Consider the following 54,926-nt stretch of genomic DNA (forward strand, 5'->3'; position numbering starts at 1 on the left):
GGCTGGACTCGCTGCTCATCCGCGCGATCTTCCGCGACGTCGCCGCCTACCTGGAGGACGAGGCGGTGCGCCGCGGGGTACTCGACGCCGTGCGCGCCGACCTGCCCGCGCGCGGCGAGCTGATCCTGGTCGCGCACAGTCTCGGCCCTCCTTTCGGACCACCCTTGGGGTGCAGGCCCTTGTACGCGGCGATCACACCGGCGAGCAGGCCGAATATCGCGGCCTTGATCTCGCCGATCCAGAGATCGGGTAGCTGAGCGAGCGCCGAGAACGACGCCAGGTAGGCACCGGGGGTGCCGCCCTGCAGCAGGACGTTGAAGAAGTAGCCGCCTGCGATGCCGACGACCGAGACCAGACCGTTCAGCAGCACGGCCACGAGAGTCATCCCGAGCACCCGCGGAACCACGAGTTTCTGGATCGGATCGACGCCGAGCACCTCGAGCGCGTCGATCTCCTCGCGGATGGTGCGCGAGCCGAGATCGGCCGCCACCGCCGACCCGGCGGCGCCCGCGATGATCAGCGCGGTCACCACCGGAGCGGCCTGCTGGACCGTAGCCAGCACACTGGTCGCACCGGTGAACGACTCGGCGCCCAGCTGCTTGATGAGCGAGCCGGTCTGCAGCGCCACCACCGCGCCGAACGGAATCGCGACGAGGGCACTGGGCAGGATCGAAACGCTGGCGATGAACCAGGACTGTTCGATGAAATCCCGCCACTGGAAAGGGCGCCGGAACATCTTGCGGAACACGTCGAGCATCAGGGCGAAGATATTGCCGGCCTGTGCAAAGCCGGACTCGACCGGAGCCCGCAGCCGCGCCACGGAGGAATTCACGATCGCGTATGTTACCCGTTGGTTAGGTTCTGGCGAGCAGGGGTGTCGTATGACTGCACACGAAATTTGTCCGTATCCGCTGTGCTGTACGCCATAACTTGCGTCTCGTCGCTCTGGTCGAACGATTCACGAATGGCAGACTGTGCCGCATGCGGCAGCGTGTGCATAATCTCGCGCACCCGCTCCTGTCGCCGCAGCACACCCTGACGCACCGGCATACCCGGGGTCGCCCGCATCTGCGGGATGATCCCCTCGACCTCCTCGGCGCCGCCGTGGTGGTGCCCGGCGTCCACCAGCGCCTGCTCGCGCGCCATCTGGGTCTCGTCCTTCTCCTCCGACATCCCGATCGGCCCGATCATCCGGCCGTTCAGGAACTGCTTCACCACCGGCTCGTCCGAGGTCAGCAGCACCTCGCGCGGGCCGAACATCACCAGCTGCCGCCGGAACAGCATCCCGATATTGTCCGGAACCGTCCGCGCCAGGTTGATGTTGTGCGTGACGATCAGAATCGTCGCGTCGATCTGGGCATTGATATCGATCAGCAGCTGCGACAGGTACGAGGTACGCACCGGATCGAGCCCGGAGTCCGGCTCGTCGACCAGGATGATCTGCGGATCCAGCACCAGCGCGCGGGCCAGCCCGGCACGCTTGCGCATACCACCGGAGATCTCACCCGGCAGCTTGCCCTCGGCGCCGACCAGCCCGGTCAGCTCCAGCTTCTCCATCACGATCTGCCGGATCTCGGACTCGGTCTTCTTGGTGTGCTCGCGCAGCGGGAAGGCGACATTGTCGAAGAGGTTCATCGAGCCGAAGAGCGCGCCGTCCTGGAACAGCACGCCGAAGAGCTTGCGGATCTCGTAGAGCTGCTTGTTGGAGCAGGTGGTGATGTCCACCCCGTCGATGAAGATCGACCCGCGCTCCGGGCGCAGCAGCCCGATCAGCGACTTCAGGAACACCGACTTGCCCGTACCCGAGGGGCCGAGCAGCGCGCTGACCTCACCGGACGGCAGCGTCAGCGAAACGTCCTGCCAAATCCGCTGCGAGCCGAAGGACTTGGTAACTCCCTCGGTCCTGACCTCGACGCCCACGCGTACCTCCACACAGTTTTCGGCGATCGGTCCACTGTGGGAGCCGGCGAAGAGCGGCCGGTGCGTCACATCACAGTGGGTTGGGCCACTGTATCCCATGTCTCCGAGCGGGCACACCCCTACCTGACTCGTGAGTAACCCAGCCGGTGGCCGTCATCCCCGCAGGTGGGCGCGGGATGGGCCGAAAAAGCCGAACGGGCGGTTCCCTCCAGGGGAACCGCCCGTTCGCGTGTCCTCCGCCGATTGGGGGCGGAAAAAGACCGTCCTTACTTGACCGACACCTTGGCGCCGGCGCCTTCCAGCTTCTCCTTGGCGGCATCGGCGGCGGCCTTGTCGACCTTCTCCAGGATGGCCTTGGGGGCGCTCTCGACGAGGTCCTTGGCCTCCTTCAGGCCGAGGCCGGAGACGATCTCGCGGACCACCTTGATGACCTGGATCTTCTTGTCGCCCGCGCCCTCGAGGACGACGTCGAACTCGTCCTGCTCGGCCTCGGCCTCGACCGGGGCACCGGCGGCCGCGACACCCGCGACGGCGACCGGGGCGGCGGCGGTGACCTCGAACTTCTCCTCGAACTTCTTCACGAAGTCGGAGAGCTCGAGCAGGGTCATGTTGCCGAAGGTCTCGAGCAGCTCGTCAACGTTGGCCATTGTGGTTCCTCTCAGGGTTTGTGGGTTGGGTGTGGGTGGCGACGGCCACCCGGCGGATTACTCCGCGGTCTCGGCCTCGGCGGAAGCGCCCGCAGTGTTCTCTTCGGTACGCTTCTTCTCCTCCAGCGCGGCGGCCAGGCGGGCCACCTGCGAGGCGGGAGCGGCGAAGAGCCCGGCGGCCTTGGCCAGGTTGCCCTTGAGCGCGCCGGCCAGCTTGGCCAGCAGCACCTCGCGGGACTCCAGGTCGGCGATCCGCTCGACCTCGGACACGGACAGCGGCGCGCCGTCCATGTACCCGCCCTTGATGACGAGGGCCTTGTTGTCCTTCGCGAACGCCTTCAGCGCCTTCGCCGCCTCCACCGGTTCGCCGGTGACGAAGGTGATGGCGGTCGGGCCGACGAAAAGCTCATCCAGGCCTTCCACGCCCGCCTCGGCGGCGGCGCGCTTGACCAGGGTGTTCTTGGCGACGGAGTAGGTGGCCTCGGAACCGAGGGCCCGGCGCAGCTCGGTCAGCTTGCCGACCGAAAGACCACGGTATTCCGTGATCACGGTGGCGGTCGAGTTCCGGAACTGCTCGGTGATCTCCGCGACCGCGGTGACCTTCTCGGCATTCGCCATACTTCGCCTCCTCTCTCGATGGTCGGTACGTGACGTACCACCGAACGAAAGGGCCGGCGAAAGAACAAGCGCCCCGGACGCAGCGCGTTCCGGGGCGCACAGGAAAGACCGCGCCGGACGTGTCCGGCAGACGGATCCCGGCCTCGAATCTCCCTGCGTGGGCCGCCGGCACTCTGGCCGGACCTTCGACCGATCCCGCGCGGGATCGACGACCAACGGTCTTCGGTAGAACGAATGGGGTGGGTGCGAACGCGTCGCACGCCGTTGTCCAGTCTACATAGGCCGTGGGCAAATCCCAAAACGGCCGGAAACCGCAGCGGCGGGAACGCGATTCGCGTTCCCGCCGCTGCGGTTTCGTGCAGCCGAGAGGCTACGCGTCGTCCTCGAGGAGGTTGCGGGTGCGGTTCGGGTCCACCGGGATGCCCGGGCCGGTGTTCGTCGAGACCGTCACCTTCTTGACGTAGCGCCCCTTCGCGGTCGACGGCTTGGCGCGCAGGATCTCGTCCAGCGCGGCGCCGTAGTTCTCCACGAGCTTGGCATCGTCGAACGAGGCCTTGCCGATGACGAAGTGCAGGTTGGCCTGCTTGTCGACGCGGAAGTTGATCTTGCCGCCCTTGATGTCGGCCACGGCCTTGGTCACGTCGTTGGTGACCGTGCCGGTCTTCGGGTTCGGCATCAGACCGCGCGGGCCGAGGACGCGCGCGATCCGGCCGACCTTGGCCATCTGGTCCGGGGTGGCGATGGCGGCGTCGAAGTCCAGCCAGCCGCCCTGGATCCGCTCGATCAGATCCTCGGCACCGACGGCGTCCGCACCGGCGGCCTCGGCCTCGGCGGCCTTCTCGCCCGCCGCGAACACGATGACGCGCGCGGTCTTACCGGTGCCGTGCGGCAGGTTGACGGTGCCGCGGACCATCTGGTCGGCCTTGCGGGGATCCACACCGAGCCGGACGGCGACCTCGACGGTCGCGTCGGTCTTGGTGGTGGCGGTCTCCTTGGCCAGCTTCGCGGCGGCCAGCGGGGAGTAGAGCGTGTTGCGATCGACCTTCTCGGCCGCGGCGAGGTACGCCTTGCTGCGCTTTGCCATGTTTCTCTGTGTCCTGTCGTATCAGTTCAGCTGTGGTGTGCGGGCCTGGCCGGCCCTCCCACGGGGAGCGAGCGGGAGTTCGCTCAGCCCTGGACGGTGATCCCCATCGACCTGGCGGTGCCGGCGATGATCTTGGTCGCCTGCTCCAGGTCGTTGGCGTTCAGGTCTTCCTGCTTGGTCTTGGCGATCTCGCGCACCTGGTCCAGGGTCACCGTGGCGACCTTGTTGCGGTGCGGCTCGGCCGAGCCCTTCTGCACACCGGCGGCCTTGAGCAGCAGCTTCGCGGCCGGCGGGGTCTTCAGCTTGAAGTCGAAGGACCGGTCCTCGTACACCGAGATCTCGACCGGGATGACGTTGCCACGCTGCGACTCGGTCGCGGCGTTGTACGCCTTGCAGAACTCCATGATGTTGACGCCGTGCTGGCCGAGCGCCGGACCCACCGGGGGGGCGGGGTTCGCCTGGCCGGCCTGGATCTGCAGCTTGATGATCCCGGCGAGCTTCTTCTTCTTGGGGGGCATCTTTCTTTCCTCGGGTTGTCAGTCGTGCTTTCCTACAGAGCGGCTCTGCAAGTACTAGATCTTCGCGACCTGCGTGAAGGCCAGCTCGACCGGGGTCTCCCGGCCGAAGATCGAGACGAGCACCTTGAGCTTCTGCTGCTCGGCGTTCACCTCCGAGATGCTGGCGGGCAGCGTCGCGAACGGGCCGTCCATGACGGTGACCGACTCGCCGACCTCGAAGTCGACCTCGATGACCGGCTTCGGCGCGGCGTCGGTGCCGGAATCCTGGTTCTGCGCGGCCGCGGCGGCAGCGGGCTTCTTCTGCTGCTGCGCCGCCGGGACCAGGAACTTCACCACGTCGTCCAGGGACAGCGGGGAGGGCCGTGAGGTCGCGCCGACGAAGCCGGTGACACCGGGGGTGTTGCGCACCGCGCCCCACGACTCGTCGTTCAGCTCCATCCGGACCAGGATGTAGCCGGGCAGCACCTTGCGGCTGACGTTCTTGCGCTGGCCGTTCTTGATCTCGGTGACATCCTCCGTCGGCACCTCGACCTGGAAGATGTACTCCTCCAGGTCCAGGTTCTGCACGCGGGTCTGGAGGTTGGTCTTCACCTTGTTCTCGTAGCCGGCGTAGGAGTGGATGACGTACCAGTCGCCGGGGGCGCGGCGCAGCGCGGCCTTCATCTCGGCGACCGGGTCCGCGGGCTCATCGGCGACGGCGGGGGCCGGCTCCGGCTCGGCGGCGGGGGTCTCCTCGAGCTCGGCCGCTTCGTCCGATGCGGCGGCGTCCTGCTCGTCCGCACCGGCGACGACGGAATCCTCGACGGACTCCGCGGGGTCGGCCGGGAACTCGTCGCTGGTGTCGTTCTCCGGGGTGGTCACCGGTGCGCTCGCTTCCTGTGTCGTCACAAACATCTTCTGCCTGCCGGAGTGGCACGGCGGATCACGCCGCCCGGCTTCCCTGGGATCGGCTCCCGGTGTCGGCGTCGTCCCGCCCGGCCGGACGGCCGGTCAGCCGAACAGCCAGTCGACACCCTTGATGAACGCCAGATCGATCCCGGCGATGAACGCGACCATGAAGACCACGAACACCAGAACAACGATCGTGTAGGTGACCATCTGCTTCCGGTTGGGCCAGATCACCTTGCGCAGTTCCGCGACGACCTCGCGCAGGAACTTGATCAGGCGCTTGAACGGATTGCCCGTTCCCTCGCGCCGAGCCTTGCCGGCGGGCTTGGCGGCCGGACGCTCGATCGTGGCCACCGAGCCGGTGTCGGACGACGAGACGGCACGGCTCCGCCGCGCGGACCGTTTTCCGCTCGGCCGAGTCGATGCGGCGGTGTCCTCACCGTCGTCGGACGCATGCGCGCCGTGGCGAGTATCCCGCTCGTCGCTCACGTCGATCCTCTCTCGTCGCCGGCATTCAGGGCAGGGGCGACAGGACTTGAACCTGCAACCTGCGGTTTTGGAGACCGCTGCTCTGCCAGTTGAGCTACGCCCCTTCGGTCGGACCGCTGCGGCCCGAGAGCTCGGGCCCGACCACAGTTCCCATATGAAATTGTCGCCTCGGTCTCACACAACACGCGCGCCACTCCTCAGAGCAGCGCGCTACGACCGGTGATCCCAGATTCCCGAGTGTACGTTACCGTCCACCCGATAAGCCAATCCGGTACCGAGCCGCAGGTCAGGACAGCTGCACCGTCGCGGTGGCGCGGCCGAAGATCTTGCGGCCCGCCGACTTCGCCACGATGGCGACGACCGCGGTCCTGGTCTCCGGATCCACCGACTTCACCTTACCGGTGTACTCGATCTCGGCGGGTTCGTCGGCCCCGACGAAGACCGGGCTGGTGAACCGGACGTTGTACTCCTTGACCGCGCCCGGATCGCCGAGCCACGAGGTGACGAAGCCGCCGCCGAGCCCCATGGTGAGCATGCCGTGGCCGACCACGTCGTCCAGCCCGACCAGCTTGACGACCTCGTCGCTCCAGTGGATCGGGTTGGCGTCGCCGGAGACGCCCGCGTAGTTCACCAGGTCGCCGCGGGTGAGCCGGACGGTGCGCGGCGGCAGCTCGGCGCCGACCTCGACATCGGCGAGGGAGAGCGCGTGCCTGCTCGCGGTGATGCCGTCGGCGGGCGGCATCGGCGCGGCGGCGACGGTGGGCGCGCGGTGCGGGGGCTCCTCGTCGCCCATGCCGTGCATGAGCACCTTGCGGACGGCCTCGTTCAGGTTCGGGTCGATATCGCCGCCGCTGCGGCCGACCAGCGTGGTGTAGGTGGTGAGCACCAGCTCGCCCGCCGCGTCCGAGACAATGTTCTTGGTGACGATGATGTCGCCGCCGAACGCCTGCCGGAACGAGTGCAGGTAGACGTCGCAGATCAGCTTGTCGCCGACCGCGATCGGGCGGTGGAACTCCAGCACCTGGTCGGTCTGCATGATCTGGCTCAGGTCGTAGCCGGTGACCACGTTCTCGAACAGCTTGCGCTGGGCCAGGATGCCCACCAGCGAGATGAAGGTGAGCGGAGCGAGCAGCCCGGGGTAGCCGTACTCGCGGGCGACATCCTCCTCCCAGTGCACCGGGTGGTAGTCCTGCACGGCCCGCGCGTACTCGCGCACCTTCTCGCGGCCGACCTCGTAGTAGTCGTCGACGCGGTAGTGATGACCGACCATCGCCGCCGCGTGCGCGGCTGGATCGAGTTCGGAGGCCACTTCGGTGGTGCCGGTGTTCGATGTCACGAGGGGGACTGTACCTATCTGACCCCGGACGCCGGGATCTCGTCGGACGGTTGCCGCCACGGTCCGGAAACGCGAGCGGGGCCGGACAAGATGTCCGACCCCGGCGGGCAGTTCACGCGGCAGTGGTCACGCGTGCCGGCTCAGCGCGATTCGCGGTGCGCCCGGTGCGTGCCGCAGTTCGGGCAGAACTTCTTCAGCTCCAGCCGATCGGGGTCGTTGCGCCGGTTCTTCTTGGTGATGTAGTTGCGATGCTTGCACTGCTCGCAGGCCAGGGTGATCTTCGGCCGGACATCAGTGGACTTCGCGGCCACGGCTTTGCCTTCTTTCCGGTGTTCGGTGCGTTCTCTCTATTGGTAGCGATGGCCGGACTTGAACCGGCGACACAACGATTATGAGTCGTTTGCTCTACCGACTGAGCTACACCGCCATGTGCACGGGAATTGCGAGCCCCCTAACGGAATCGAACCGTTGACCTTTTCCTTACCATGGAAACGCTCTGCCGACTGAGCTAAGGGGGCATGACTACAGGCACACCGAACTGGAGAGACCCTCCGACTCGGTGGCTCGAAGTCTTGAACGAGGTTACACACACCCCCGTCACGGCACCAAATCGCCTGGTCAAAGGGGCTGAACGACGAAGTCCCCGCCGATCGGATCGGCGGGGACTTCGGGGTGGCAGATGTAGGATTCGAACCTACGTAGGCTTTCGCCGACGGATTTACAGTCCGCTCCCATTGGCCGCTCGGGCAATCTGCCGTGCGCACCGCAGTGCGTGGAGCAGAATACCGCGTGGGCCCCCCCGCATTGCAAACCGCCAGGTCACGCGCGCTAATCTGCCGGTGCATACATACCTCGGGGACAGGAGCAGAGCGTGGCCGATTCGTCGTTCGATGTCGTGAGCAAGGTCGACCGGCAGGAGGTCGACAACGCGCTGCAGCAGGCCGCGAAGGAGCTGGGCACCCGGTACGACTTCCGTGGCACCGGCGCCGCCATCGAGTGGTCCGGCGACGACAAGGTGGTGCTCAGCGCCGATGCCGAGGAGCGGGTCAAGGCGGCACTGGAGGTCTTCAAGGAGAAGCTCATCCGGCGGGACATCTCGCTCAAGGCGTTCGAGGCGGGCGAGCCCGCCGTCTCCGGCAAGATCTACAAGATCACCGGGACGCTGGTGCAGGGCATCGACACCGAGCACGCCAAGAAGATCACCAAGAAGATCAGGGACGAGGGACCGAAGGGCGTCAAGGCCCAGGTGCAGGGCGAGGAGCTGCGGGTGAGCAGCAAGAAGCGGGACGATCTGCAGGCGGTGATCGCGCTGCTCAAGGGCGAGGACTTCGGGATCGCGCTGCAGTTCGTGAACTACCGCTAGCGGCGGCCTGCCAGCTCCTCCAGCCGGGCGATCCGGTCGGCGATCGGCGGGTGCGTGGAGAAGAGCCGGGCGCCCCGCTCGCCGACCCGGAACGGGTTCGCGATCATCAGGTGCGACTGCGCGGTGAGCTGCGGCTCCGGCGGCAGCGGCGCCGCCTGCGTGCCGCGCTCCAGCTTGCGCAGCGCGGAGGCGAGCGCCAGCGGGTCGCCGGTGAGCTCGGCGCCGGACTGGTCGGCCTGGTACTCCCGCGACCGGGAGACGGCCAGCTTGACCAGCGCGGCGGCGATCGGGCCGAGCAGCGAGAGCAGCAGCACCCCGATCAGGTTCGGCCCGCCGTCCCGGTTGCCGCCGAAGAACGAGGTGATGTAGGCCAGGTTCGCCAGCCCGGAGATCACCGCGGCGAGCGCGCCCGCGACCGACGAGATCAGGATGTCGCGGTTGTAGACGTGCGAGAGCTCGTGGCCGAGCACCGCGCGCAGCTCCCGCTCGTCCAGCAGCTGCAGGATGCCGCTGGTGCAGCAGACCGCGGCGTGCCGCGGGCTGCGGCCGGTGGCGAAGGCGTTCGGGGCATTGGTCGGGCTGATGTAGAGCCGCGGCATGGGCTGGCGGGCGGTGGTCGCCAGTTCACGGACGATCCGGTAGATGACCGGCGCCTCCAGCTCGGAGACCGGCTGCGCGTGCATGGCCTTGAGCGCGATCCGGTCGCTGTTGAAGTACGCGTAGGCATTGGTGCCGACGGCGATGAGCACCGCGATCACCAGGATCGCCGGATTTCGGAACAGGGCGCCTGCCAGCACGATCAGGGCGGAGAGCCCGACCATGAGGCCGAAGGTCTTCAATCCGTTGGCGTATCCGTGCCCGTGCATTTCGCTCCTCGCCCCCGCGATCCCCCTTCACATTCACGCTGACGTAGACCACAACGAGCCGGACCCCGCGCGGAGTTCCGCGCGGGGTCCGGCGATCGGGGTGATTCAGCCGACGCGCTCGATGGTGTAGCGGACCAGCTGCTCCAGGGCGTCGTTGGCCGGGCCCGCGGGCAGCGCGGCCAGCTCGGCGTAGGCCAGCTCGGCGTACTCGCGCAGCTTCTCCCCCGCCTGGACCAGGCCGCGCGAGCCGGCGAGCAGGGCGAGCGCCTCGCTCACCTCCTCGTCGCTGCGCAGCGGGCGGGCGAGCAGGGCGCGCAGCCGGTCGCCGACCGGCCCCTCCTCGCGCAGCGCGTAGAGCACCGGCAGCGTGTGCACGCCCTCGCGCAGGTCGGTGCCGGGCGTCTTGCCGGACTGCTCCGCGGCCGAGGAGATATCGATGATGTCGTCGGAGATCTGGAAGGCGGTGCCGACCGCGTCGCCGAGCCGGGCCAGCCGCTCGACGTGTTCGGGGTCACCGCCGGAGAAGGTGCCGCCGAAGCGCCCGGCGGCGGCGATCAGCGAGCCGGTCTTCTCCCAGACCACGCGCAGGTAGTGCTCGACCGGGTCCTGCCGCTCGGTGGCGCCGATGGTCTCCCGCATCTGGCCGGTGACCAGCTCGGCGAAGGTCTCGGCGATGATCCGCACCGCGTCCGGGCCGAGCGTGGAGGTGAGCCGGGAGGCGTGCGCGAAGAGGTAGTCGCCCGCCAGAATGGCGAAGCTGTTGCCCCAGCGGGCGTTGACGCTCGGCGCGCCGCGGCGCATCTGCGCCTCGTCCATCACGTCGTCGTGGTAGAGCGTCGCGAGGTGCACCAGCTCGACCACGGTGCCCGCGGTGATCAGGTCCGGGTCGGTGGGGCGCGGACCGAGCTGACCGGTGAGGACGGTGAAGAGCGGGCGGAACCGCTTGCCGCCCGCCCTGGCCAGGTGCAGCGCGGCCTCCTGCAGGAAGCTCGCGCCGTCGGAGAGCTCTTCGACCAGCAGGTTCTCCACGGCGGCGAGACCGGTGCGGACGGTCTCGGCGAGTTTCTCGTCGCCGAGTTCCACGCCGGCCACCACCGTGCTCCCCGAGCTCACAGCCGATGTGCTCATCTCTTCTCCCAGCGACGCGTCCGACCCCACGGTAGAGAACCTAGCGTGTCGGGTCACGGCCGCCCATGAACACCGTCACTTGCGCGGGGCCGCGGCCCTGCGAGGATGGAGCCATGGAAGCACCGGACGTCATCCCCGCCGCGGTCGAGGTGCTCGTGGTCGGCGCGGGCCCCGCGGGCTCCGCGGCCGCGGCCTGGGCGGCCAGGGACGGCCGTGACGTGCTGCTGATCGACGGCGCGGTCTTCCCGAGGGACAAGACCTGCGGCGACGGCCTCACCCCGCGCGCCACCGCCGAGCTGGAGCACCTCGGGCTCGGGCCGTGGCTGCGCGCACACACCGTCAACCACGGTTTGCGGATGTCCGGCTTCGGCCGGGAGGAGCTGCTGCCCTGGCCGGGCGGGTCGTTCCCGACCTACGGCAGCGCGGTACCGCGCACCGAGCTGGACGACACGCTGCGGCAGACCGCGGTGAAGTCGGGGGCGCGCATGCTGGACGGCACCAAGGCCGTCGAGGTGGTGCGCGACGGCGCGGTGGTGCGCGGGGTCACGGTCAAGACCGGCTCCGGCACGCACACCATCGGCTGCCGGACCCTGGTGGTGGCGGACGGGGTGCGCTCGCCGATCGGCAAGCAACTGGGCCGCAGCTGGCACCGCCGCTTCGCCTACGGCACCGCGGCGCGCGCCTACATTCGCTCGGCGCGCAGCGCCGACCAGTGGATCACCTCGCACCTGGAGCTGCGCAATGCCGACGGCGCGCTGGTGCCGGGGTACGGCTGGATCTTCCCGCTCGGCAATGGCGAGGTGAATATCGGCGTCGGCTCGCTGGCCACCGAGCGCAGGCCGTCGCATATCGCGCTCAAGCCGCTGCTCGAGCACTACACCGCGCTACGCAGGGCGGAGTGGGAATTCTCCGGCGAGCTGCGCGCGGTGGCATCGGCGCTGCTGCCGATGGGCGGCGCCGTCTCGAACGTGGCCGGGCCGAACTGGGCGCTGGTCGGCGATGCCGCCGGCTGCGTGAACCCGCTGAACGGCGAGGGTATCGACTACGGCCTTGAGGGCGGGCACATGCTGGCCGCGCTGCTGGACGAGCCGGACCTGAGCGCCGTCTGGCCGGAGCTGCTGCGCGCCCGCTACGGCCGCACCTTCTCGGTGGCGCGGCGGATCGCGGGCATGGCGACGCACCCGCGGATGGTGCCGCTGGGCGGGCCGCCGCTCATGCGCTCGGCGCTGCTGCGCCGCACCGCGGTGCGGGTGATGGGCAACCTGGTGACCGACGAGGACACCGACCTCACCGCCCGGCTGTGGCGCACCGCTGGGCGCGGCTCGATGCGCGCCGACGACCTCGTCCCCTTCGCCTGACATGGCCGCCCGGCCGCCGCTGGAGCTGCTTCCGCACCTGCGCCGGGCCCGTGACCTGGCCGACCGGCACTACGCCGAGCCGCTGGACCTGACCGCGCTCGCCGCGGCCGCGGGCGTCTCCAAGTTCCACTTCCTGCGCGCCTTCGCCGCCGTGTACGGCCGGACCCCGGCGGCGTACCTCATCGAGCGCCGGATCGAGCGGGCGCAGGACCTGCTGCGCGCGACGAACCTGACCGTGACCGAGGTCTGCATGCTGGTCGGGTACAGCAGCCTCGGCTCGTTCAGCAGCCGGTTCCGCGCGCTGGTCGGGGTCGCGCCCTCGGACTACCAGGCCAAGTTCGCCGACGGGGCGCCGCGCATCCCCGGCTGCTACGTCTTCATGCACGGGCTGTCGGACAGAACCGCAATTCCGGAGAAGCGGGAGCCGGGCCCCGGCTCCTAGCCTCGGCGGTATGACGATCACCAATGTTTCCCTGGTCACCGTGTACGTCACCGATCAGGACGCCGCCAAGCAGTGGTACCTGGAGAAGCTGGGCTTCGTGGAGGCCACCGACATCAGCATGGGTGAGAACGGTTTCCGCTGGCTCACCATCGTGCACCCCGACCACCCGGAGCTGGAGGTCACGCTCATGGTGCCCGGCCCGCCGCTCGACGCGGAGCTGGCCGAGGCCATTCGCCGGGCGCTCGCCAACGGCACGCACGGGGCGCTCGGCCTGCGGACCGACGACTGCCAGAAGACCTTCGAGGAGCTCACCGCGAAGGGCGTGGAGTTCGTGCAGCCGCCTGCCGAGCGCCCCTACGGCGTCGAGGCCGTCATGCGGGACAACTCCGGGAACTGGCTGGTGCTGGTGGAGCGGAAGGAGTTCACCCCCGCCGATTTCGCCTGAGCCTCACCCCTCGGGGTGCTCGGCGAGCCACGTCGCGAAGAACTCCCGCTCGTTCTGCACCACGCGCTGGTGCAGCTGCTCGACCATGCGCTCCAGCGCGCCGCCGACCACGGGGACGTCGAACTTGGCCTGACCGCTGATCTCCAGCACGGCGCCCTCGGCGGTGGGGCGGAGCAGGTAGTCGCCGGAGAGCTCGCCGCGCACCCCGGTGGTGGCGGCGGTGAACGAGCCGGTCGCGCGCTCGCCGGCCAGCGGATTCCAGATGTCGGTGCGCTCCAGGGTGAACTCGCGGCCGAGCACCGAGCGGACCACCTTGGGCACGGCGTCGCCGCCGACCTTCTCGGACATGTGGATGCGGATACTACCCGCGCCATCGGGGTGGTCGAGCTCGTAATTCGCGGACTTGGCCTCGGCGAAGCGCGCGCGCCAGGCCTCGGGATCGGTGTATGCCCGGTGAAGCAGGGTCACCGGGGCGGAATAGGGCACGGTGAAGCTATAGGTGCGGGACATGGGCGCACACGCTAGCGGACCCGTCCATTAACCTGGCCCGGTGTCGGAAACCAGCCTCCGCGTGGCGCGTTCGGGTTCGCTGGGGCGGGGCGGGCTGACGGTGCTCGTGATCGCCGCCGCGATCAGCGTGCTCATGGTGCTGCTCGTGCTCGCCGCCTTCCGCAACGACTACCTGATCAGCTCCGATCGCGGCGTGACCACGGCCGAGGTGCTCTCCGCCGGGCGGCTGCGCTCGGCCGTCATGTACGTGACACCGGACGGCGTGACGCACAACCCCAAGGTCGGGGTGCTGTACCCGACCAACCTGACCGCGGGGCAGAACATCAATGTCGAGTACAACCGGGCCGACCCGGACCTGGTGCGGGTGGCGGGCCGGGACGCCAGGGTGGCGATCATCCCGGCGGGGTCGGTGATCGTGGTCGCCTGGCTGATCGCTCTGCCGTTGCTGTGGTACCTCCGCAGGCGCGGGGAGAACTGAGCGTTCGCCCGAACTTTCCGCGCCCTTCACGAAGCCGTGGCACCTCCGGCCACCGGAATTGCGACGCTGGAGCCGTGCGCGTAGCCATCGTCGCGGAATCGTTCACGCCGAACATGAACGGTGTCACGAACTCCGTCCTCCGGGTGCTCGACCATCTGGATCGGCTCGGCCACGACGCCCTCGTGGTCGCGCCCGACACCGTGCGCGGCCTGCCGCCCGCACCGAGTCACCAGGGCAGATTCCCGGTGCACCGGGTGCCCGCGGTCATGGTGCCGAAGATCAGCTCGCTGCCGGTGGGGCTGCCGCAGCCGGGCATCACCGCCGCCATCGCCGCGTTCGACGCCGACGTGGTGCACCTGGCCTCGCCCTTCCTGCTCGGCGCGGGCGGGCTGGGCGCGGCGCTGCGGCTCGACCTGCCGAGCATCGCCGTCTACCAGACCGATGTCGCCGGGTTCGCCAAGAGTTACGGCCTGAGCCTGGCCACCAGGGCCGCCTGGGGCTGGACCAGGCGCATCCACGAGGGCGCCACCCGCACGCTGGCGCCCTCCAGCGCGGCCGCCGCCGATCTGGCCGCGCACGGCATCCCGCGGGTGCACCGCTGGGGCCGAGGCGTCGACATCGCCCGCTTCGCGCCCTCACGGCGCAGCCGGGAGCTGCGCGAACGCTGGCTCGGCGGCACCGAGCGGATGCTGGTGGGCTTCGTCGGCAGGCTGGCGCCGGAGAAGCACGTGGACCGGCTGGCGGTGCTCGCCGGGGACCCCGAGGTACAGCTGGTGATCGTCGGCGACGGCCCGCAGCGGGCGCGGCTCGCCGAGCTGCTGCCCGGCGCGATCTTCACCGGCGAGCTGGGCGGGCTGGAGCTGGCCGAGGCGTACGCGAGCCTGGACGTCATGGTGCACCCGGGCGAGCACGAGACCTTCTGCCAGGGCGTACAGGAGGCGCTGGCCGCCGGGGTCCCGGTGATCGGGCCGGACGCGGGCGGCCCGCGCGACCTCGTCGCGCACTGCCGCAACGGCTACCTGCTCCCGGTGCCGCGCTTCACCGAGCTGCTGCCGAGCGCGGTCGCCGCGCTGCGCGACAGGGCGCTACGCGCCCGGTACGCCACCGCGGCCCGCAAGTCGGTGCTGCACCGCACCTGGCCCGCCGTCTGCGACCAGCTCATGGCGCATTACACCGCGGTCACCGGCTTTTCCGAGCGCACGTCACACACGGCCTGAAGGGTGAAACACCGGTGACCGGATAGGGTCGCGGTGTGGCGAAAACAGGACAGCGCGAATCCATCCGGGCATCGCTGGACAAGCGGCCGGACGAGGTCGCGTCGATGTTCGACGGGGTCGCGAAGCGGTACGACCTCACCAATACCGTGATCTCGGCCGGGCAGGACCGGTACTGGCGCTGGGCCACCAGGCGCGCGCTCGATCCGCGCCCCGGCGAGCGGGTGCTCGACCTGGCCGCGGGCACCGGCGTCTCCACGGTGGAGCTGCGCCGCTCCGGCGCCTGGTGCGTCGCCACCGACTTCTCCCAGGGCATGCTGGCCGCCGGGCGCGGCAGGCAGGTGCCGATGGTGGCGGGCGACGCCATGGCGCTGCCCTTCGCCGACGCCTCCTTCGACGCCGTCACCATCTCCTTCGGGCTGCGCAATGTCGCCGACATCGACCTGGCCATGCGCGAGATGCTGCGCGTCACCAAGCCCGGCGGGCGGCTGGTGATCTGCGAGTTCTCCACGCCGGTGTTCGGGCCGTTCCGCACGATCTACATGGAGTACCTGATGAAGGCGCTGCCCCGGGTGGCGCGCGCGGTGAGCAGCAACCCGGACGCCTACGTCTACCTCGCCGAGTCCGTCCGGGCCTGGCCCGCCCAGCGGCAGCTGGCGCGGCGGATCACCGAGGCGGGGTGGTCCGCGGTGAAGTGGCGCGACCTGACCGGCGGCGTAGTCGCTCTGCACCGGGGATTCAACCTCGGCTGACCTGCGCTTTCGTGATTCGCACCACAGCTCACCGGAGAAAATCGCCTCGGTGAGGCGGAATGTCACCTGACGATAACGTCGGGTAAAAACCGCGCAACCGCGCCGCAGCACCATGGACTCCATGCGGGAAGCGGATACGGTGCGCACACAGTGCTCGTACTGCGGTGTCGGCTGCGGCATCACCGTGGCGACCGGGGTCGAGCGCGGCGTTCCGGTGATCGCGAAGGTCGCCGGGGACAAACTGCACCCGGCGAACGCGGGCAGGCTCTGCACCAAGGGCGCGACGCACGCCGAGCTCATGCGCACGGACGGGCGGATGGGCACCGCGCTGCGGCGTCCGGCGCGGGACCGTGAGCCGGAGCCGGTGCCGGTGGACGACGCCGTCGCCGAGGCCGCCGCCCGGCTGCGCGCCATCCTGGACGAGCACGGCCCGGACGCCGTCGCGCTGTACGTCTCCGGGCAGATGTCGCTGGAGGCGCAGTACCTGGCCACCAAGCTGGCCAAGGGGTACCTGCGCACGGTGCACATCGAGGCCAACTCCCGGCTCTGCATGGCCAGCGCGGGCACCGGCTACAAGCAGTCGCTCGGCGCCGACGGCCCGCCCGGCTCCTACGACGACATCGACGCCGCCGACCTGTTCTTCGTGATCGGCGCCAATACCGCCGACTGCCACCCGATCGTGCACCTCCGGATGGCCGACCGGCTCAAGGCCGGGGCCAAACTCATCGTGGTCGACCCGCGGCGCACCGAGACCGCCGACCGCGCCGACCTCTTCCTGCAGATCGCGCCCGGCACCGACCTGGCGCTGCTGAACGGCCTGCTGCACCTGCTGGTGGCCGACGGCGCGATCGATACCGAGTTCATCGCCGCGCACACCGAGGGCTGGGAGGCGATGCCGGAGTTCCTGGCGGACTACCCGCCGGAGCGGGTCGCGGAGCTCACCGGGCTGGCCGAGCCGGATATCCGCACCGCGGCGCGGTGGATCGCCGAGGCGGGCGAGTGGATGTCGCTCTGGACCATGGGGCTGAACCAGTCGACGCACGGCACCTGGAACACCAATGCCGTCGTCAACCTGCACCTCGCCACCGGGGCCATCTGCCGCCCCGGCAGCGGGCCGTTCTCGCTCACCGGCCAGCCGAACGCCATGGGCGGGCGGGAGATGGGGTACATGGGGCCGGGGCTGCCCGGCCAGCGCAGCCTGCTCTCCCCCGCCGATCGCGCCTTCGTGGAGACGGCGTGGGAGCTGCCGCCCGGCACCATCAGGGACAAGGCCGGGCCAGGCACCATCGAGATGTTCCGGGAGATGAGCGCCGGGAAGATCAGGGCGGCCTGGATCATCTGCACCAACCCGGTGGCGACGGTGGCCAACCGGACCACCGTGATCGCCGGGCTGGAGGCCGCCGAGCTGGTGATCACCCAGGATGCCTACGCCGCGACCGCGACCAACACCTACGCCGACATCATGCTGCCCGCCACGCTCTGGGCCGAGGCGGAGGGCACCATGGTCAACTCCGAGCGCACGGTGACGCTGCTCGGGCAGGCGGTGCCGCCGCGCGGCGACGCCAGGCCGGACTGGCTGCTGATCGCGCAGGTGGCGCGGGCCATGGGGTTCCCCGGGTTCGAGTTCGAGACGGCCGCGGAGGTATTCGCCGAGATCACCGGCTTCGCCAACCCGGCCACCGGCTACGACCTGCGCGGCATGAGCCACGAGGCGCTGCGGAGCGGGCCGATGCAGTGGCCGTGCCCGGATCCGGAGCGGCCGCGCAACCCCATCCGCTACGTCAACGACGGGGTCAGCCAGACGCTGTTCACCGATGCCGACGGCACCACCCCCCGGCTCGCCTTCGCCACTCCGAGCAGGCGCGCGGTCTTCCTCGCGCGCCCGCACATGCCGCCGAGGGAGATGCCCGACGACGACCACCCGTTCCTGCTGAACACCGGCCGGTTGCAGCACCAGTGGCACACCATGACCAAGACCGGGCGGATCGGCAAGCTGACCAAGCTCACCGGGGAGCCGTTCCTGGAGATCTGCCCGGCCGATGCCGAGCGGCTGGAGATCCGGCCCGGCGACGGGATCGAGATCACCTCGCGGCGGGGCCGGGCGGTGCTGCCCGCGCGGATCTCGGACCGGGTGCGGCCGGGCGACTGCTTCGCGCCCTTCCACTGGAACGACGAGCACGGCGAGTACCTGACGATCAATGCCGTCACCAGCGACGCGGTGGACCCGGAATCGCTGCAGCCGGAGTTCAAGGCGTGCGCGGTGGCGCTGCGCCGGGTGCCCGCCGCGCCGCGGCCCGCGCCGCAACCGGCCCCCGAGGCGCACCCGCTCGCCGCCGTGCTCGGGCTGGAGGGCACCACCCCGACGCTGAGCGAGGCCGAGCGGATCTACCTCTCCGGCTACCTCGCCGCGTTGCAGGCGCTCCCGGTGACCGGGCAGCCGGTGCTGCCCGAGACCGCGCCGATCTCGCCGGGCAGCCGGATGTGGATCGACGGGCTGCTCGCCGGGATGTACTCGCGGGCGACCGGCGACACCGTCGAGGCCGTGCCGGAGCGCACGGTGACGGTGCTCTGGGCCTCGCAGACCGGCACCGCCGAGGAGCTGGCGGCCGATGCCGCCGCCCGGCTCAGCGCGGCCGGCTTCACGCCGCGGCTGCGGGATATGGACGGCTGCGACCCGGCCGAGCTCGGCGGCGACGTGCTGGTGGTGAGCAGCACCTTCGGCGACGGCGGGCCGCCGGACAACGGCCGCGACTTCTGGGAGCGGCTGGCCGAGCACCCCGGGCGATTCAGCGGCATGCGGTACGCGGTCTTCGCGCTCGGCGACTCCGCCTACGACGACTTCTGCGGGCACGGGCGCAAGCTCGACGAGACCTTCGCGGCCCGCGGCGCGCAGCGGCTGCTGACCAGGGTCGACAGTGAGCCGGAGTACGCCGAGGCGGCGGATGCCTGGTTCGAGGCGGTGCTGGCGGCGCTCGGGTCCGGCGGGGGGCCGGTGGGGTCCGGTGCGCCGGAGGGTGGCGGCGGATATCCGCCGGGTGGTGACTTCGCTCCGGACGGGGCCGCCCCCTCCGGGCCGGGCGGCATCCCGGCTGGTGCGGGGGGCATCCCCGCTGGTGCGGGCGGGGTGCCCGCTGGTGCGGGCGGGCTCCCGGTTGGTTTGGGCGGAATCTCCGCTGATGCGGGCGGCGGTGCGCCGGCCGGGGCGGGCCGGGTGCCCGTCGGTGCCGGTGGCCCACGTGCCGGTGGGGGTGGCGCTGCCGGCCGCGGCCTCCCCGTCGGCGGCGCGTTCGCCGGTGCCCCCGCGGGCCGGGCGGGTACGGCGACGGCGGTGCGGCCGGCGAAGCACCCCGCGCGCTTCACCCGCAACGCGCCGGTCCACGCGCCCCTCGTGCGCAACGAGGTGCTCTCCGCGGGCAGCACCAAGGAGGTCCGCCGCTTCGGCTTCGACCTGCGCGACCTCGACGTGCGCTACGAGGCGGGCGACGCGCTCGGCATCTGGCCGCGCAACGGCGACGCCCTGGTCGCCGAGTGGCTCGCCACCACGGGGTTGGACGGCACCCGCCCGGTCGAGGTGGACGGCGCCGACCTCCCGCTGGCCGAGGCGCTCGCCACCCGCTACGACATCACCCGGGTGAGCAACGACCTGCTCACCTTCGTCGCCGAGCACCACCCGGGCAACAACCAGCTGGCCAAGCTGCTGCGCCGGGACAACCGCAACGAACTCGAGGGCTACCTCTGGGACAAGCAGGCGGTGGACGTGCTGCGCGACTTCCCGGTCCGGGCCGACCTGGTGGAGTGGCTATGCGCGCTGAAGAAGCTGCAACCGCGGCAGTACTCGATCTCCTCCAGCCCGCGGGTGAGCCCGCACGAGGTGGAGCTCACCGTCGGCGTGGTGCGCTACGCCGAGCGCGGCGGCGTCTGCTCCACCTTCCTGGCCGACCGGGCCGATTCCGGGGTGCCGATCTTCCTGCAGCGCGCCCCGCACTTCCGCCCGCCGCTGGACCGCACCGCCCCGATGATCATGGTCGGCCCCGGCACCGGCATCGCCCCCTTCCGCGGCTTCCTGCACGAGCGCCGCGCACTCGGCGCCACCGGCCGCAACTGGCTCTTCTTCGGCGACCAGCACGCCACGCAGCATTTCTACTACCGCGCCGAGCTGGAGGACATGTTCCGCTCCGGCTTCCTCACCCGGCTCGACCTGGCCTTCTCCAGGGACCAGCGGGAGCGGGTCTACGTGCAGCACCGGATGATCGAGCACGGCGCCGAGCTGTGGTCCTGGCTGCGCGACGGCGCGCACTTCTACGTCTGCGGGGACGCGGCCCGGATGGCGACCGACGTCGACGAGGCGCTGCTCACCATCGCGCGGGTGCACGGCAAGCTCGACGACGAGGGGGCCCGCGCCTTCCGCAAGCAGCTGGTCGCCGAGAAGCGCTACGTGCGGGACGTCTACTGAGCGCCCACCGGCGGCGGGTCGAGCCGGGCGAGCTGCTTCGCCGTGAGCGTCACCTCGAAGCGGCGCTCGATGCCGTCGCCGCCGGACCGTTCCTCGCGCCGTAAGCGGACGGCGTGGCGCGCGCCACCCGGCTCACGACGGCGCACGGGCCCCGCGGTGCGGGCCGGTCGGGCGCTACGCGATCCAATCCGCCCGACGACCGGTGCGGGCGAGCACCCGATCGAAGCGGGACGCGTCGGCGGCGACCGGCTGGACCGGGCCGAAGAGCCCGGGCGTCCCCTCGGCGGGCATCTCGGCGAGGAACCCCTCCAGCACCTCGAGCTCGCCGGGCGTCACGTCGTAGGGCAGCCCGGTGGCCCTGGCCAGATCCCAGCCGTGGATGACGAGCTCGTCCAGCGCCACCGCCGCCATGGCGGACGCGGGGGCGGTGACGCCGCCCGCCTCGGTCTCGCCCGCCCACGCGGCCTGCTCGCGCCAGGCGGCGACCAGGGCGTCCAGCCGGGCCGGGATGAGCGTGCGCCAATCGGCGGGCAGCTCGCTGGCGGCCACCTCGGGCGGCTGCGAGCCGCTGACCTCCTTCGTCGCGGCCTGCCGGAAGGCCTCGGTGAGCCCGGCGACGTGGCCGAGCAGCGCGCCGACCGAGACGCCTGGGCACGGGGTCGGCCCGGTGAGCTGGTCGTCGCCGATTCCGGCGACAACGGTGGCCATCCGGTCGGCGGCGACGGCGAAATCGAAGGCGGGGGCGGCAGTGGTCACGGCGGATCTCCTGTCCTGGGAACGGCTCTCACCGATACCGACGGAGCGGGCTGGCTGGATTCATCGGCGCGCCGCGGGTATACCGGTGCCGAACGGAAACCCCCGCGGAGAGGAGCGCACGATGGTCGATCGCAGCACACCCGCCACGTTCGAGGTGTCCGAGGCCGATCTGGCCGAGCAGTCCCGCCCGGTCGATCCGGACGATGTCGCGCCGAGCCCCGAGGTGCAGGGCGACCTGTGGAGCGCCGACCCCGCCGACGTGGCGGAGCAGCGCATCGAGGTCCCGCTCGACGACGAGCGGGAGTAGCCCTCAGCTGATGGCGGCGCGCACCGATCCGTGCAGCTCGCGCAGCCCGGACCGCTCGGTCGCGACCTCCAGCACCCGCACCCCGTGCGCGTGGCCGGTGAGCGCCGCCGCCAGCTCGGCGGTGTCCACCTGCCGGTGCGGGATGCGGTAGGCCGCGCAGAGCGCCGCCAGGTCCATGCCGTGCGGGGTGCCGAAGACCCGCTCGAAGACCCCGGCGTACTGCGGGTCGCCCTGTTCCAGCAGCTCGAAGATGCCGCCGCCGTCGTCGTTGGCGACCACGATGGTGAGGTCGTCCGGGCGCGGCTCACCGGGGCCGATCAGCAGCCCGGAGGCGTCGTGCAGGAAGGTCAGGTCGCCGATCAGGGCGAAGGTGCGGCCGTTGTGCCGCATGGCGGCGCCGAGCGCGGTGGAGACGGTGCCGTCGATCCCGGCGACGCCGCGGTTGGAGATTACCGTCACCCCCGGCCGCGGCGTCGAGACCAGCGCGGTGTCGCGCACCGGGTTGGAGGCGCCGAGCAGCAGCTGGTCGCCCGCGCGCAGCGCGTCCGCGACCACCGCGGCGACGTGCAGCCCGGTCGGCTTCGGATGCCGGGCGAGCTCGTCCCGGACGGCGTGGTGCGCGCGCTCGTTGAGTTCGTGGCAGCGGGCCAGCCAGGCCGGGTCGGGGGCGCCGGAGATCACGGCCCGCGTTCCGGTGCCGACCACATTGCCGGAGACATCCGGCCAGCGTGGGCCGGTGGTGAGCGCGTAGACGGTGACCTCGGGGTCGGCGAGCAGCTTGGCGACCGGGCGGTGCAGGGTCGGACGGCCGGTGATGATGGCCTGCTTCGGCCGCAGCAGCGGCAGCGCCAGCGGGTGCAGGGCGGGGCCGTGCAGCGGCGCGGTCGGCTCGGCGACGGTGGGCAGCGCGGCGAGCTCGGGCCGCAGCCCGGCGCCGTGGCCGGAGATCACCACGGTGTCCGCGGTGAGGTCGATGGCGAGCGGGACGTCGAGGGTGGCGTGCTCGGTCCTGGTCCACGGGGCGTCGCCGGCCCGGCCCGGCGGGAGTTCGGCGGCGTTCGGGTCGGGGACCAGCGGCTCGCGCAGCGGGATGTCGAAGTGCACCGGCCCGGCATTGCCGGAGCGGGTGCCGCGGGCGGCGGCGAGCACCCGGCAGACCGCCGAGCGCCAGACGCTGTTCTGCCGCGGGTAGCCGGGATCCGGCTCCAGCTCGGCCAGCCCGAGGCTGATGGTGGCGCGCACCTGGCTGCCGAAGAGCCCGAGCTGCTCGACCGTCTGGTTGGCGCCGGTGCCGAGCATCTCGTAGGGCCGGTTGGCGCTCAGCACCACCAGCGGCACCCTGGCGTAGTTGGCCTCCAGCACGGCGGGGCCGAGATTGGCCACGGCGGTGCCCGAGGTCATCACCACCGGTACCGGGGCGCGGCCGGAGAGCGTGAGCCCGACCGCGAGGAACCCCGCGGTGCGCTCATCGATGCGCATGTGCAGCCGGAGCCGCCCCCCAGCATCCGCGGCCTGCAGGGCGAAGGCCAGCGGGGCATTGCGGGAGCCGGGGCACAGGACCACGTCCCGCACCCCACCGCGCACCAGTTCGTCGACGACGACCTGCGCCTGCGCTGTTGACGGATTCACGTCTCCAGACTTCCAGACGCGCGCCGCTGCCGCCGCGTCGCCCTGCTCACAGCGTGGGACGTGGCTCGCGCCGCCGGCGGCAGCGGCGACGGCGCGAGTGCGGGTTCAGGCCGTGGCGTGCCGCTGGACCAGCGCACCCACCCGCGGCAGCGCCTCGACCACGTTCTTCTTGGCCGAGGAGCGCAGCGAGGAGTACACCTTCTGCAGCGCCGGGCGGGTCGAGGACTCGGCCCGCTCGTCGGTCACCTTCAGCAGCGCTTCGGCGACCTCGTCGGACTTGGCGACCAGCAGATCGGCGAAGCCGGCGGTGCTGCCGGACGCGGTGTACTCCTGCCAGTAGGGCTCCAGCTGGGCCAGCAGGCGGGGGGCGAGGGACTCCAGGGCGTCGGGGACGATGGACGGGCCGATCTTCTTGACCGCCGCGTAGCCACCCTTCACAGCCAGGCCGGACGCACCACCCTTGTCCGAGACCTCGGCATCCAGGACCTCGACAGCGTCGGCAAGGAAGGCCGGCCGCTTGGCATCGTCGAGCAGGGATTCAGACAGTGCTGCAACCACTTTCAGGTTCCTCCGGAATCGGTTCGTTGTACGAGCACGCGCCACTATACGCACCGCCGCCCGCATCCACCCGGCTACGGCTGCCCGGGCAGCGGTCGAATCATCGATCCTTCGGCATCCGCGGGCAATTCGCCCTGCTCATCGCGGAGCTCCGCGGTGACGAACGTTTTCCGCCGCTCGACCCGATCGACCTGCACCGCGAACGGCCAGCGTCCGGCCCGGCGGGGTGACCTCGCGCTCGTCCCGGCCCGGTGTACACCGTCCAACCGGGGGCGCTTCCGGCCGGTTCACCGGTGCCCCGATAATCGCAGGGGTGACCTTCGACCCCGCATTGTGGCGCCCGGTACCCGGCTTCGAGAACCTGACCGACATCACCTACCACCGGCACCTGTCGCAGGGCACGGTGCGGGTGGCGTTCGACCGGCCGGAGGTGCGCAATGCCTTCCGGCCGCACACGGTGGACGAGCTCTACCGGGCACTCGACCACGCCAGGATGACCTCCGACGTCGGCGCGGTGCTGCTCACCGGGAACGGCCCGAGCCCGAAGGACGGCGGCTGGGCCTTCTGTTCCGGCGGCGACCAGCGCATCCGCGGCCGCAGCGGCTACCAGTACGCGGACGGCGAGACCGCGGAGACCGTCGACCCGGCGCGCGCGGGGCGGCTGCACATCCTGGAGGTGCAGCGGCTCATCCGGTTCATGCCCAAGGTGGTGATCGCGCTGGTGAACGGCTGGGCCGCGGGCGGAGGGCACAGCTTGCACGTGGTCTGCGACCTCACCCTCGCCAGCCGGGAGCACGGGAAGTTCAAGCAGACCGACGCCGACGTGGGCAGCTTCGACGGCGGCTACGGCAGCGCGTACCTGGCCAAGATGGTCGGGCAGAAGTTCGCCAGGGAGATCTTCTTCCGCGGCCGCCCGTACAGCGCCGAGGAGATGCACCGGATGGGCGCGGTCAACGAGGTGGTCGACCACGCCGAGCTGGAGAACGTCGCGCTGGAGTGGACCGCCGACATCCTCGGCAAGTCGCCGCAGGCGCAGCGCATGCTCAAGTACGCCTTCAATCTGGTGGACGACGGCCTGGTGGGCCAGCAGCTCTTCGCGGGCGAGGCGACCCGGCTGGCCTACATGACCGACGAGGCGGTCGAGGGGCGCGACTCCTTCCTGGAGAAGCGCGCGCCGGACTGGACCCCGTACCCCTGGTACTTCTGATGGACATCCTGAGCAGCCGGGTCATCCTGCGCCCCGGCGACTACGACACCACGCTGGCCTTCTACCGGGACGCGCTCGGGCTCGCGATCGCCAGGGAGTACCCCGGCGGGACGGTCTTCCACGCCGGGCAGTCGTTGATCGAAGTGGCCGCGCACGGCGGCTCGGACGAGCCGTCGGCGTTCAGCGGCGCGCTCTGGCTCCAGGTGCGCGATATCGGGGATGCCGCCGCCGAACTCGCGCTCGCCGGGGTGCGCATCGACCGGGAGCCGAAGCGCGAGCCGTGGGGGTTGCTGGAGATGTGGATCGCCGACCCGGACGGAGTGCCGATCGTGCTGGTCGAGGTGCCCGCCGAGCACCCGCTGCGCCGGGATTCGCGGTGAGGTCTTCGCCTTCGAGTTGCCAGCAGGCAAACCGAAAGGGACGATAACGACTCGGGCGAGACCCGACCGCCGACGTCCGGGGAGTCGCCCGAGTCGTTCTCGTCGGACGAGAGAATCGCGGTTTCGATGCCTGTCGTACCTGAGCCGTTGTCGGCCTCCCCGCGCGCCCGCCGCGCCGGTTCCCGGACCACCCGTTCCGTGTGTGCGCACGCGGCCATGACACGATCGCTGTCGTGAGCAAGCCCCTGCGGATCCTGCCGATGCCGACCGGGTCCGGCGTCGGCGATGTGCTCCCGCACCTGCGCCAGGCGCTGGAGGGCAATGGTCCGGCGTGGCTCCCCATCCCGAACAGCGACCGCCGCGAGGCGCGCAGGCTCGGCGACGCGCTCGCCCCCGGCGAGCCGATCGACGAGGACGTGGCGCTGGTCGTCACCACCTCGGGGACGACCGGGGTGCCGAAGGGCGCCATGCTCGGCTCCGCCGCGCTGCGGGCGAGCGCGAGCGCGACGCACGAGCGGCTCGGCGGGCCGGGGCAGTGGCTGCTGGCGCTGCCCACGCACCACATCGCGGGCATCCAGGTGTTGCTGCGCAGTATCCAGGCCGGGACCGAGCCGGTGGTGCTCGACGTCGGCGGCGGGTTCCTGCCGGAGGCGCTGGCCGGGGCGATCCGAGCCATGCGCGGCGAGCGGCGGTACACCTCGCTGGTGCCCACGCAGCTGATCAAGGCGCTGGAATCGCCCGCGGCCGCGACCGCGCTGGCCGGGCTGGACGCGGTGCTGGTCGGCGGGGCGGCGACGCCGGCCCGGGTGCTGGAGCGGGCGCGCGCCGCCGGGATCACCGTGGTGCGCACCTACGGCATGAGCGAGAGCTGCGGCGGCTGCGTCTACGACGGGGTCCCGCTGGACGGGGTGCGGCTGCGGATCGAGGACGGGCGGGTGCTGCTCGGCGGGGCGACCATCGCCACCGGCTACCGCAACCACCCCGACCACCCCGCCTTCGCCGAGCCCGGCTGGTTCCGCACCGACGACGCGGGCGTGCTCGAGGACGGCGTGCTCCGGGTGACCGGGCGGCTGGACGAGGGGATCAGCACCGGCGGGCTGCTGGTGCTGCCGCAGGTCGTCGAGGCGGTGCTCGGCACGCACCCGGCCGTCGCCGAGTGCGTGGTGCTCGGGCTGCCGGACGAGCGGCTCGGCCAGCGGGTCGCCGCCGTCGTCGTCACCACGCCCGGCGCCGAGCCGCCCACCCTGGCCGAGCTGCGCGCCCACGTCACCGCCGAGCTCGACGCCGTCGCCGCGCCCCGCGAACTCGCCGTCCTGGAGGAGCTCCCGCTCCGCGGCCCCGGCAAACCGGACCGCACCGCCCTGCGCGACTACCTGCTGGCCGACAGCCCGCACTGACCCGCCGACAGCCGCACGCAAGAGCCGTGCAAGAGGTGTGCGGGCGGTGCAAGTCCGGGGGCGCACGCTCGGAGCCATGACAGATTCCACACCCCTCGCGGTGGAGGCCATCGACCTGGTCAAGGTGTTCGGCACCCAGCGCGCCGTCGACGGCGTGAGCCTCGCCGTTCCCGAGGGCTCCGTGTACGCGGTGCTCGGCCCCAACGGCGCGGGCAAGACCACCACCATCCGCATGCTCGCCACCCTGCTCCGCCCGGACGGCGGCACCGGCCGGATCTTCGGCCACGACGTGGTGGCCGAGCCGACGGCGGTCCGCTCGCTGATCGGCGTGACCGGGCAGTACGCCTCGGTGGACGAGGACCTCTCCGCCACCGAGAACCTGATCGTCTTCTCCCGCCTGCTCGGGCTGAGCCGCCAGGACTCCAGGCGCAGGGCCACCGAGTTGCTGGAGGAGTTCGGCCTCACCGATGCCGCCACGAAGTCGCTGAGCAACTTCTCCGGCGGCATGCGCCGCCGCCTCGACCTGGCCGCGAGCCTGATCGCCACCCCTCCCCTGCTCTTCCTGGACGAGCCGACCACCGGCCTCGACCCGCGCACCCGCGCGCAGATGTGGGACACCATCCGCCGCCTGGTCCGGGAGGGGGCGACGGTCCTGCTCACCACCCAGTACCTGGACGAGGCCGACCAGCTCGCCGACCGGATCGCGGTGATCGACCACGGCAGGGTGATCGCCGACGGCACCGCCGACGAGCTCAAGCAGTCGGTCGGCGGCTCCTCGCTGCACCTGGTGCCTGCCGATCGCTCCCGGCTGGCGGAGGCGCGGCAGCTGGTCGCCGCCTTCCTCGACGCCGAGGCGACGGTCACCCCGGAGGCGGGGCGGATCACCGCGCCGCTGCGCGATGCCGACGTCACCACCGACCTGCTGGTCCGGCTGCGCCAGGAGCGGATCGCCATCGCCGAGATCACCGTCAGCAAGCCGAGCCTGGACGAGGTCTTCCTCACCCTCACCGGCCGCCCCTCCGAGGACGCGACCGACACCGAAAAGGACGCAGCATGACCGACACCCTCGCCCGCACGGCGCAGCGCATCTCCCCGGTGCGCCCGGCGAGCAACAGCGTGAGCCCGGCCGCCACCCTCTCGGCCTCGCTCACCATGGCCTACCGCGGGCTGCTCAAGATCCGGCACAAGCCGGAGCAGCTCTTCGACGTCACCATCCAGCCGATCCTGTTCACCGCGCTCTTCGCCTACATCTTCGGTGGCGCCATCGGCGGCAGCGTGCAGAACTACCTGCCGGTCCTGATCCCCGGCATCCTGGTGCAGACCGTGGTGCTCACCTCGGTGGTCACCGGCACCCAGCTCCGCGAGGACATGGACAAGGGCGTCTTCGACCGCTTCAAGTCGCTGCCCATCGCCCGGATCGCGGCGCTGGCCGGCGCGCTCATCGCCGACATGGTGCGCTACACCCTGGCCACCGTGCTCACGGTCGTGGTCGGGCTCGCCATCGGCTACCGGCCGGAGGGCGGGTTCGTCGGCGTGGTCGCGGCCGGTGTGGTGATCGTGCTCTGCTCGTTCGCGGTGAGCTGGATCTGGGCGCTGGTCGGTGTCACCGGGCGCAGCGCGGCCGGGGTGCAGGGCATCTCCATGATGGTCATGTTCCCGCTCACCTTCATGTCCGGCGCCTTCGCGCTGACCAGCACCATGCCGGGCTGGATGCAGGCGATCAACCACGCCAACCCGGTGTACTACATGGTCAACGCCTGCCGTGACCTGATGAACGGCAACGGCTTCGGCAGCAGCACGGTGTACTCGCTGCTCGGCGCGATCGTGGTGATCGTGATCTTCGCGCCGCTCGCGGTGCGGGCCTACATGCGCCGCGCCTGAGCTGCGCCTGCGTCGGGGGTGTCCGGTTCGCCGGGCGCCCCCGCCGTCGTCTCGGCGATCAGCCCGAGCACCTGGCGCAGCAGCCGCATCCGGCGCGCGGGGCCGAGCGCCGCCTCGGCCTCCGCGATCGCCGTGGGGCCGAGCGCGGCCTCGGCGAGCGCCAGGTGCCGGTGCACCAGCATCGTCGGGAAGTCCTGCCGCGCGGGCAGCCGCGGCGCGGCGAGCAGCAGCCGCAGCCCGGTCTCCGGGTCGTCGCCGGAGACGATGAGCCTGCTGCCGAGCGCGCAGGCGATGGCGCCGACCTGCGGAACGTCCTGGAAGGTGTGGAAGATCCGGCCCGCCGCCTCGGCGAGCTCGCGGGCGACCTTCCCGGCCTCGATCGGGTCGCCGTAGAGCACCTCGGCGTCGAGCGTGGCCGCCACCAGCATGAGCACCCAGGCCCCCGGCCCGTGCGAGGTGCCCGGCCAGCCGGAGACGGCGAGCGCGCGCCGGTACCTGCGCACCCCCTCCTCGATCCGGCCGCGCGCGAACAGCAGCTCGGCCTGCGCCTGGAAGAGGATGCCGAGCAGCCCGCTGACGGTGCCGTCCGGCGCCTCCGGGTCGAGGTCGGCGAGTTGCATGGTGCGCTCCAGCTCGGCGTCGGCGCGCTCCAGCTCGCCGCAGCCGATCAGCACCCCGACCAGCGCGGTCCGCGCCTCGATCAGCTCGTCGTAGGCGCCGATCCGCTCCAGCAGGCCGATTCCGCGGACGTAGGGCTCGACGGCCTCGCGGTACCGGCCCGCCTGGCCGTGCAGCTGCGCGATGTGCCGGTGCGCCGAGGCCAGGCTCCAGCCGTCGCCGGGGCGGAGCAGGGTGAGCGTGGTCGCCGCGTCCCGCAGCGAGCCGTGCAGGTCACCCAGGTTCTCCCGGATATTCGCGCGCAGGATCAGCGCGTTCACCCTGGCGTCCCGGTCCGGTGAGCGCACCGCCTCGGCCACCAGCCGCGGGATGCCGGTGCCGCGCGGCGGGCTCACCAGCAGCCGGGCCGCGAGCACCACCGACTCCGAGATGTCGGTGCGCAGGGCGAGCAGCCGCCGGGTGCGGATCCGCACCAGGGCCAGCGTGCGCAGCTCGGTGTGGTCGCGGAAACCGGCGTGCAGGATCTGCAGCGCGGTACCGATCACCTGCAGGTCGCCGGAGGGATGCGGGTCGTCCGGCGCGGGCGGCGGGACGTGCAGCAGCCGCTCGGTCCAGGCGATCACCTCGCCGTGCGCGCCGCGCATCATCCAGAGCACGCCGAGCGCGGGGAAGACCGTGTAGACGGTGCGCCCGTCGGCGCGCTCGGTGGCCCAGCGCAGCGCGGCGAGCAGGTTGTCCTGCTCGGCGTCGAGCTCGCCGCCGAGTATCAGCTGGTCCTCCCGATAGGCCCTGGCGCCGAGGTCCTCGCAGCAGCCGCGGGCCCAGGTCAGGGTGCGGGTGATGATCTCCTCGCCCTCGCCGCTGGCGGCCAGCCGCTCCTCGCCGTACTCGCGCACCGTCTCCAGCATCCGGTAGCGCAGCCCGGCCGGGGTGTCCTGCACGGTGAGCAGCGACTGGTTCACCAGCCCGTCCACCGCGGCCGCGACCTCGCCCACCTCGGCACCCGCGGCCACCACCTCGGCGGCGGCCAGGGTGAAGCCCGCCGGGAAGCGGCAGAGCCTGCGCAGCGCCACCTGCTGCCCCGGCTCCAGCAGGTTCCAGCTCCAGTCGATCACCGCGTGCAGGGTGCGGTGCCTGGCCGGGGAGCTGCGGTCGCCGGAGCGGAGCAGCGCGAAGCGGTCGTGCAGCCGCTCGGCGATCTCCTCGACGCTCATGGTCCGCACCCGGGCGGCGGCCAGCTCGATGGCGAGCGGCAGGCCGTCCAGGGTGTGGCAGAGCCGGGCCACCACGGCCGGGTCGATCCGCACCGACGGCCGGACCGCGCGGGCCCGCGCCGCGAAGAGGTCGGTGGCGGGGGAACCCGCCGGGTCGATGCGCAGCGGGGGCAGCGGGTACACCGCCTCGGCGGTGATCATGAGCGGCGCGCGGCTGGTGGTGAGCACCCGGAGCCGGGGGACGTGCGCGATGAACTCGGCCACCAGCGTGGCGACGGCCTCGATCAGGTGCTCGCAGTTGTCGAGCACCAGCAGCGTCGGCCGGGCCGAGACGGCGTCGAAGAGCCGCTGGCGCAGCTCGACCGGGCCGGTGCGCAGGGTGGAGCTGTCGAACGGCGCCTCGGAGACGCCGAGCACCGCGGCGATCGCGCTCTCGATCTCGCCGCGCGCCACGTCCGGTTCCGCGGCCCGGATGGAGGCCAGTTCGACCAGGGCCACCGCGCCGATCTCGCGGGCGCCGAGTTCGTGGGCGACGCGGGTCTTGCCGGTGCCGCCGGGACCGAGGACGGTGGTCACCCGGGAGGTGCGCAGGAGTTCTTCGAGCGCGGCGAGGTCGGCGGCGCGGCCGAGCAGCGGGTTCGGTGCGGCGCGCACGCCGAGCCCGAGGAAGGGCGCCCGGCCCGCGTGGCCGTCGGCTCCGGCGCTGCCGGGTTCGGCGGGAAGCCCGGCGAGCGCCGCCGGGCGGGCGGCGCCCGTGTCGAAACCGAACTCGAGGTCACCGGGCCGTGGTGCCGGGCGGGCGGCGCCGGCGGCGTACCCGGGGTCCGCATCCCGAACGTGCGGTGCCGGGCGGGCGGCGCCGGCGGCGTACCCGGGCTCGGGACGGCCGATGTGCGGCAGGCCCGCGGTAGCGGGCGGGAGATCGGGGGCGAGGGGGGCGATGCGCTCGCCGCGCAGGACGGCGGTGTTGAGCTCGGTGAGTTCGGGGCCGGGATCGGCGCCGAGGCGGTCGGCGAGCCGGGCGCGGAACCCGGCGACGGTCTCCAGCGCGGCGGCGGAGCGGCCGGTGGCGGCGAGCAGCCGCACCAGCTCGACGTGCGCCGGTTCGTCCAGCGGCAGCGCGGCGGCCCGGTGTCCGGCCAGCCGGAGCGCGCCGCCCGGATCGCCGGTGCCCGCCCGGCCGGTGATCTCCAGCGCGTCGAGCTCGTCCGCGTACCCGGCGGCCCGCTCGCGCAGCTCGTCCGCGAGCGGACCGGGCGGCAGATCGGCTCCCGGCTCCCCGCGCCAGAGCGCGCGGGCGGCGAGCACAGTGGTCAGGCAGGCGGCGTAGGCGCCGGAACCGCGCTGCGCGCGCGCCTGTTCCAGCAGCAGCGCGCAGTGCGACAAATCGACCAGCTCGGCGCCGAGCTCCAGCCGGTACCCGGCCGGGCCCGCGCTCACCGCGCCACCGGGCAGCACCGAGCGCAGCCGGGACATCTGGGTGTGCAGCGCGTTCATCGGCGCCCGTGGCGCCGCCGCGCCCCAGACGTCCTCGATCAGCCCCGCCGCGCTCCGGCTCCGCCCCCGCCGCAGCGCCAGCGCCGCCAGCAGCGCGCGGGCCCGCGCACCGGGCAGCGGCCGCAGCGCGCCTGCCCCGCGCACCGCTACGGGCCCGAGCAGCCCGATCTCGAGCAGCGCACCACCCGCGGCCGCCCGCGGTGGCTCCCCGTCGCGCGGAGCCACCGTCTGGTTACGCCCGATCGGGCCACTGCTCTCCGGCACCATTCCGGAATCGATCCTAGAGTTCACGCGACCGATGCGGCGCGCGTCCCACGCGGCCCCGGCGCTCGGCTTACAGTCGGCCCATGACCGATTTCGAGGTTGCCCGGCGCACCGTGATCGCCGCCGAGCCTGCCCGCATCCACGGGCTGATCGACGATTTCCACCAGTGGGTGCACTGGTCGCCGTGGGAGGACCTGGATCCCGCGCTGAACCGGCAGTACGCGGGCCCCGACTCCGGTGTCGGCGCCTCCTACACCTGGAACGGCAACCGCAAAGCCGGGCGCGGCACCATGACAATTACCTCCAGCGCGGAGCACGAGATCGGCGTCCGGGTGGACTTCCAGAAGCCGATCGCCGCCACCAACGACGTCCGCTTCGAGCTGGCGCCGGTGGCGGGCGGCACCGAGGTGACCTGGCGGATGACCGGGAAGCGCACCGGCTTCCTCGGCGTGATCGGCCGGGTGGTCCCGATGGACAAGTTCATCGGCAAGGACTTCGAGAAGGGGCTGGCCCGGCTCAAGACCGCCGCCGAACAGCCCGCCTGAACTCCGGGCCGCCCCGCGCCGGATTAGGCTGCGCGCATGGCAACTGCAGCGCAATGGCTCGAGGGCGCCCGGCCGCGCACCCTGCCCAACGCGATCGCCCCGGTCCTGGCTGGCACCGGCGCCGCCGCCGCGCTGGACGCCGCGGTGTGGTGGAAAGCACTGCTGGCCCTTGTGGTCTCGCTCGCCCTGATCGTCGGGGTGAACTACGCCAACGACTACTCCGACGGCATCCGCGGCACCGACGACGTGCGGGTCGGCCCGGTGCGGCTGGTCGGCCAGGGGCTGGCCGAGCCGAAGGCGGTGCGCACCGCCGCCGTCGCGAGCCTGCTGGTCGCCGCGGTGGCGGGGCTGGTGCTCGCGCTGCTCACCGCCTGGTGGCTGCTGCTCTTCGGCGCCGCCTGCCTGGCCGGCGCCTGGTTCTACACCGGCGGCCGGAACCCGTACGGCTACAGCGGCTTCGGTGAGATCGCGGTCTTCGTCTTCTTCGGGCTGTTCGCGGTGCTCGGCACCCAGTACGTGCAGGCCGAGCGGGTGGACTGGACAGGGCTGGCCGCCGCGGTGGCGGTCGGCGCCTTCTCCAGCGCGGTGCTGGTGGCGAACAACCTGCGCGACATCCCCACCGACACCGAGTCCGGGAAGACCACGCTCGCGGTCAAGCTCGGCGACCCGCGCACCAGGACGCTGCACGCGGCGCTGCTCGCGCTGCCCTTCGCCATGACGCTGGTGCTGGCGCTGCGCACGCCCTTCGCACTGCTGGCGCTGGTCGCCGTCCCGCTGGCGCTGCGCGCCAACGCACCGGTGCGCGGCGGCCGCGGCGGCCCCGAACTGATTCCGGCGCTGCGCGATTCCGGCCTTGCCCTGCTGGCCTGGTCGGCGGTGACCGCCGCCGCGCTCGCGCTCGGCTGAGGCCGGGCTCAGTCCTCGTCGCCGACCAGCATCCCGAGCCCCCAGTTGACGATCGAGATGATGAGCCCGCCCACCAGCGCGGCCCAGAAGCCGTCGACCCGGAGGCCGTAGTCGGTGGTCTCGGTGATCGCCGCGGTGAGCATGAGCATGAGCGCATTCACCACCAGCAGGAACAGCCCGAGCGTGACGATCACCAGGGGCAGCGCCAGCACCTGGACGATCGGCTTGACCAGGGCGTTCACCAGGGTGAAGACCGCGGCGACGGCGAGCAGGACGATGATCTTCCACCCGACCTCGTCCTCCGGGCTCACCACCTCGATGGCGCCGACCAGGTAGGCCGCCAGCCAGATGGCGAAGGCGTTGATGATCAACCGGAGCACTAGCTGCATGCCGCCATGCTAAGCGGGCCGGGCGTCGCGCAGGGGTCACAACGCGGTCAGGCCGCCCGATCCAGCAGCGCGTGGATCCGGGGGCGCAGCGCGTCCCTGGCCTCGGGGCCGCCGAGCAGCTCGGTGGTGACGCCGTTGGCCCCGCGCACGATGCCGAGCAGCAGGTGCCCCGACTCGATCGAGCGGTCCTTGCGCGCCGCCGCCTCGCGCAGTGCGAGCTCGAGCGTCTTCTTCGCCGCCCTGCTGAACGGGATGTGCCCGCCGCTCCACCGGGCGAAGCGCCCGCGCGGCTCCGGCGCGGCCTGCTCCAGCGCATCCGCGCCGAACCCCGCTTCCAGGCTCGCCCGCACCGCGTCCAGATCGATGCCGATCGAGCGCAGCGCCTCCGCGTCCTCCGCCCCGAGCGGCTCGCCGCGGCCGCGCTCGGCCAGCGCCGCCGCCACCGCCGCCTTGGTCACCCCGGACTCCGCGAGCAGCGCTGTCAGCGCAGGCTCGGCGCTGCCGAGCAGCCCGAGCAGCACGTGCTGCACGTCGATGACCGGGGAGCGCAGCTCCCGCGCGTCCTCCTGCGCGAGCACGATCGCGACCCGCGCCTGCCTGCCGAACCGTTCGAACATCAGCGCCTCCTGGTGTGCTTCTGGTGGACTGCCTGCTTGCTGACCTCGAGCGCGTCGGCGATCGCCTGCCAGGACCAGCCCTGCGCCCTGGCATTCGCGACCTGGATGGCCTCCAGCCGCTCGAGCAGCCTGCGCAGCGCGAGCACCGCGCGCAGCCCGACCGTGGGGTCGGGGCTGCCCGCGGCGGCCGCCAGCGTGGTTGCTTCACTCATGACGTCAATTTTGATTGACACTACGGCCATTTGTCAACAAAAGTTGACGAATGGGAGGCTCAGCCGGTCCAGACCCCGGTGGCCGCGAACGTGTCCAGCACCGCCTGCGCGGGCTCCAGATGGAGGCCGTGCGCCGCGATCCAGGAGTCGTCGTAGTAGGTGGTGGCGTAGCGGTCGCCGCCGTCGCAGAGCAGCGTCACCACGCTGCCGGAGCGCCCGGCCGCCAGCATCTCCGCGATCAGCGCGAAGGCGCCCCAGAGGTTGGTGCCGGTGGAGCCGCCGACCCGGCGGCCGAGCACCGCGCTCGCGTACCGCATGGTGGCGATGGAGGCGGCGTCCGGCACCTGCAACATCCGGTCCACCACCTGCCCGATGAAGGAGGGCTCGACCCGGGGCCGCCCGATCCCCTCGATCCGGGACGCCATACCGGTGCCGTACCCCGCGTCACCGGTCTCGTAGCCGCCGAAGAAGGCGGAGTTCTCCGGGTCGACGACGGCGAGCCGGGTGTGGTGCCTGCGGTAGCGGATGTAGCGGCCGATGGTCGCGCTGGTGCCGCCGGTGCCCGCGCCGACCACGACCCACTCCGGCACCGGGTGCGCCTCCAGCCGCATCTGGTGGTAGATGCTCTCGGCGATATTGTTGTTGCCGCGCCAGTCGGTGGCCCGCTCGGCGTGCGTGAACTGGTCCATGAAGTGCCCGCCGCAGTCCGCGGCCAGCCGCGCGGCCTCGGTGTACATGTCCGGCGGCCGCTGCACGAAGTGGCAGCGCCCGCCCTGCGCCTCGATCAGCGCGATCTTGCTCGGCGAGGTGCTCGCGGGCATGACGGCGACGAAATCCAGCCCGAGCAGCTTGGCGAAGTACGCCTCGCTCACCGCGGTCGACCCCGACGAGGCCTCCACCACGGTCGTCCCCTCGCCGACCCAGCCGTTGCAGATGGCGTACAGGAAGAGCGAGCGGGCCAGCCGGTGCTTCAGGCTGCCGGTGATGTGCGTCGACTCGTCCTTGAGGTAGAGCTGCACCCGCCAGGCGGCGGGCAGCGGGTAGCGCAGCAGGTGGGTGTCGGCGCTGCGCTGGGCGTCGGCGTCGATCAGCCGCACCGCGTTGTCCACCCAGTCGCGCGGGGCGCTGCGATCGCAACTCTTCACGGCGTCACGCCGGATCGTCGTCCTCACCGCGCAGCCTGGCGCGCAGCCTGGCCTTGTCCTGCCGACGTTTCTGGTCGACTGTCGCGATGTCCTCGTTCACCTTCGAGCGCAGCGATTTGAACAGCGTCAGCGAGAGCGGCATCGCGACGATGATCGCGAACAGCGCCGCCACCACCACCGGGATCTGCACCCCAACCAGCCGCGCGACCCCGACGATCAGGGCCGTGATCAGCACGACGAGCGCCAGCCGGGCGAGCGTGTAGAGGCCGAGGTTCAGCGCGAGCCGCCTGCCGGGCGCGGGCTCGCCCGCGCCTGCCGCCTCGCGCGATGGGGTTGCGTCACTCACGTCCCCAAGCCTATGCCACCGGGTTGCGCGGTCCGGGTTGACCGCTTCGCCCCTGGTGGGAGGTGTATCCGTTTTGTCTATTACCTCCCCTTTACCAACCGTAGATCAATCGAGTACCTAGGGGTCTTCGTGCCACCATGACGCTGTCCGATGAGGGACTGTCGAAGACGGAGAGGTTTGCCATGACTGCTGCGACGACCGCCCAGGACACGCTGCTGACACCGGGCCAGGTGGCCGCGCTCTTCCACGTCGATCCCAAGACCGTCACCCGGTGGGCGCACGCGGGCAGGCTCGGATCGCTGCGCACCCCCGGTGGGCATCGCCGGTTCCGCGAGTCGGAGGTCATGCGGCTGCTCGCCGCGCTGACCACCGAGGCCACCACGCGCTGACCGGCACCGCGCCGGTCACCCCGAACCGGCGACCGGCGCGGTGACGCCGCGGTGAACGCGGCCCGACACTGGGATTACCCGCTGACCGCCGCTACCCTCGTAGCCAGGAGGTGAGCGACGTGATGTACCTGTTGGCACTCATCGCGGTGGTGGCCGTCGCGGTGCTGTGCTGGAAGGCCTTCGGCCCGGCCGGGAGCAGTGCTCCCCAGCGCAAGCGGACCGTCGGCCCCGACGACGACCCGGAATTCCTGTGGCGGCTCTCCCGCCAGCAGCAGCACCGGGACGGCGAGGCCGGTACCGGGAGCGCCGCCGATCGCTAGGTGAGCCCCGCGTAGCTGTGCAACCCGCTGATCACCAGGTTGATGATGAACAGGTTGAACAGCATGGCGACGAAGCCGGCGATATTGATCCAGGCCGCCCTGGTATCGCGCCAGCCCGAGGTCGCGCGGGCGTGCAGGTAGGCGGCGTAGAGCACCCAGGCGATGAAGGAGCAGGTCTCCTTGGGGTCCCAGCCCCAGAACCGGCCCCAGGCCGCCTCGGCCCAGATCGCGCCGAGGATCACGCCCGCACCGAAGAGCGGGAAGCCGATGATCGTGGTGCGGTAGGCGATGCGATCCAGGGTGCGGGCATCCGGCAGCCGCCGCGCGATGGCGCCGAGAACGGTGCCCGACTCACCGCCCTCCGGCTGCCGCAGCCGGAAGAGGAAGAGCAGGCTGGCGATGCCGGAGACCAGGAAGACGCCGCTGCCGATGCTCACGATGGTCACGTGGATGGGCAGCCAGAACGAGCGCAGCGCGGGCACCACCGGCGCCGCGTCGGCGTAGAGCACGGTGCCGCCGAGGAACATCAGCACCAGCACCGGCACCAGCAGGAAGACCCACATCGAGCGGTACCGCTGCTCGCGCAGCAGCACCATGCCGACCAGCACCGCGGCCACCGTGGCCATGGTGACGAACTCGTACATGTTGCCGAGCGGGAAGCGGTTCGTCGCGAAGCCGCGCAGCACGATCGAGGCCAGGTGCAGCGCCACCGCAACCACCAGCACCGAGAAGGCCATATTGCCGAACCGGTCGGCCAGCGGCCGGGCCGGCGGCGCCACGATCTTGCCCGGCAGCGCCGGGTCGCTCCCGCCGCCGACCAGCGCGGGCTCGCGGGCCGCGATCTGCCTGGTGCGCGCCGAGGCGTACTGCACCAGGAGCAGCACGAGCACCAGCGTGTACACCACGATGGCGGACTTGAAGGCGAGGTCGCTGTACCCGGCGAGGGTCGCGTCGATCTCCATCACTGTTCTCCCGTGCTCGGGTCGATCAAACGGCTGCGCAACCGGTCGAACTCGGAGCCCCAGCCGGCCTGGTCGGTACGGGCGAGCCCGCCCATCTCTACTACGGTGCGTCGTTGGTCCACGGTACCGGGCGCGCCGGGCTCCGGGTAGACCCGCACCCACACCCGCCGCCGCCGCACCAGCAGCGAGACCAGCAATCCAGCCATCATGGTGACCGCGCTGATCAGCACCCACTGCTGCGCCGGGTCGTGCGACACCTGGATGTTCACGAACTCCTTCGCGCCGTCGAAGGTCACCGTGGTGCCGTTGGCGAGCTGGGTGGACTCGCCGGGGCGCAGGTTGACCCGCGCCTCCTTCGTCAACCGGCCTTGCCGGACCAGCTCCTGGTCCAGCGCGAAGAGGTTCTGCGGGCGGCCGGTGTCGAGCCCGGTGTCGCCGCGGTAGATGTCGACGGCGACCGCCGGGTCGTCCATCCGGGGGAACGACGAGGTGAGCAGCGCGCCGTGCAGCAGCGCGGTGGGGGCGAAGAGCCCCTCGATGGCGATCTGGTTGCGCCTGCGCTCCCCGTCGTCGGCGAAGAGCCCGCCGGGCGGGTCGATGCGGAGCACGCCGCTGGAGAGGAAGGTGGTGGCGTCGTCCGGGCGCCACTGGATGGTCTCGGTGCGGGTCTCGCCGTTCGGGAAGCGCACCGTGAAGGTCGGCGCGTAGCCGTGGCCCTGCAGGTAGACCCGGTCGCCCGCGACCCGGAGCGGGTGGTTCACCCGCAGCGTGGCGTCCCGCCAGGTGCCGGAGGCCAGGTCGGCGCCTGCCTGGTAGGCGATGTTCGAGGTGAACATCTCGGCCTGGCCGGTTTCCAGGTAGTCGGCCTCGAAGTCCTTGACCCGGACGCAGAGCGGGGTCATGCCGGTGCCGTCGTTCACATTGCCCGCGCGGAACGAGTCGAAGGCCGCCGGTGAGGTGCTGCAGAAGCCGGGGCCGTCGTCGGCGATCACGATGACGCTGCCCTCGTAGCCGAAGAGCTTGCCCACCGCGATCGCCACCAGCAGCCCGACCAGGGCGAGGTGGAAGACCAGGTTGCCGAGCTCCCTGGTGTAGCCCTTCTCCGCGGAGAGCGTGAGCTCGCCGGGGCGCTCGCCCTCGCGGCGCCGCACCCGCCAGCCCCGCAGCCCGGCCGCTGCGGTGGCGAGCACCTGCTCGGGGGCGCGCCCGTCGGTGCCCGACCAGTGGTGCGGCAGCCGGCCGAGGTTGCGCGGGGCGCGCACCGGCGGGGTGCGCAGCGCCCGCGCGTGCTCCACCGTGCGCGGCAGGATGCAGCCGACCAGCGAGATGAAGAGCAGCACGTAGACGGCGGTGAACCAGAAGCTGGAGAAGACGTCGAACAGTTCGAAGCGGTCCATCCACGGGCCGAGCGTCGGCCGGTCCGCGATGTACTGCGCCACCTTCTGCTCGTTCAGGTTCCGCTGCGGCAGCAGCGCGCCGGGGATGGCGGCCAGCGCGAGCAGGAAGAGCAGCACCAGCGCGGTGCGCATGCTGGTGAGGCCGCGCCAGGTATTGCGCACCGCGGCGAGCGCGCGGCCGAGCGGGGACTGGCGCGGCGGGGGCGCCGGAGTGGCGGCGGGCGGGCTGTCGGTCACGGTCATATCGGCAGGGTCACCTCGGAGACGAAGGCGTCGCGCACCCACGCGACGAACTGGTCCCAGGCCCCGGTCACCAGGGCGACCCCCACCGCGACCAGCAGAATCCCCCCGATGAGCTGAATGGTGCGGGAGTTGCGGCGCAGCCAGCCGACTCCGCGCAGCGCCCCCGCCGAGCCGAAGGCGAGCACCACGAAGGGCAGCCCGAGCCCGAGGCAGTAGGCCACGATCAGGGTGACGCCGCGCGCGGCGGTCGCGCCCTCGGTGCCCGCGGCCACCGCCATCACGCCGGAGAGCGTCGGGCCGAGGCACGGGGTCCAGCCGAGGGCGAAGACGCCGCCGAGCAGCGGGGCGCCGAGCAGGCCGGTGATCCGGCGCGGCTCCATCCTGGTGTCCCGCTGCAAGGCCGGGACCAGGCCGATGAAGACCAGCCCCATGAGGATGGTGAGCACGCCGCCGATCCGCTGCAGCAGTTCCCGGTTCACGTTCAAGGTCTGGATCAGGCCGAAGACCGTCGCGGTTGCCAGCACGAAGACCACGGTGAAGCCGAGCACGAAGAGTCCGGCGGCCCCCGCGATCCGCAGCCTGCCCGCCCGCGCGGCGCGGCGCTCGGCAGCCGCGTTCGGCTCGGCGATCCCGGTGCGGCCCGCGGCCTTCGCGCCGCCCGCCGGACCGCGCGGGGCATCGGCGCCGCGGCGTTCCCGCGCCTCGCGCGGCGTCACCGGCGGCGCCTCGGCGCCGACCAGCCCGGCCAGGTAGGACAGGTACCCGGGCACCAGCGGCACCACGCACGGCGAGGCGAACGACACCAGCCCGGCCAGCAGGCACGCCCCGAGCGCGAGCACCAGCGGCCCGCTCGCCGCCGTCTGCTGGAACGAATCCCCCACTCCCGCCAGCACCGCCACGGCGCTCACGCTGCAGCCATTCTCGGCACGAGCGAGGGCCCTCCGTGGCTACGCTCCGCTCCCGCCTCCGGGCCTGACTCGCTCATGCTGTGCCCTCCCGGCATGAGCGAGGGCCCTCCGTGGCTACGCTCCGCTCCCGCCTCCGGGCCTGACTCGCTCATGCTGTCTCCCGCGCGATCCGCTCCACCACCGGCTGCAGATCCTCGGCGAGCAGGGCGCGCAGGAAGACCGCGGCCACCCGGTGCTGCCGGTCCAGTACCAGCGTGGTGGGGATGACGCTGGTCGGGAAGTTCCCGCCGAGCGCGAGCAGGGTGCGCATGGACGGGTCGTAGATCGAGGGGTAGCCGACCCGGTTGTCGATAACGAAGTCCTCGGCCTTGTCCCGCTGCGGGTCACGGACATTGATCCCGACGAAGGCGACGCCCTGATCCCGGGTCCGCTCGTAGACCTGCTCCAGCGCGGGCACCTCGGCCCGGCAGGGCCCGCACCACTGCCCCCACAGGTTCAGTACCACGACCTGGCCGGGGAAGTCGGCGACCGAGACCGTCTTCCCCTCGTTCATCAGGTCCGGCCCGGCGAGCGTGCCGATGGTGCCGCGGCTCGCGGGCGGGTCGTAGGTGATGTCGGTCTTCCCGCCGGGCGAGACGAAGTCGAAGGTGCCACCGGACGCCACCGCGTCGGTACCGGTGGCGCAGCCCGCGAGCGCGGCCACCACGGCCACGCACGCGAGCAAGACCGACCCGGTACGCCGAGATGCGGTGGAACCGCTCATGCTGTGTCCACTCGGCAGCAGCGAGCGCCCTCCGTGGCTACGCTCGCTTCCGGCGCCGGGCCTGACTCACTCATGCCCCGGTCTTCCTGGGGTCCGAACTGCCCGCGGGCTCGGAGTACACGATGTCGACCAGCGTGTCGCCCTCGTACACCAGCGAGGTGAGCGAGGCGAGCGAGCACTGCCTGCTGCGCGGGTCGTGCCAGAGCCGCTGCCCCTGCAGGAAGCGGCGCAGCGTCCAGACCGGCAGCTGGTGCGAGACCAGCACCACCTCGCGGCCGCTCGCCTCCACCCGCGCCTTGTTCACCGCGGCCAGCATGCGGTGCGCGATCTGCAGGTAGGGCTCGCCCCAGGACGGGGTGAAGGGGTCGCGCAGCTTCCACCAGTGTCTCGGCTTGCGCAGCGCGCCGTCGCCGACCGAGACCCGCAGCCCCTCGAAGGTGTTGCCCGCCTCGATCAGGTTCTCGTCGGTACGGATCGCGATGCCGTGCGCGTCGGCGATCGGCTGCGCGGTCTCCTGCGCGCGCTGCAGCGGCGAGGCGATGACCAGCGCGAGGTCGTGGTCGGCGAGCGCGCGGGCGACCGCGCCCGCCTGCGCCCTGCCGGTCACCGAGAGGCCGAAGCCGGGCAGCCTGCCGTAGAGGATGCCGTTCGGGTTGTGCACCTCGCCGTGGCGCAGCACGTGCACGATGGTCTCCACCCGCTCGGCCACCGCGGGCGGCTCGTGCTGGGCGACCGGCACGACCGCGGGGCGGTCGGCGGCGTCGGCGGTGACGTCGGAGGGGGTGGGCTGATCGGAGCTCACGCGCGGGTTCCTTCGGGGGTGGCTGCGGCCGCCGCGCCGGCGGCGGCGGGCAGAGCGGCGGCGATGCGGGCGAATGCGTCCTCGTCGAGCGCCGCCGACACGAACCAGGCCTCGAACGCGCTCGGCGGCGGGTACACCCCGGCGCTGAGCAGGGCATGGAAGAAGGCCGGGTAACGCCAGGTCGCACTGGCCTTGGCGGAGGTGTAGTCGGTGACCGGGCGGTCGGCGAAGAACACGCTCACCATATTGCCCGCGAACTGCACGCGGTGCTCGACCCCGGCCGCGCTCAGTGCGTCGGTGAGCAGCCCGCCGAGCCGCTCGGCATTGCGGTCCAGCGCCGCGTAGACGGCGTCGTCGGCGGCGCGCAGGGTGGCCAGCCCGGCCGCCACCGCGACCGGGTTTCCGGAGAGCGTGCCCGCCTGGTAGACCGGCCCGAGCGGGGCCAGCCGCGCCATGATGTCGGCGCGGCCGCCGAAGGCGGCGGCGGGCAGCCCGCCGCTCATGACCTTGCCGAAAGTATAGAGATCGCCCGCGACCCCATCGCGGCCGTACCACCCGGCCCTGCTCACCCGGAACCCGGTCATCACCTCGTCCATGATCAGCAGTGCGCCGTCGGCCTCGGTCAGCGTGCGCAGCCCGGCGTTGAACCCCTCGACCGGGGCGACGGCGCCCATATTGCCCGCCGCGGCCTCGGTGATCACGCAGGCGATCTCGCCGGGATTCGCGGCGAAGGCCGCGGCGACGGCGTCCAGGTCGTTGTAGGGCAGCACGATGGTGTCGCTCGCCTGCGCGCCGGTGACGCCGGGCGAGGTCGGCAGCCCGAGCGTCGCGACGCCCGAGCCCGCCTCGGCCAGCAGCGCGTCCACGTGGCCGTGGTAGCACCCGGCGAACTTGACGACCTTGGTGCGGCCGGTGAAGCCGCGGGCCAGCCGGACCGCGCTCATGGTGGCCTCGGTGCCCGAGTTCACCAGCCGCACCCGCTGCACCGGCTCCACCCGCTCGGCGATCGCCTCGGCCAGCTCGATCTCGGCCTCGGTCGGGGCGCCGAAGGAGAGGCCGCCGCCCGCCGCCGCGCGGACCGCGTCGACCACCGCGGGGTGCGCGTGCCCGAGGATCATCGGACCCCACGAGCAAACCAGGTCCACGTAGTCGTTGCCGTCCGCGTCGGTCAGGGTGCAGCCCCGCGCCGAGGCGATGAACCGCGGCGTCCCGCCCACCGAGTGGAAGGCGCGGACCGGGGAGTTGACACCACCGGGGATGATCCCGGCGGCCCGGTGGAAGAGCTGGGCGGAAACCGGGACCGAACCCTCGGCGGCGCGCGGAGAAGAACTCACGAACTCCAGTGTGTCAGCCGCCGCGCGCGGCTTCGACGACAGGGTGTAGTGGAGTGATCCACGCCGCAGGTCGTCAGCTGTACATGCAGGGGAACTGCGGGGAGACCTTGTGCAGGAGGCACATGGCGTGGTTGTACGGCCCCGCCGACCCCGACTCCGGCACGAACCCGGCCTGCACCGGCTCGGCCGGCCGCACGGTCGCGGGCTCCAGCGGCAGCCCCGGCGCGGCGACAGCCTGCCCCGCGCCGAACCCCACCGCGGCGACCGCCATCGTCGCCATCCCGAACCGCACCACGAACCGCTTCACAGAAAACCTCTCGCCGATCGAACTGGAAAACCGCGATCCGGCAACCGTGCCGTAATCGCCACGGACACACTACTGTTCGTGGCGCGCCGATTTCGCATTCCGGGCACGCGCGACCTGGGCCACCGCGTCGACCAGCAGTAATCCGGCCACCGTGAGCAGGGTGGCGGCGAGGAAGATCCAGGGCGCCGCGTACCGGGTGGCCTCGAAGGCGGGGATGTCGCCCGCGGGGGCGAACTCGGTGGTGCGGAGGCCGTTGCGCCAGGCGATGACCCCGGCGACGACCGCGACGAGCGCGAGCACCGTCGCCAGTGCCGCTCGCACCTGCCGGTACCTCATCGCCGCACCCCGTCCTCCCGGTCGTCGTCAGCGGGCACGGTACCCGGTACGGAATCGGCCTGCGCCGCGGACTCCCCCGGTTCGGCCGGAACCTCCGGGTTCACGGCACTCGCCGGCCGCAGGGATTCGGCCGCCGCGTCGGCCACCGCCGTCTCGAGCGCGGCGCGCAGCCCGCGGTGGTCGCGGGCCCACGCCTGCACCAGCGCGCCGTCGCGCAGCTGCAGCCCGATGCCGGTGCGCCTGCGCGGCACCCCGTGCAGCTCGCCGAGCGCGCGGGCGGACTCCCAGTCCAGATCGTCCCAGTCGTCCTCGTCGCGCTCCGGCAGCACCGCGGCGATATTCGACAGCGGCAGGATCTCGGTGCCCTGGCGGAGCCGCTCGGAGGTCAGCTCGACGCTCACGTGCCGCTGCCCGGCGACCACCTGCAGCGCGACGAAGCCGCCGATGGCGGCCGCGCAGAAGATCAGCGCGAACCAGTGCGGCTGCGCGCCGGTCGCGAGTTCGAGGATGAGCACGATCACGCAGAGCACGGGCCCGTAGGCGACGCTGCGCCAGCGCGCGCCCGGTTCGGCGAAGAGCACTATCGGATCAGCGGGTCAGACCTGGAAGCAACAGCACGGCGACGGTCAGTACGCCGAACAGGATCAGCAGGCTCAGCACGAGCAGGTCCCGACGAATGCTCTGCGGCTGTTGGATCACCACGCGCATCGTTGCCTCCGATCTCCCGCCAGCCGACCGGACGAATCTCACCGCGGCAGCATCTCCGCTGGTGAGCACCGCTCGTCCCGGCAACTCACGGTCTTCACGTCCACTGTGACAGCCCTCACGATACATGCCGGCGTGTCCGAGACAAACTCAGCACCCGGTTCGCACCGGATTCACCGGCGATTCACCAGGAAGTAGGCGGTGGAGTCCGGGCGGTACGCCAGAAATACGGCACCTGCTGCCAATACACCCTGCACCAGGGTGGCCGCACCGGCCGCGAGCGTCGCGGCGCCTGAGACGGTGTCGAGCGCGAAGAGCGTGCCCGCCGCCATGAGCACCAGCCAGACCCCCGCGATGGTGAGCACCGTGCGCGCCCACAGCCTGCCCTTGCCGAGCAGGTGCGCGAAGAGCACGCCGAGCCCGGCCAGCGCGATGCCGAACAGCGCGGCGAGCGCGAGCCCGAGCGTCACCATGAGCTCGGACATCGCCTGGGTGGCCGGTTGCCCGGCCCGCTCCAGGTCACCCCGCATCTGCTCGGCCAGCTCGCCGCGCTGCTGCACCCCGGCGATCACCGAGGCGATCACCTGGATCAGCCCGAAACCGACGATCGCCCACCACAACTGCTGCGCGGTGCCGACATCGGTCGGCTTCGGCGGCTGCTCCGGCCGCACCGGCGGCGGGCCGTAGGGCGGCGGAACGGGCGCCCACCGCGGTGGCTCGACCGGCTGAGACGGCGCCTGCTCGAGCTGCGGGCGCGGCTCGGACTTCGACGGCTCGTCGCGGGTGGGGGAGGCCGGTGACTCGGTCATCGAAGAACTGCGCTACCGCAGCCAGTGCGACGCCTCGGTCGCCCAGTAGGTGAGCACGATGTCGGCGCCTGCCCGGCGGATCCCGGTCAGCGACTCCAGGATCGCGCCGCGGCGGTCGATCCAGCCGCGCTCGGCGGCGGCGGTGATCATGGCGTACTCGCCGGAGATCTGGTAGGCCGCGACCGGCACGGTGGCGCGGTCCGCGACGTCGCGCAGGATATCCAGGTAGGACATGGCGGGCTTGACCATCACGATGTCGGCGCCCTCCGCCAGGTCCAGCTCCAGCTCGCGCAGCGACTCCACCCGGTTGGCCGGATCCTGCTGGTAGGTGCGGCGATCGCCCTGCAGCGAGGAGGCGACCGCCTCGCGGAACGGCCCGTAGAAGGCGGAGGCGTACTTGGCGGCGTAGGCGAGGATGGCGGTGTCCAGGTGCCCGGCCGCGTCCAGCCCCGCCCGGATCGCCCCGACCTGGCCGTCCATCATGCCGCTGGTGCCGAGCAGGTCGGCCCCGGTCTCGGCCTGGGCCAGCGCCATCGCGACGTAGCGGTCGACGGTGGCGTCGTTGTCCACGCTGCCGTCGGCCGCGACCACGCCGCAGTGGCCGTGGTCGGTGAACTCGTCCAGGCAGGTGTCGGCCATGATCACGGTGGCATCGCCGACCTCGGCGGCGAGCGCGCGCAGCCCGCGGTTCAGGATGCCCTCGGGGTCGACGGCCTTGCTGCCGACCGCGTCCTTGTCCCCGGCCAGCGGCACCCCGAAGAGCATGAGCCCGCCGACGCCCGCCTCGACCGCCTCGACCGCCGCCTTGCGCAGCGAGTCGAGCGAGTGCTGGTACACGCCGGGCATGGAGCTGATCTCCCTGGCCTCGGCGAGCCCGTCGGCGACGAACATGGGCAGCACCAGATGCCGTGGCTCCAGCGTGGTTTCGGCGACGAGGCGGCGCAGGGCCGGGGTGCGGCGCAACCGCCGCGGGCGGTCGATTCCGGTCATGTTTCGCACCTTACGCCTGCCGCGGAAACGGCTACCGGCTGCGGCGGCTCTTCTTGCGCGGCGGGGGAAGCAGCCCCTCGGCGCGCAGCCGGGCGGCGTGCTCGGCCAGCGCCTCGACCAGCGGGCCGACCTGCGCCACCTCGGGCTGCACATCCACCCGCAGCCCGAACTCCACCGCCGTCTCGGCCGTCTTCGGGCCGATGCAGGCGACGATGGTGCGCGCGTGCGGCTTGCCCGCGATGCCGACCAGATTCCGCACGGTGGAGGACGAGGTGAAGAGCACCGCGTCGAAGCCGCCGGTCTTGATCATCTCGCGGGTCTCCGCGGGTGGCGGGGAGGCCCGCACGGTGCGGTAGGCGGTGACGTCGTCGATCTCCCAGCCGCGGTCGCGCAGCCCCTCGGCCAGCGTCTCGGTGGCGATGTCGGCGCGCGGCAGCAGCACCCGGTTCACCGGGTCGAAGACGTCGTCGTAGGGCGGGAAGTCGGCGAGCAGCCCCTCGGAGGACTGCTCCCCGCTCGGCACCAGCTCCGGGTTGATGCCGAAGGCGCGCACCCGGTCCGCGGTGGCCTCGCCGACGCAGGCGATCTTGACGCCGGAGAAGGCACGGGCGTCCAGCCCGAACTCGGCGAACTTCTCCCACACCGCGCGCACCGCGTTGGTGGAGGTGAAGACCACCCACTGGTAGCGGCCGTCGACCAGCCCCTTGACCGCGCGCTCCATCTGCGCCGGGCTGCGCGGCGGCTCCACCGCGATGGTGGGCACCTCGGCCGGGATGGCGCCGTGCGTTACCAGCCGCTCGCTCATCTCGGCCGCCTGGTCCTTGGTGCGCGGCACGAGCACGGTCCAGCCGTACAGCGCGCGCGACTCCCACCAGGACATCTTGCTGCGGCTGGAGACCACCTTGCCGATGGTCAGCACCAGCGGGCCGACCAGCTCGGAGGCGGCGCTGTTCAGCGTGGCCAGCGTGGCCTCGATGGTGCGCTGCTGGCGGGTGGTGCCGCGCACGGTCACCGCCACCGGGGTCTGCGGGGCCATGCCGTGCTCGACCAGCGCGCTCGCGGTCTCGGCCAGGTGGCCGGAGGTGGCGTGCAGCACCAGCGGGCCGGGCGCGGCGGCCAGCGCCGCCCAGTCGACCTCGCCGCGCACGTCGGCCTCGGTGTGCCCGGAGCCGAGCGCGATGCCCGCGTAGCTGGGCACCGCGGAGCCGTTCGGCAGCCCCGGCAGCACCTCGAAGGCGACGTGCGAGCGGGTGACGGCGGTGACCTCGGCGATCACCGAGTCGGTGGTCAGCGGATCGCCCGCGACCACGCGCACCACGTCGTTCCCGGCCTTGGCCTCGGCGACCAGCGTCTTGGCGACCTCGGCGGGCTCGCCGAGCGCGGGCCGCACGTCCACCGGGCGCTCGCCGTCCTCGGCCTCCGGCACCGCAATCCCGATGAGCGCGAGCACGCCCTTGTCCACGTCGGGGTCGGTGAAGGCGAGCGTGGCCCGGCCGAGTACCTCGCGGGCGCGCACGGTGAGCAGCGCCGGATCACCGGGGCCGGAGCCGACGAACAGGATGCGCCCGGGTTGCTTCTTGGTGGATCGGCTCATCGGGTGTTCTCCATCGGACTGGGGTGGGTGACGTCAGGGGCGGACGGCGTCGCCGTCCGCGGGGTGGGGTCGCCGTCCCCCGCGGCGATCTCCGGGCGCGCCGCTCCGGCGGCCCCGAGCAGTTCGCGTGCGCCCAGGTCGAGCAGTTCCCTGGCGAGCGCTCTGCCGAGCTCGTCCGCCCGCTCCGGCGCGCCGACGATCGAGGCGCGGACCACGTCCGACCCGTCGATCGCGGCGGCGCACCCGCGCAGCGAGAGCTCCTCGACGATGCGGCCGTCGTCGTCGAGCGACTCGACGACCTCGGCCAGTGCGCCGACCGGCGCGGTGCAGCCCGCCTCCAGCTCGGCGAGCAGGCCGCGCTCGGCGACGACCGCCGCGCGCGAGGCGGCATCGTCCAGCCCGCGCACGATCTCGACCAGCTCGGTGTCCTCGATCCGGCACTCCACCGCGAGCGCACCCTGGGCGGGCGCGGGCAGCATCTGCACCGGCTCCAGCGCCTCGGTGACGGCGTCGGTGCGCTCGATCCTGGCCAGCCCGGCCCGCGCCACCACGACCGCGTCCAGCTCACCGTCGGCGACCTTGCGCAGCCGGGTTTCCAGGTTGCCGCGCAGCGGCACGATCTCCAGCCCGAGCCCGAGCGCGAGCAGCTGGGCCGCCCGGCGCGGCGCCGATGTGCCGATCCGGGAGCCGGCGGGCAGCTCGCCGAGGACCAGGCCGTCCCGCGCGACCAGCGCGTCCCGCGGATCGGCGCGCGGCGGTACCGCGGCGATGACGAAGCGCGGGTCCCGCGCGGTCGGCAGGTCCTTGTAGGAGTGCACCGCGATATCGACGCTGCCGCGCGCCAGCTCCTCCCGCAGCGCCGTGGTGAAGACCCCGACGCCGATCTCCTGCACCGGCGCCTGGGAGAGGTCACCGGCGGTCTTGACCACCACCAGCTCGGCCGGCTGCCCGGCCGCGACCAGCGCGTCCCGGACCGTGCCCGCCTGGGTCAGCGCCAGCAGGCTGCCCCTGGTCCCGATGCGCCACGGCGCGCGGGCACCGACACCGCTCACGTCGCCCTCTTCGTGCACCATGGTCATCAGGAAAGCCCCTGTTCGTCGCCGCGGTGGCCCGCGGTGAAGTCGTCGGCGAAGCCGGCGGGGAGCTCCCCGCCGAGCGCGGTCACCTCCATGGGCGCCGCGACGGCCTGTGCCGCTCCCGGTTTGAGTTCGAACAATTCGCGCAGCGCCTCGGCGTAGCTGTCGCCGCCCGGCGTCGAGGCCAGCTGCTTGACCCGCACCGTCGGCGCGTGCAGCAGCTTGTCCACCACCCGGCGCACCGTGCGCGCGACCTCGTCGCGCTCCGGGTTCGCCAGGCCGGGCAGCCGCGAATCCAGCCGCAGCAGCTCCGCCTCGACCACCTCGGCGGCGCGCTGCCGCAGCGCCGCGACGGTCGGCGTCACCTCGGCCATGCGCTGCCCGGCCAGGTACTTGGCCAGCTCGTCGGCGACGATGCCGCGCGCGGCGGTGGTGTCGTCGGCGGCGGCGCCCGCGGCCGGGTCGTGCTGCAGCGTCTCGATGTCGATCACCGCGACGCCGGGCAGCCCGGCGACGGCGTGCTCCACGTCGCGCGGCAGCCCCAGGTCGCAGCAGACCAGCGGCCGCTCCGCGGATTCCCGCCCGGCCAGCGCGCGGTGCACGTCGGCGAGCGTCACCACCGCGCCGACCGCCCCGGTACAGGTGACGACGACATCCGCCGCGGCCATCGCCTCCGGCAGCCGGGAGAACTCCAACCCATCGGCCTCGATGCCGTAGCCGCGGGCGATCTCGGCCAGCCGCTCGGCGCGGCCGAGCGTCCGGTTCACCACCACGATCCGCTCGATCCCGGCGCGCGCCAGGTGCGCGACCGCGAGCCCGCCCATGGCGCCCGCCCCGACCACCACCGCGGTGCGGCCGCCCAGCGTGCCGACGATCTCCTGCGCGCGGTCCAGCGCGACCGAGACCACCGAGGCGCCCGCCCGGTCGATGCCGGTCTCCGAGTGCACCCGCTTGCCCACCCGCAGCGCGTGCTGGGCCAGCTCGTGCAGGGTGCGGCCGACGGCCTGCTGGGCATCGGCGGAGGCGTAGGCGCCGCGAATCTGGCCGAGCACCTGCTGCTCGCCCACGACCATCGAGTCCAGCCCGCTGGCCACCGCGAAGAGGTGCTCGGCGGCGGCCTCGCTGTAGCGCACGTAGGCGTGCTTGGTGAGCTCGGTCATCGGCAGCCCGGAGTGCCTGGTCAGCAGCTCGCCGACCTCGGCGAGGCCGCCGTGGAAGGCATCGACCACCGCGTAGACCTCGACCCGGTTGCAGGTGGAGAGGATCATCGCCTCGGCGACGTGACTCGAGGCGAGCAGCCGGTCGACCAGCTTCGGCCGGTCGGTGTCGGTGACGGCCACCTTCTCCAGCACCGCCACCGGCGCACTGCGGTGCGAGATACCGACGAGAAGAACGCTCATGGTGTTACCACCGATCCCTTGCTGCTTGGCTCCGTTGCCGAATGGGAGGCAGACGACCGAGTGCGCCCGCTGGCTCGATTGGCGGCTCCGCCACCGCGCGCGCCCGGCGCCCGGCGCGCGATCCGTCCGGAGACGGCGTGCGCGACCTCGGGCAGCGGCGCGTCGCGCGCCGTCTCGAAGGAGAGCATCTGGAGCTCGACCGCGAGGTCGACGCGGCGGATCTGCACCGCGGCGGGGGCGTGCAGCTCGCAGGGCGCGAAGCTGAGGATGGAGCGCAGCCCGGCGGCGACCAGCCGGTCGCAGACCTCCTGGGCCGCGGCGTCCGGTACCGCGATCACCGCGATGGTCGGGGCCAGCGCGCCGACCAGGTCGGCCAGCTGGGCGACGTCGGCGACGGCGAGCCCGGCGACCTCGGCGCCGACCAGCCGCGGGTCGCTGTCGAAGATCCCGACCACGCTGAAGCCGCGGCGGCGGAACCCGCCGTAGCCGACCAGGGCGCGGCCCAGGTTGCCCGCCCCGACCAGCACCACCCGGTGCCCCTCGGCGAGGCCGAGCACGTCCTCGATGCGGGCGCGCAGCTTGGCCACGTCGTAGCCGACCCCGCGGACGCCGTTCGGGCCGAGGAAGGAGAGATCCTTGCGCAGCTTCGCGGAATTGACACCCGCCGCGACAGCCAGTTCCTCACTCGATACGATGGCAACACCCTCGTCGGCGATCCCGGCGAGAACGCGGAGATAGGTCGCCAGCCGGGCGACCGTCGCCTGCGGAATGTCTCTTCTACCGTCGGCCGGTCTGGAACCGTCGGGCCTGCGCAGAGCCCCGCCGGAGACGCCACCGGGCGTCTCGTGCTGCTCTGTCACGTTCGTCGGCTCCTCGTTCCGGCCCGGCGGTCCGGCTTGCGTCGCTCGACCGCTGGGGCCGCGGCTGCCGGTGCTGCCCGGGTGTGCCGTCGGGAGGCGGTTCGATTCGAGATGGTGTCGGGTGCGCCCGGGCCTCGGCGCGCAGCAGCGCGGCTCGGCGTGCGGGGTGCTGCCACCACCGTAACTGCTTGTGAAGCCCTGCACAAAGTCGGTGAACCGGGCCTCATTTTGCTCCGGCAAACCACCGGCGAGCGAAACCCCGGCGAACCGGGAGCGGGTCAGCCGCTCAGATCGGCGCGCAGCCGCGGCTCGTCGACGTCGAAGTAGGAGTGCTCGCGGCCGTCCAACAGCACCACAGGCAGGCGATCTCCGTACTCCGCGCGCAATTCCGGCTGCGTCGCCGCGGCCTCGTCGACATCGACGGTTTCCGGGGTCAGCCCGAAGTCGGCACAGATTTCGCGCAGGTGTTCGAGTGCCGTAGCACACAGCCCGCAGCCGGTACGTGTCAGCAAAGTCACCGAACGAGAGGGTCCGCTCATGGTCATCATCAAAACACTGCGCGGCGCGGGCGATCCGGCGGACCGGGTCGCGGCGATCCGTCGGCTCCGGCGGTTAGTGTGGGATGTGGTTCGCGCGAACGGGCGGAGGTAGTCGGTGCCGGAACGATCGAGGATGGCTAGGGGCGGCTTCATCGCGGGCCGGTTCGGCGAGTTCCCGGTGCGGTGGAACGTGGGCTCGATCGGCCAGGGGCTGCAAGATCAGATCGCCCGCATCTCCCGCAGCCCGTTCGGCCCCAGCGAGGAGGAGGTGCGGGCGAACCTCGCAGGCGAGGCGAGTGCCGACGCCGCCCTCACCCTGCACGAGTCGGAGCTGGCCGACGGCATCGACATCGGCACCCCCGAGGTCCCCCGCGACCTGACCGCGGCCGCCTTCTTCGACGTGGACAACACCATGGTCCAGGGCGCCTCCATCGTCCACTTCGCCCGCGGCCTGGCCGCGCGCAAGTACTTCAAGACCTCGGACCTGATGGATGTCGCCTGGAAGCAGGTCAAGTTCCGGGTAACCGGCAAGGAGAACAGCACCGACATGGCCACCGGCCGCGAGAAGGCCCTTGCCTTCATCGCGGGCCGCCCCACCGCCGAACTCGCCATGCTCGGCGAGGAGATCTACGACGAGATCATCGCCGACAAGATCTGGCCGGGCACCAGGGCACTCGCCCAGATGCACCTCGACGCCGGCCAGCAGGTCTGGCTGGTCACCGCGACCCCCGTCGAGCTGGCCCAGGTTATCGCCAAGCGCCTCGGCCTGACCGGCGCTCTCGGCACCGTCGCCGAGAGCGTCGACGGCAAGTTCACGGGCCGCCTGGTAGGCGACGTGCTGCACGGACTCGGCAAGGCCCACGCCGTCCGCGCCCTCGCCATCCGCGAGGGCCTGAACCTCAAGCGCTGCACGGCCTACTCCGACAGCCACAACGACGTCCCCATGCTCTCCCTGGTAGGCACCTCGGTAGCCATCAACCCGGATTCCGACCTCCGCGAGGTAGCCCGCAACCGAGGCTGGGAAATCCGCGACTTCCGAACCGGCCGCAAGGCGGCCAAAATCGGCGTCCCCACCGCCCTGGCCATAGGCGCCGCAGGCGGCGCAGTAGCCGCGGCAGTAACCCACCGCAAGAACCACTAACCCGGGAAAACCCCAAGTAGCGAGCTCCGCCCCCCTCCCAACCACCCCGGGGGCTAGTCTTACGAGCCCCGTTCGCCGCCCGTCTCGTCGTTCAGCGCTCGAAGCGCATGCGCCGAAAGCGCGAGTCTCGAGCGCTGAACGACGAGACTCCCCGGGGCGGCGAACACGCGCGGCGCAGCCGCGCCATCAAACACAGCTGGTGAGACTAATACTCGAACTCAGCCCAGCACCGGGTTCCGCCGCTTCGCCAACTGCTTGTACAGCGTCTGCTGGATGGTCTCGCGCACCTGGTCGGTCACCTCGAACATCAACATCGGATCGTCCGCCGCCTCCGGCGAGTACTCCGTCGTGGCTATCGGCTCCCCGAACTCGATGTACCACTTACTGGGCAACGGCACCGCCCCCAGCAGCCCGAGGTGCGGGAAGGTCGGCGTCACCGGGAAGTACGGCAAGCCGAGCAGCCGAGCCAGCGGCTTGATATCGGCGAGCTTGGGATAGATCTCCTCCGACCCCACGATCGAGCACGGAATGATCGGCACCCCCGTCCGCACAGCGGCCGCGACGAACCCACCCCTGCCGAATCGCTGCAACTTGTACCGATCGGCGTAGTTCTTCCCCACGCCCTTGAACCCCTCGGGAAACACCCCGGTCAACTCTCCGGAGCGCAACAGCCGCTCGGCATCGGGCGGGCAGGCGAGCGTGTGCCCCGCCTTCCGAGCGAGCGTCCCCAGAACCGGCGTCTCGAACAGCAGATCCGCCGCGAGCAACCGCAGCGCCCGCTGCTTGGCGTGGTGATCGTGCACCGCGAGCTGCAACATCAGCCCGTCGATCGGAATCGTGCCTGCGTGGTTGGCGACCAGCAGCGCACCCCCTACCTCGGGCACGTGCTCCATCCCGTTGACCTGCACCCGGAACCAGTGCTCGGCCAGCGGCCGCAGCGCGGGCAGCAGCACCGACTCCAGCAGGTGCTCGTCGAACCCGAACTCGTCCACCTGGTAATCCCCGGACAGCCGCCGCCTGGCGAACTCGGCCGTCCGGCTGATGCCCTTTCCGAGCAACCCCCTGACCAGCCCGGAGACCGACTGCGGCGGCCGCGGCGCGGCGTCCGGTAGTCGATCGGTGAGCGAGGTGACCGAGCCGGCCGGGGTTCGGCCCGCACTGTCCCAGCGCCGTGCGGTCGGCCGCGGCCGCGTCTCGACAGCGGTCTCCGGCAGCCGGATGACCTTTGCTACGTCGTTCATCTGTGTGCTCCCGTACCGGCCCCGACAAGGCCGAGCAGTTTGTTTTCTGCGGCATCGATCCACGCCGGGTCGATGACGGGCCGCAACGCTGCGCCCCCGATGAAGTCGTCGAAAGCCTGCACTGTCGTCCAGCGCGGCTGGAAGCCGAGCTCGGTGCGCATGCGGGTGGTGTCGAGCCCGCAGCCGAAGTGGAAGTAGTCGAGCTGCTCGCCGCTGAATTCGCGCATGACCCGGCCCATGAGGGTGCGCCCGACCGTGCGGAAGACCGAGAACGGCACCGGCACCTGGATCCGGCCCGCCCGCCGCACCACCTGGGAGAGCGTGAGCGCGCCGTCGCCCGCCACGTTGAAGGTGCCGCTGGCGAGGGTGTGCGCGGCGTGCACGAGCGCGGCGACCGCGTCCTCCTCGTGCAGCAGCTGCATTCTGGCGTCCC

The 54,926-nt window shown here is 71.9% G+C and carries 60 protein-coding genes and 4 tRNA genes (1 of these 64 running past the window's edge); 19 read left to right on the forward strand and 45 right to left on the reverse strand.

The window, feature by feature from the left end; translation table 11 throughout:
• Positions 1–46: 46 nt before the first annotated feature.
• The 14 genes from NH2_RS14255 to NH2_RS14320 all read right to left on the reverse strand — a co-directional run bounded on the left by NH2_RS14255 (position 47) and on the right by NH2_RS14320 (position 8,256).
• A complete protein-coding gene (locus tag NH2_RS14255; RefSeq protein ID WP_245650589.1) occupies positions 47–757 on the reverse strand; it encodes an MlaE family ABC transporter permease in 711 nt (236 codons plus the stop codon).
• Positions 758–843: 86 nt separating this feature from the next.
• The gene (locus NH2_RS14260) at positions 844–1,920 is read right to left on the reverse strand and encodes an ABC transporter ATP-binding protein (RefSeq protein WP_174552834.1); all 1,077 of its coding nucleotides are present in this window, start codon (positions 1,918–1,920) and stop codon (positions 844–846) included.
• A 266-nt stretch (positions 1,921–2,186) separates the two neighbouring features.
• Complete coding sequence (gene rplL / locus NH2_RS14265) at positions 2,187–2,567, reverse strand: 50S ribosomal protein L7/L12 (protein WP_067653658.1); 381 nt, start codon at positions 2,565–2,567, stop codon at positions 2,187–2,189.
• Between the two features lie 57 nt (positions 2,568–2,624).
• Positions 2,625–3,185 (reverse strand): 50S ribosomal protein L10, encoded by a 561-nt coding sequence (gene rplJ / locus NH2_RS14270; RefSeq protein WP_067653660.1) that lies wholly within the window; start codon positions 3,183–3,185, stop codon positions 2,625–2,627.
• 370 nt (positions 3,186–3,555) lie between these two features.
• Positions 3,556–4,269 (reverse strand): 50S ribosomal protein L1, encoded by a 714-nt coding sequence (gene rplA, locus NH2_RS14275; protein ID WP_067653662.1) that lies wholly within the window; start codon positions 4,267–4,269, stop codon positions 3,556–3,558.
• Between the two features lie 83 nt (positions 4,270–4,352).
• Entirely contained in the window at positions 4,353–4,787 is a 435-nt protein-coding gene (rplK, locus tag NH2_RS14280) for a 50S ribosomal protein L11 (RefSeq protein WP_067653664.1), read from the reverse strand.
• Between the two features lie 54 nt (positions 4,788–4,841).
• On the reverse strand, positions 4,842–5,648 hold the full coding sequence (gene nusG, locus NH2_RS14285; RefSeq protein WP_067653667.1) for a transcription termination/antitermination protein NusG: 807 nt from the start codon (positions 5,646–5,648) through the stop codon (positions 4,842–4,844).
• A 129-nt stretch (positions 5,649–5,777) separates the two neighbouring features.
• A complete protein-coding gene (secE, locus tag NH2_RS14290; RefSeq protein WP_067653669.1) occupies positions 5,778–6,164 on the reverse strand; it encodes a preprotein translocase subunit SecE in 387 nt (128 codons plus the stop codon).
• A gap of 31 nt (positions 6,165–6,195) precedes the next feature.
• Positions 6,196–6,268 (reverse strand) — tRNA-Trp (locus tag NH2_RS14295).
• 182 nt (positions 6,269–6,450) lie between these two features.
• On the reverse strand, positions 6,451–7,500 hold the full coding sequence (locus NH2_RS14300) for a fused (3R)-hydroxyacyl-ACP dehydratase subunits HadA/HadB (protein WP_067653671.1): 1,050 nt from the start codon (positions 7,498–7,500) through the stop codon (positions 6,451–6,453).
• 140 nt (positions 7,501–7,640) lie between these two features.
• On the reverse strand, positions 7,641–7,811 hold the full coding sequence (rpmG, locus tag NH2_RS14305) for a 50S ribosomal protein L33 (RefSeq protein WP_011211653.1): 171 nt from the start codon (positions 7,809–7,811) through the stop codon (positions 7,641–7,643).
• A gap of 40 nt (positions 7,812–7,851) precedes the next feature.
• Positions 7,852–7,927: transfer RNA gene (locus tag NH2_RS14310), tRNA-Met, on the reverse strand.
• An 18-nt stretch (positions 7,928–7,945) separates the two neighbouring features.
• Positions 7,946–8,018 (reverse strand) — tRNA-Thr (locus tag NH2_RS14315).
• Between the two features lie 155 nt (positions 8,019–8,173).
• Positions 8,174–8,256: transfer RNA gene (locus NH2_RS14320), tRNA-Tyr, on the reverse strand.
• A 115-nt stretch (positions 8,257–8,371) separates the two neighbouring features.
• On the opposite strand from NH2_RS14320, the gene NH2_RS14325 reads away from it, so the two are divergent.
• Positions 8,372–8,863 (forward strand): YajQ family cyclic di-GMP-binding protein, encoded by a 492-nt coding sequence (locus NH2_RS14325; RefSeq protein WP_067653673.1) that lies wholly within the window; start codon positions 8,372–8,374, stop codon positions 8,861–8,863.
• Here NH2_RS14325 and htpX read toward each other — a convergent pair.
• Positions 8,860–9,729 carry a zinc metalloprotease HtpX gene (gene htpX, locus NH2_RS14330; protein WP_067653675.1) on the reverse strand — a complete coding sequence of 290 codons (870 nt, stop codon included), beginning with the start codon at positions 9,727–9,729 and terminating at the stop codon, positions 8,860–8,862. The genes NH2_RS14325 and htpX overlap by 4 nt on opposite strands.
• A 105-nt stretch (positions 9,730–9,834) precedes the next feature.
• A complete protein-coding gene (locus NH2_RS14335; RefSeq protein ID WP_067653677.1) occupies positions 9,835–10,857 on the reverse strand; it encodes a polyprenyl synthetase family protein in 1,023 nt (340 codons plus the stop codon).
• Between the two features lie 113 nt (positions 10,858–10,970).
• On the opposite strand from NH2_RS14335, the gene NH2_RS14340 reads away from it, so the two are divergent.
• From NH2_RS14340 to NH2_RS14350, 3 genes are read left to right on the forward strand one after another with little or no spacing between them, the layout of a single operon-like run.
• Complete coding sequence (locus tag NH2_RS14340) at positions 10,971–12,215, forward strand: geranylgeranyl reductase family protein (RefSeq protein WP_067653680.1); 1,245 nt, start codon at positions 10,971–10,973, stop codon at positions 12,213–12,215.
• Between the two features lies 1 nt (position 12,216).
• Positions 12,217–12,657, forward strand: a complete 441-nt coding sequence (locus NH2_RS14345) for a helix-turn-helix transcriptional regulator (RefSeq protein ID WP_067653682.1) — start codon at positions 12,217–12,219, stop codon at positions 12,655–12,657.
• Positions 12,658–12,667: 10 nt separating this feature from the next.
• The gene (locus tag NH2_RS14350) at positions 12,668–13,102 is read left to right on the forward strand and encodes a VOC family protein (RefSeq protein WP_067653684.1); all 435 of its coding nucleotides are present in this window, start codon (positions 12,668–12,670) and stop codon (positions 13,100–13,102) included.
• Between the two features lie 3 nt (positions 13,103–13,105).
• Here NH2_RS14350 and NH2_RS14355 read toward each other — a convergent pair whose 3' ends face one another.
• Positions 13,106–13,612, reverse strand: a complete 507-nt coding sequence (locus NH2_RS14355) for a DUF2505 domain-containing protein (RefSeq protein ID WP_067653686.1) — start codon at positions 13,610–13,612, stop codon at positions 13,106–13,108.
• 40 nt (positions 13,613–13,652) lie between these two features.
• Here NH2_RS14355 and NH2_RS14360 point away from each other — a divergent pair, with 40 nt between their 5' ends.
• From NH2_RS14360 to NH2_RS14375, 4 genes are all read left to right on the forward strand, one after another.
• Entirely contained in the window at positions 13,653–14,090 is a 438-nt protein-coding gene (locus NH2_RS14360; protein ID WP_067653688.1) for a DUF3592 domain-containing protein, read from the forward strand.
• A gap of 74 nt (positions 14,091–14,164) precedes the next feature.
• A complete protein-coding gene (locus NH2_RS14365; protein WP_067653690.1) occupies positions 14,165–15,307 on the forward strand; it encodes a glycosyltransferase family 4 protein in 1,143 nt (380 codons plus the stop codon).
• A 35-nt stretch (positions 15,308–15,342) separates the two neighbouring features.
• Positions 15,343–16,056 carry a demethylmenaquinone methyltransferase gene (locus NH2_RS14370; protein WP_084505549.1) on the forward strand — a complete coding sequence of 238 codons (714 nt, stop codon included), beginning with the start codon at positions 15,343–15,345 and terminating at the stop codon, positions 16,054–16,056.
• 121 nt (positions 16,057–16,177) lie between these two features.
• Entirely contained in the window at positions 16,178–20,509 is a 4,332-nt protein-coding gene (locus NH2_RS14375; protein WP_245650577.1) for a bifunctional nitrate reductase/sulfite reductase flavoprotein subunit alpha, read from the forward strand.
• Here NH2_RS14375 and NH2_RS28780 read toward each other — a convergent pair.
• Together NH2_RS28780 and NH2_RS14380 are read right to left on the reverse strand one after the other, a co-directional pair.
• A complete protein-coding gene (locus tag NH2_RS28780) occupies positions 20,503–20,655 on the reverse strand; it encodes a hypothetical protein (protein WP_157103783.1) in 153 nt (50 codons plus the stop codon). The two genes, NH2_RS14375 and NH2_RS28780, sit on opposite strands and share 7 nt — an antisense overlap.
• A 28-nt stretch (positions 20,656–20,683) precedes the next feature.
• Positions 20,684–21,265: a TIGR03086 family metal-binding protein gene (locus NH2_RS14380; protein WP_245650578.1), complete on the reverse strand. Its 582-nt coding sequence runs from the start codon at positions 21,263–21,265 to the stop codon at positions 20,684–20,686.
• 121 nt (positions 21,266–21,386) lie between these two features.
• Here NH2_RS14380 and NH2_RS14385 point away from each other — a divergent pair, with 121 nt between their 5' ends.
• Positions 21,387–21,572, forward strand: coding sequence for an Rv3202a family protein (locus NH2_RS14385; RefSeq protein WP_067653696.1), 186 nt, complete (start codon positions 21,387–21,389; stop codon positions 21,570–21,572).
• A gap of 3 nt (positions 21,573–21,575) precedes the next feature.
• On the opposite strand, the gene menD is transcribed toward NH2_RS14385, so the two are convergent.
• Both menD and NH2_RS14395 read right to left on the reverse strand, forming a co-directional pair.
• Positions 21,576–23,201 carry a 2-succinyl-5-enolpyruvyl-6-hydroxy-3-cyclohexene-1-carboxylic-acid synthase gene (menD, locus tag NH2_RS14390; protein WP_067653698.1) on the reverse strand — a complete coding sequence of 542 codons (1,626 nt, stop codon included), beginning with the start codon at positions 23,199–23,201 and terminating at the stop codon, positions 21,576–21,578.
• Positions 23,202–23,306: 105 nt separating this feature from the next.
• A complete protein-coding gene (locus tag NH2_RS14395; protein ID WP_067653701.1) occupies positions 23,307–23,759 on the reverse strand; it encodes a DUF6918 family protein in 453 nt (150 codons plus the stop codon).
• Positions 23,760–24,072: 313 nt separating this feature from the next.
• Between NH2_RS14395 and NH2_RS14400 the strand changes: the two genes are divergently transcribed.
• From NH2_RS14400 to NH2_RS14420, 5 genes are all read left to right on the forward strand, one after another.
• Entirely contained in the window at positions 24,073–24,966 is an 894-nt protein-coding gene (locus NH2_RS14400; protein ID WP_067653703.1) for a 1,4-dihydroxy-2-naphthoyl-CoA synthase, read from the forward strand.
• On the forward strand, positions 24,966–25,346 hold the full coding sequence (locus NH2_RS14405; RefSeq protein ID WP_067653705.1) for a VOC family protein: 381 nt from the start codon (positions 24,966–24,968) through the stop codon (positions 25,344–25,346). The genes NH2_RS14400 and NH2_RS14405 overlap by 1 nt, the downstream gene beginning before the upstream one ends.
• Before the next feature lie 260 nt (positions 25,347–25,606).
• A complete protein-coding gene (gene menE, locus NH2_RS14410) occupies positions 25,607–26,743 on the forward strand; it encodes an o-succinylbenzoate--CoA ligase (protein ID WP_067654135.1) in 1,137 nt (378 codons plus the stop codon).
• A 76-nt stretch (positions 26,744–26,819) separates the two neighbouring features.
• Positions 26,820–27,800, forward strand: a complete 981-nt coding sequence (locus NH2_RS14415) for an ATP-binding cassette domain-containing protein (protein ID WP_067653707.1) — start codon at positions 26,820–26,822, stop codon at positions 27,798–27,800.
• Positions 27,797–28,624 (forward strand): ABC transporter permease, encoded by an 828-nt coding sequence (locus NH2_RS14420; protein ID WP_067653709.1) that lies wholly within the window; start codon positions 27,797–27,799, stop codon positions 28,622–28,624. Before NH2_RS14415 ends, NH2_RS14420 begins: the two co-directional genes overlap by 4 nt.
• Here the strand turns inward: NH2_RS14420 and NH2_RS29825 are convergent.
• Positions 28,606–32,220: an AfsR/SARP family transcriptional regulator gene (locus tag NH2_RS29825; RefSeq protein ID WP_067653711.1), complete on the reverse strand. Its 3,615-nt coding sequence runs from the start codon at positions 32,218–32,220 to the stop codon at positions 28,606–28,608. The two genes, NH2_RS14420 and NH2_RS29825, sit on opposite strands and share 19 nt — an antisense overlap.
• An 80-nt stretch (positions 32,221–32,300) precedes the next feature.
• Between NH2_RS29825 and NH2_RS14430 the strand changes: the two genes are divergently transcribed.
• Positions 32,301–32,762, forward strand: coding sequence for an SRPBCC family protein (locus NH2_RS14430; RefSeq protein ID WP_067653713.1), 462 nt, complete (start codon positions 32,301–32,303; stop codon positions 32,760–32,762).
• 36 nt (positions 32,763–32,798) lie between these two features.
• Positions 32,799–33,668, forward strand: coding sequence for a 1,4-dihydroxy-2-naphthoate polyprenyltransferase (locus NH2_RS14435; RefSeq protein WP_067653715.1), 870 nt, complete (start codon positions 32,799–32,801; stop codon positions 33,666–33,668).
• Between the two features lie 8 nt (positions 33,669–33,676).
• On the opposite strand, the gene NH2_RS14440 is transcribed toward NH2_RS14435, so the two are convergent.
• The 5 genes from NH2_RS14440 to NH2_RS14460 are packed head-to-tail and all read right to left on the reverse strand — an operon-like array spanning position 33,677 to position 36,377.
• Positions 33,677–34,057, reverse strand: a complete 381-nt coding sequence (locus NH2_RS14440) for a phage holin family protein (RefSeq protein WP_067653717.1) — start codon at positions 34,055–34,057, stop codon at positions 33,677–33,679.
• A 47-nt stretch (positions 34,058–34,104) separates the two neighbouring features.
• Positions 34,105–34,674: a Clp protease N-terminal domain-containing protein gene (locus NH2_RS14445; RefSeq protein WP_067653719.1), complete on the reverse strand. Its 570-nt coding sequence runs from the start codon at positions 34,672–34,674 to the stop codon at positions 34,105–34,107.
• Positions 34,674–34,886 (reverse strand): hypothetical protein, encoded by a 213-nt coding sequence (locus tag NH2_RS14450; protein WP_067653721.1) that lies wholly within the window; start codon positions 34,884–34,886, stop codon positions 34,674–34,676. The genes NH2_RS14445 and NH2_RS14450 overlap by 1 nt, the downstream gene beginning before the upstream one ends.
• Before the next feature lie 59 nt (positions 34,887–34,945).
• A complete protein-coding gene (gene cds1 / locus NH2_RS14455; protein ID WP_084505550.1) occupies positions 34,946–36,031 on the reverse strand; it encodes an L-cysteine desulfhydrase Cds1 in 1,086 nt (361 codons plus the stop codon).
• A 4-nt stretch (positions 36,032–36,035) separates the two neighbouring features.
• Positions 36,036–36,377 carry a DUF4229 domain-containing protein gene (locus NH2_RS14460; RefSeq protein ID WP_067653723.1) on the reverse strand — a complete coding sequence of 114 codons (342 nt, stop codon included), beginning with the start codon at positions 36,375–36,377 and terminating at the stop codon, positions 36,036–36,038.
• Between the two features lie 182 nt (positions 36,378–36,559).
• Between NH2_RS14460 and NH2_RS14465 the strand changes: the two genes are divergently transcribed.
• The gene (locus NH2_RS14465; RefSeq protein ID WP_067653725.1) at positions 36,560–36,766 is read left to right on the forward strand and encodes a BldC family transcriptional regulator; all 207 of its coding nucleotides are present in this window, start codon (positions 36,560–36,562) and stop codon (positions 36,764–36,766) included.
• A 119-nt stretch (positions 36,767–36,885) separates the two neighbouring features.
• On the forward strand, positions 36,886–37,086 hold the full coding sequence (locus tag NH2_RS14470) for a hypothetical protein (protein ID WP_067654139.1): 201 nt from the start codon (positions 36,886–36,888) through the stop codon (positions 37,084–37,086).
• Here NH2_RS14470 and ccsB read toward each other — a convergent pair.
• The 16 genes from ccsB to NH2_RS14550 form a co-directional block, all read right to left on the reverse strand.
• Positions 37,083–38,048 (reverse strand): c-type cytochrome biogenesis protein CcsB, encoded by a 966-nt coding sequence (gene ccsB, locus NH2_RS14475; RefSeq protein ID WP_067653727.1) that lies wholly within the window; start codon positions 38,046–38,048, stop codon positions 37,083–37,085. The genes NH2_RS14470 and ccsB overlap by 4 nt on opposite strands.
• On the reverse strand, positions 38,048–39,688 hold the full coding sequence (gene resB / locus NH2_RS14480; protein WP_067653729.1) for a cytochrome c biogenesis protein ResB: 1,641 nt from the start codon (positions 39,686–39,688) through the stop codon (positions 38,048–38,050). The genes ccsB and resB overlap by 1 nt, the downstream gene beginning before the upstream one ends.
• Positions 39,685–40,587: a cytochrome c biogenesis CcdA family protein gene (locus NH2_RS14485; RefSeq protein ID WP_084505573.1), complete on the reverse strand. Its 903-nt coding sequence runs from the start codon at positions 40,585–40,587 to the stop codon at positions 39,685–39,687. Before NH2_RS14485 ends, resB begins: the two co-directional genes overlap by 4 nt.
• 157 nt (positions 40,588–40,744) lie before the next feature.
• Positions 40,745–41,359 (reverse strand): TlpA disulfide reductase family protein, encoded by a 615-nt coding sequence (locus NH2_RS14490; protein ID WP_067653733.1) that lies wholly within the window; start codon positions 41,357–41,359, stop codon positions 40,745–40,747.
• 70 nt (positions 41,360–41,429) lie between these two features.
• Positions 41,430–42,068 (reverse strand): histidine phosphatase family protein, encoded by a 639-nt coding sequence (locus NH2_RS14495; RefSeq protein ID WP_067654141.1) that lies wholly within the window; start codon positions 42,066–42,068, stop codon positions 41,430–41,432.
• A gap of 89 nt (positions 42,069–42,157) precedes the next feature.
• The gene (hemL, locus tag NH2_RS14500; RefSeq protein ID WP_067653735.1) at positions 42,158–43,495 is read right to left on the reverse strand and encodes a glutamate-1-semialdehyde 2,1-aminomutase; all 1,338 of its coding nucleotides are present in this window, start codon (positions 43,493–43,495) and stop codon (positions 42,158–42,160) included.
• 73 nt (positions 43,496–43,568) lie between these two features.
• On the reverse strand, positions 43,569–43,802 hold the full coding sequence (locus NH2_RS14505) for a hypothetical protein (protein WP_067653737.1): 234 nt from the start codon (positions 43,800–43,802) through the stop codon (positions 43,569–43,571).
• Between the two features lie 69 nt (positions 43,803–43,871).
• Complete coding sequence (locus NH2_RS14510; RefSeq protein WP_157103784.1) at positions 43,872–44,123, reverse strand: hypothetical protein; 252 nt, start codon at positions 44,121–44,123, stop codon at positions 43,872–43,874.
• Between the two features lie 11 nt (positions 44,124–44,134).
• Entirely contained in the window at positions 44,135–44,722 is a 588-nt protein-coding gene (gene mce1N / locus NH2_RS14515) for a transport-regulating membrane protein Mce1N (RefSeq protein ID WP_245650592.1), read from the reverse strand.
• A 294-nt stretch (positions 44,723–45,016) separates the two neighbouring features.
• Positions 45,017–45,652 (reverse strand): hypothetical protein, encoded by a 636-nt coding sequence (locus NH2_RS14520; RefSeq protein WP_245650579.1) that lies wholly within the window; start codon positions 45,650–45,652, stop codon positions 45,017–45,019.
• A 12-nt stretch (positions 45,653–45,664) separates the two neighbouring features.
• Positions 45,665–46,642: a porphobilinogen synthase gene (gene hemB / locus NH2_RS14525; protein WP_067653741.1), complete on the reverse strand. Its 978-nt coding sequence runs from the start codon at positions 46,640–46,642 to the stop codon at positions 45,665–45,667.
• Between the two features lie 31 nt (positions 46,643–46,673).
• Positions 46,674–48,236, reverse strand: coding sequence for a bifunctional uroporphyrinogen-III C-methyltransferase/uroporphyrinogen-III synthase (locus NH2_RS14530; RefSeq protein WP_067653743.1), 1,563 nt, complete (start codon positions 48,234–48,236; stop codon positions 46,674–46,676).
• Positions 48,233–49,315: a hydroxymethylbilane synthase gene (hemC, locus tag NH2_RS14535; protein ID WP_067653745.1), complete on the reverse strand. Its 1,083-nt coding sequence runs from the start codon at positions 49,313–49,315 to the stop codon at positions 48,233–48,235. Before hemC ends, NH2_RS14530 begins: the two co-directional genes overlap by 4 nt.
• Positions 49,315–50,712 carry a glutamyl-tRNA reductase gene (locus NH2_RS14540; RefSeq protein ID WP_067653747.1) on the reverse strand — a complete coding sequence of 466 codons (1,398 nt, stop codon included), beginning with the start codon at positions 50,710–50,712 and terminating at the stop codon, positions 49,315–49,317. The genes hemC and NH2_RS14540 overlap by 1 nt, the downstream gene beginning before the upstream one ends.
• The gene (locus NH2_RS14545; RefSeq protein ID WP_067653749.1) at positions 50,709–51,572 is read right to left on the reverse strand and encodes a redox-sensing transcriptional repressor Rex; all 864 of its coding nucleotides are present in this window, start codon (positions 51,570–51,572) and stop codon (positions 50,709–50,711) included. Before NH2_RS14545 ends, NH2_RS14540 begins: the two co-directional genes overlap by 4 nt.
• Before the next feature lie 278 nt (positions 51,573–51,850).
• Positions 51,851–52,111, reverse strand: a complete 261-nt coding sequence (locus NH2_RS14550; protein ID WP_067654145.1) for a glutaredoxin family protein — start codon at positions 52,109–52,111, stop codon at positions 51,851–51,853.
• A gap of 133 nt (positions 52,112–52,244) precedes the next feature.
• Here NH2_RS14550 and NH2_RS14555 point away from each other — a divergent pair, with 133 nt between their 5' ends.
• On the forward strand, positions 52,245–53,252 hold the full coding sequence (locus NH2_RS14555) for an HAD family hydrolase (protein ID WP_157103785.1): 1,008 nt from the start codon (positions 52,245–52,247) through the stop codon (positions 53,250–53,252).
• Between the two features lie 218 nt (positions 53,253–53,470).
• On the opposite strand, the gene NH2_RS14560 is transcribed toward NH2_RS14555, so the two are convergent.
• Complete coding sequence (locus tag NH2_RS14560) at positions 53,471–54,493, reverse strand: lysophospholipid acyltransferase family protein (protein WP_067653751.1); 1,023 nt, start codon at positions 54,491–54,493, stop codon at positions 53,471–53,473.
• On the reverse strand, positions 54,490–54,926 hold the end of the coding sequence (locus NH2_RS14565; RefSeq protein ID WP_067653753.1) for an NAD-dependent epimerase/dehydratase family protein. 637 nt of this gene lie beyond the right edge of the window; only the last 437 of its 1,074 coding nucleotides appear in the window; the start codon falls outside the window, past its right edge; its stop codon occupies positions 54,490–54,492. Before NH2_RS14565 ends, NH2_RS14560 begins: the two co-directional genes overlap by 4 nt.

Origin of the sequence: Nocardia harenae NBRC 108248, from assembly GCF_001612885.1 — a bacterium.
Classification (GTDB): domain Bacteria; phylum Actinomycetota; class Actinomycetes; order Mycobacteriales; family Mycobacteriaceae; genus Nocardia; species Nocardia harenae.

Bases quoted from the DNA above. Each gene is read 5' to 3' on its own strand.
- NH2_RS14540 (WP_067653747.1), bottom strand. From the start codon at position 50,712: ATGAGCGTTCTTCTCGTCGGTATCTCGCACCGCAGTGCGCCGGTGGCG.
- NH2_RS14450 (WP_067653721.1), bottom strand. From the start codon at position 34,886: ATGAGTGAAGCAACCACGCTGGCGGCCGCCGCGGGCAGCCCCGACCCC.
- NH2_RS14385 (WP_067653696.1), top strand. From the start codon at position 21,387: ATGGTCGATCGCAGCACACCCGCCACGTTCGAGGTGTCCGAGGCCGAT.
- hemC (WP_067653745.1), bottom strand. From the start codon at position 49,315: ATGACCATGGTGCACGAAGAGGGCGACGTGAGCGGTGTCGGTGCCCGC.
- NH2_RS14350 (WP_067653684.1), top strand. From the start codon at position 12,668: ATGACGATCACCAATGTTTCCCTGGTCACCGTGTACGTCACCGATCAG.
- NH2_RS14375 (WP_245650577.1), top strand. From the start codon at position 16,178: ATGCGGGAAGCGGATACGGTGCGCACACAGTGCTCGTACTGCGGTGTC.
- NH2_RS14430 (WP_067653713.1), top strand. From the start codon at position 32,301: ATGACCGATTTCGAGGTTGCCCGGCGCACCGTGATCGCCGCCGAGCCT.
- NH2_RS14415 (WP_067653707.1), top strand. From the start codon at position 26,820: ATGACAGATTCCACACCCCTCGCGGTGGAGGCCATCGACCTGGTCAAG.
- NH2_RS14560 (WP_067653751.1), bottom strand. From the start codon at position 54,493: ATGAACGACGTAGCAAAGGTCATCCGGCTGCCGGAGACCGCTGTCGAG.
- NH2_RS14440 (WP_067653717.1), bottom strand. From the start codon at position 34,057: ATGCAGCTAGTGCTCCGGTTGATCATCAACGCCTTCGCCATCTGGCTG.
- NH2_RS14550 (WP_067654145.1), bottom strand. From the start codon at position 52,111: ATGAGCGGACCCTCTCGTTCGGTGACTTTGCTGACACGTACCGGCTGC.
- NH2_RS29825 (WP_067653711.1), bottom strand. From the start codon at position 32,220: ATGGTGCCGGAGAGCAGTGGCCCGATCGGGCGTAACCAGACGGTGGCT.
- NH2_RS14420 (WP_067653709.1), top strand. From the start codon at position 27,797: ATGACCGACACCCTCGCCCGCACGGCGCAGCGCATCTCCCCGGTGCGC.
- NH2_RS14530 (WP_067653743.1), bottom strand. From the start codon at position 48,236: ATGAGCCGATCCACCAAGAAGCAACCCGGGCGCATCCTGTTCGTCGGC.
- NH2_RS14445 (WP_067653719.1), bottom strand. From the start codon at position 34,674: ATGTTCGAACGGTTCGGCAGGCAGGCGCGGGTCGCGATCGTGCTCGCG.
- NH2_RS14345 (WP_067653682.1), top strand. From the start codon at position 12,217: ATGGCCGCCCGGCCGCCGCTGGAGCTGCTTCCGCACCTGCGCCGGGCC.
- NH2_RS14405 (WP_067653705.1), top strand. From the start codon at position 24,966: ATGGACATCCTGAGCAGCCGGGTCATCCTGCGCCCCGGCGACTACGAC.
- rplJ (WP_067653660.1), bottom strand. From the start codon at position 3,185: ATGGCGAATGCCGAGAAGGTCACCGCGGTCGCGGAGATCACCGAGCAG.
- rplA (WP_067653662.1), bottom strand. From the start codon at position 4,269: ATGGCAAAGCGCAGCAAGGCGTACCTCGCCGCGGCCGAGAAGGTCGAT.
- rplK (WP_067653664.1), bottom strand. From the start codon at position 4,787: ATGCCCCCCAAGAAGAAGAAGCTCGCCGGGATCATCAAGCTGCAGATC.
- hemB (WP_067653741.1), bottom strand. From the start codon at position 46,642: ATGACCGGAATCGACCGCCCGCGGCGGTTGCGCCGCACCCCGGCCCTG.
- rplL (WP_067653658.1), bottom strand. From the start codon at position 2,567: ATGGCCAACGTTGACGAGCTGCTCGAGACCTTCGGCAACATGACCCTG.
- NH2_RS14355 (WP_067653686.1), bottom strand. From the start codon at position 13,612: ATGTCCCGCACCTATAGCTTCACCGTGCCCTATTCCGCCCCGGTGACC.
- resB (WP_067653729.1), bottom strand. From the start codon at position 39,688: ATGACCGTGACCGACAGCCCGCCCGCCGCCACTCCGGCGCCCCCGCCG.
- NH2_RS14255 (WP_245650589.1), bottom strand. From the start codon at position 757: ATGCTCGACGTGTTCCGCAAGATGTTCCGGCGCCCTTTCCAGTGGCGG.
- menE (WP_067654135.1), top strand. From the start codon at position 25,607: ATGCCGACCGGGTCCGGCGTCGGCGATGTGCTCCCGCACCTGCGCCAG.
- NH2_RS14555 (WP_157103785.1), top strand. From the start codon at position 52,245: ATGGCTAGGGGCGGCTTCATCGCGGGCCGGTTCGGCGAGTTCCCGGTG.
- NH2_RS14520 (WP_245650579.1), bottom strand. From the start codon at position 45,652: ATGACCGAGTCACCGGCCTCCCCCACCCGCGACGAGCCGTCGAAGTCC.
- htpX (WP_067653675.1), bottom strand. From the start codon at position 9,729: ATGCACGGGCACGGATACGCCAACGGATTGAAGACCTTCGGCCTCATG.
- NH2_RS14435 (WP_067653715.1), top strand. From the start codon at position 32,799: ATGGCAACTGCAGCGCAATGGCTCGAGGGCGCCCGGCCGCGCACCCTG.
- ccsB (WP_067653727.1), bottom strand. From the start codon at position 38,048: ATGGAGATCGACGCGACCCTCGCCGGGTACAGCGACCTCGCCTTCAAG.
- NH2_RS14465 (WP_067653725.1), top strand. From the start codon at position 36,560: ATGACTGCTGCGACGACCGCCCAGGACACGCTGCTGACACCGGGCCAG.
- NH2_RS14340 (WP_067653680.1), top strand. From the start codon at position 10,971: ATGGAAGCACCGGACGTCATCCCCGCCGCGGTCGAGGTGCTCGTGGTC.
- NH2_RS14335 (WP_067653677.1), bottom strand. From the start codon at position 10,857: ATGAGCACATCGGCTGTGAGCTCGGGGAGCACGGTGGTGGCCGGCGTG.
- NH2_RS14490 (WP_067653733.1), bottom strand. From the start codon at position 41,359: ATGAGCGGTTCCACCGCATCTCGGCGTACCGGGTCGGTCTTGCTCGCG.